This window comes from Paenibacillus pseudetheri, assembly GCF_924513355.1.
In the GTDB taxonomy this organism is placed as follows: Bacteria; Bacillota; Bacilli; order Paenibacillales; family Paenibacillaceae; genus Paenibacillus_AQ; species Paenibacillus_AQ pseudetheri.
In genome coordinates this window covers 27,258-84,928 of record NZ_CAKMAB010000006.1, presented here as the reverse complement: position 1 = coordinate 84,928, position 57,671 = coordinate 27,258, and the positions used below count along the sequence as shown (strand labels likewise).

The window sequence follows — 57,671 nt, the reverse complement described above, 5'->3', positions numbered from 1 at the left end:
GGTTGCAGGCGGGAATACAAGTAAATCCTCTTCAGGGATGAACGCTTCCCAAACGAAATTTCAAAAAGAGCAAAGCATTGAAGATAGCAATGATAAGTTTTATGAAGAGACACTAAAGGGCGGGCATGACACGAACGATAAAGAGATGCTTCGTTTCTTCGTTGACAATTCCGCAAGTGCGATCGATTGGTTGGATTCGATCGGAATCAAGCTGAACAATATTACGATCACAGGCGGCATGAGTGAAAAACGTACCCACCGTCCAGAAGACGGCTCTGCGGTAGGCCAATACCTTGTCAAAGGATTGGTTAGAAACGTACAAGAAAAAGAAATTCCACTGTTTGTGAACGCGGATGTTAAAGAAATTACTCAAAAAGACGGTAAGGCTAACGGCGTCAAAGTACTCTTTAACCAAGCTGATGAAAAAACCATTACAGCGAAGGCAGTTGTTGTAACAACAGGTGGTTTTGGATCCAACATGGATATGATCTCTAAAGTTAGACCTGATCTGGAAGGATACGTTACGACTAACCAAATCGGCAGTACCGGCGATGGCATCAAGATGATTGAGGCGCTTGGCGGAATCACCGTTGATATGGATCAAATCCAGGTTCACCCAACAGTTCAACAAGAAAAATCTTATCTGATCGGGGAAGCTGTACGCGGCGAAGGTTCTATCCTCGTGAATAGCGAAGGCACACGGTTCGTAAACGAATTGACTACACGTGATAAAGTTACCGAAGCGATCAATACACTTCCTGAAAAAGCGGCAACGCTTGTCTTTGATTCCGGCGTCAAATCACGCGTGAAAGCAATTGAACAATATGACAAAATGGGCTTCGTAATCCAAGCGGATACCATCGAAGCATTGGCGAAAGAAATCGGTGTTCCAGCCGATAAGCTAAAAGCGACACTTGATACTTGGAACAGCGCAGTAAAGAACAAGAACGATGCTGAATTCGGCAGAACAACAGGGATGGATAACGATTTGTCCGCTGGTCCTTACTACGCTATTAAGATCGCCCCGGGGATTCACTACACCATGGGCGGCGTGAAGATCAATACGAACACAGAAGTATTAAATAAAGACGGCGCTGCTATTCCTGGCCTGTATGCGGCTGGTGAAGTTACAGGCGGATTGCACGGTCAAAACCGGATCGGCGGTAACTCTGTAGCAGAAATCATTATTTTCGGCCGTCAAGCAGGGATTAAATCTGCAGAGTTCGTACAAGCACAATAAGATTTAACTGCTATTCTGGTTAAAACAAAAGAACCGCTTGGGCTAATTGAAGCCCGGGCGGTTCTTTGTTTGATCTCACGTTTAAAGTGAGTGGAGTAACCCCCATTCAAAAGTTACTTCTCGCTTTTAGCTTGTTCTTCTCGCATCCACTGTGACAGCTGGCGTTTGAGTTTAAGGAATTCTGGGGAATCCGTAATCTCATCGCGGCGTGGCCGTGGAAATGGCACGTCAACAGTATGTAGGATGGAGCCGGGGCGGCCCGAGAATACATAAATACGATTCGAGAGCAGCAACGCTTCTTCGATGTTGTGGGTTATGAACAGCACGGAGCGGCGATTCTCCTCCCACAGCTCCAGCAGCCAGCGCTGCATTTCACTGCGAGTTAGTGCATCCAGTGCGCTGAAAGGTTCATCGAGCAGCATCAACTCCTGCGGAGCCAGCAATGCTCTGAGAAAAGCAGCACGCTGCTGCATCCCACCAGACAGCATATGCGGATAAGCCTGTTCGAATCCATTCAAGCCAACCTTGGCGAGCCACTGGCGCGCTTCTTCACGAGCTCCATCCTGCAGAGCGCCTTTGATTTCCCCGGCTAGCAGTACATTATCTTCAATCGTTCGCCAAGGAAAAAGCGCAGGCTGCTGCGGCATATAACTGATTTCACCACGTTGACCTGTAACGATCTTGCCGTTCATGCGGATCGTTCCTGCATCGGGCTTCACTAGTCCGCCGATCATATGGAATAAGGTGCTTTTTCCACAGCCGGAAGGACCGACGATCGAAACGAACTCTTGCTGCTCTACCTTAAGAGAGACGTTGTTCAGCACGTTCGTCTCGCGGCGACGATGGGTGAAGGACTTGGAGATGCCGCTTACTTCGAGAGCAGGTGGTGCAGTATGAGCTTCAGGAGAGCTTATGATTTCTGTTGTTCTTTGCTCTATTTGCGTCGCTTGAGACATACAGGCATCTTCCTTTCTATGAGTTACGGCGCGGTTTCCAGCGAACTAACCATTTTTCGAGCAAGGCGATAATAGCAAAAAGTACAAGACTCAGGAGCACAATAATAACAATAGCGACAAACATCCGATCCGTACGGTAAGCGGATTTTTGCAGGAGCATATAATAGCCAATCCCTTTATCCGCGCCAATCCATTCAGCGACCACGGCTCCCATAACCGCATAAGTAGCAGATATTTTCACACCGGAAAATAGTGCCGGGATAGAAGACGGAAGCTCCAGCTTGGTGAAGATTTGCCACTTGCTTGCGCCCGCCATTTTCATATAATTCATCATGACCTGATCACTTTGAGACAAGCCGCCCATTGCAGCGACGGCTACCGGGAAGAAGCATACCAGTGTAATCAGCACGATTTTGGGCAAAAGACCGAAGCCAAACCAGATGATAAGCAGTGGTCCGAGTGCGATAGAGGGAACATTTTGACTCAGAATAATGAGTGGATAAAAAGCCCGTCTAGCCCAAGGTAAAAGATGCAAGATTAGAGCAACGATCAAGCCTACACCTGTACCAATAGGAAAACCGATTAATGTGAGTCGGAGCGTAGCCATCGTATGAGCCCAGAGACCTGAGGCATTACTGGTGGATTCGCGAGCAATATCAGCAGGACTCGGCAGAATCCAGGATTCGATATGGAATAGAGAAACAGATAACTGCCATACGGTTAAAAAGAAGACGACCGCCACAAGGGGCGGCCATATTAGCTTCCAGGTCGATCTCACGGCCGATATTTCTCCGTCAGTTTGTCCATGCTGATTCCGTTAGGGTTATGAGCGATTTTGATCTGGGAGATCACGCTTGGACTGCCTGCTTCGATCAGCGCCTCCTGCATTTGACGTACAACCTCCAGAAGCTCGCCCAGCTCACCTTCCATAGTAGTTTCCAGTGGATTCACCTGATGTTTAACGCCAGATTTTTGAATAACTTCAATCGCTTTATCTACGTAGGGGATGGAGTCCTCATTGTTTGGAGTCTTAGGAATTACTTGAATGCTTAATAGTGTGTTAGCCACAATAATCAATCCTCTCAAATTGTATAGGTAACCTCAAAAAGCCAACTTTGATAACGAAGTGATTCATTTATAATTGTTATCTACTCCGCCGGTAAAAAATCATTCGTGAATGCACTAGCTGCATCCAGCGGTTTGTCCAGCAGCTTCAAATCATACATCCAGTCGCCGTAATTCTGCCAGACCTCGGTTTTTTGCTCTCCCCAGCGTGGGGCGTCGTCCTTATATTTCGGGCTAAGCCATTTTTGGCTAGCTAGGACAAGCTCTGCATCAAGGTCAGGCACAGCCTTGGATAATGTAGCGGCAGCCTCTTCTGGATGATCAATCGCATATTGATAACCCTTCGATGTGGCTTTCAGGAAAGCCTTCACCAAATCTGGATTCTCAGAAATTTGCTTCTCACTCGTGGTCAGCACAGGGGTGTAATAATCGAGCTGAGGCGCATAATCCTTCAAATACAGCATATCCAGAGGCTCTCCACGCAGTTCGGCTTCAATACCGGTCCAAGCGTAGAAGATCCAAGCGAAATCAATGTCACGTTTGACTGCGGTAAAATAGTCAGCTTCACCAATACTGATTAGCTTCACCTTTTTCACATCGCCACCAACAGGGTCCATGATCGCCTTCATGGCTGCTTCCTCAGCGGGAGAGCCCCAACCTCCGTAAGTTTTACCCTCAAAATCTTTTGGCGATTTAATATTGCGATCCACTGGAGCGGCGAATCCCGAAGTATTATGCTGAATAATGGCTGCAATCGAGACAAGAGGAACGCCTTGTAGACGAGCTAGAGTCAATCCTTCCTGAGCGCTGATCCCAAAAGCAGCTTCCCCAGAAGTAACCATGGTATCGGAGCCCGCTGCGCCAGGTTGAACGATTTCTACATCCAGACCTTCTTCCGCGTAATAACCAAGATCCTTGGCTACATATAGACCGGTGTGGTTCGTATTCGGTGTCCAATCCAGTGCAACCTTAACTTTGGTAAGCTCTTTTGGAGCATTTGATCCGGTCGCAGCATTCGATTCCGCAGCAGTCCCTTTGTTTCCGGCTGTATTCCCATTGTTGCTGCCGCATCCGGCAATCGCAAGAATGAGCATACAGGTGAGGCTAAGTATAAGTGCTTTTTTGACTTGCATGTCTTCTTCTCTCCTTTAAGGTTGCCAGATCCCGTCATCCAACATGAACCGTAAAGTGTAGTATGTACATTTCTTCTACATCTTTTGTGATCTACACAAAAAAAGCGCCCCGAGTGATCGGGACGCTGGCTTGGCGCAAGGTTAGTAAAGGTCACAGGGACCAAAACCAATTGGCGATTCCTACGCTGGCATTATCCAGATCAGGTATAAGGGTCAGTATCTTGTGGGATACAATCTCAGCCGGCCAATTCCAGCACCCCTGGTTCTATGAAGTTAACGGGTATTTCTCGCTTAAACGCTAATCGTCCTTATAAGGACGCTGAAGGCGTTTATGCTTGCATACGGTGTATTATAGACGGCTGTTCTCGGAATGTCTAGTAGCACGCTCCTAAATTTTTCAAATCTCTTAGTCCGTTTTCATTAATCCAGATCTTTATGTTTCTTGCGATGACGCCGCTTAAGCTCAGTAACCAGAGCACCTAGCGTAAGGACAACACTGATCATTATCCCGCTCATAATCACGAAGAGAGCAAGGAACTCAAAGGGGGAATAGCTAACCATCTTACTCCATTGAATCTTTCCATCCAGATCGTCAATGACTTGATTCATGCCATAAATCCCACTTACCACCGTAAATACAGTGAGGATCATCAGCAGATTATCCCGGCGCTTCGACTGGAATTTATCTTGATACTGAAACAGGTCAGTCAAGGTTTCTTTTACTTCCTCGAACAGAGCGTCGTTCCCGTATACTTTACGCAGCTGAAGGAAAATCTCCCGTCCTTGCGACTGTGAAATCAGCTCCAAGAAATAGAACTTTGCCGAGAATTTATTAATCGAGTAGATTAAATTATCGATCTCATCATAATCGTGGTTTATACGTAGTCGGGAATGCATATTTGCCAGCTTTAGCAGAACAATTTTGTGGAAAATATTGAGTAGAAATCCGTAATAATATTGCCCGTACATCTGGTTGGCCAGGTTAACGGCGATCTTTGGTTCAGCTCGGGTTAGGCAGCAAAAGGTCTGCTCATTCATCATATAATACGTATCTGGGCCCCATCGATTATAGGAATGCTCATGACAATAGTTCGCAATATACGCTGGATCGCTGGCACTGGCATAGGGCTTCCCGTTTAGATCCATTCCATCAAGCTGAGAGGCGCGATAGCGTATATTTACACTAATCTCATCAGAATCTCCTTCATTCTGAAAGCCGTAAAAGGCTTGCACCTGCATTCTTTCATCTACGAAAAAGGGAAGGGTCTCGAAATAAGCCCCATTGATATCCGAGTGATCCAGAAAAGGCTCCAGGCCATCCACCAGATTTCGGAAGACAAAATCCTCTACCATCTCATAGGTCTGTTCCCCGCAATGGATATAGGTGTAGTCATCCTGTACGAAGGTATTCTCAAGCGTCCGGAAGCGGTCCGCGAATTCCAGTGCAATACTAAAGGGAATCGAATCCCCCTCAAGTTGGACACGTATCGTCACAAATCCAAGCTGAAAAGGACATATGAATATATCCGTCGAGAGAATTTTAAAAAATATAGACTGCTGAGGAATCTCTAGAATACAGTCCAGATTATTGACTCTGGAAAAGCGGCGGAAAGAGTCTACATCCTTCTTGCGTGGAAAAAGAATGTGTGCAGCAAACGGTAAATAGGTGCGCTCCATCCGTTCATGGGAAACACAGTGGCCTTCTCCGTAATAGGCATTTTCTAGCTCTTTATTATCCAGAAAAAAACGTGTGAAGCCATCATCCTGCAATTGTTGGATAAGCTTCTTAGAATCGCCCTTTTTTATTGAAAAGGGAAAAATAAACTGCATAAGCGCAGTATGTAATAAAGGCTCAGTTGAAAGCTTATCCATTCATCGTCCATCCTTGTGCTCAGAATATGCTTATAGTTGACATTACCCTAAAAGGATTAGGTTGATACCATTCTTACATTCTAAATACTGGAACTCTTTCTTTGGACTGCTTGCCTGGATTGGAACCTCCATGCGGCAATGCTCAGCAAGAACAAGAAGGTGGCAAAACCGGCAAGTAATCCAGCAGTTTGTGCCACTTTTAGATGGTCCATAGACCAGCCCATGAATAGGGGCAGCAGAGCTCCACCGACACCTCCAGCAGCGATCATTATGCTGGGTGTTGACTCTTCGGCTCCTGGCAGCATCTTACTGGAGAAGACTAGAGCTATGGAGAAAATACCGGACATAAATAGCCCAAGTAGCATAATTACGATGAATGCAGCTAATCGATTATCTGTGAACGGAAAAAGAGCCAGCAGTAACAAGGTTAGTAAACAGCTACTTAAAATGTATACACGGTAAGAAATTTTCTCTGCAATCACTCCAGCAAACAATCTTCCTGTAGACATAGCTAGCCAAAAGAAAGTAACTGTCAGCGCCGCAGCAGATTCTGTCATCCCTAGCTTGGCGATAAAGATGGCGGGCATAAAGTTGACCAGACTCATCTCCGTACCTACATAGAGAAAGAAGAAAAGGATGAAGATGCTCAGCAGAATCCATTGTTTCCCTTTATACGGAAGCTGTGTGCTGGACTGCGAGAAATGCGGGGATGCTGAGACTTTGCGAGGTGCTCGCTCGTCCAGTATGCGCTGCAGATTCCCAAAATGGCCTCTTCCCCAGAGAATGAGGGAAAGTAATGAGAAGCCAGCGACAATTAGGAATGCCAATCTCCATGCTCCGGTAGCAATGAGCGGACTGGCGATAAGAGGCATTACAAGTGCTCCTATCCCAAATAGGACTTCAAGTCGGCTCATCGCGATCGCGGTTCCTTCTGTCACAGCTCCGATAATGATGGTGCCGATGACGGCTTCGATCATACCGAAACCAAAGCCAGCCGCAACAGCAATAACATACATCCACTCCCAAGGAGGTAGAAAAGCATACGCAATCTCAGCAGTTAGGAGAAGAGCGGTGGCGATAATGATGCCTCCTCGTTTCCCAAAACGGCGATTGAGTAGGGGAGAGACAAGCACACCAGCCAGAAAACCAGTGAATTGACTAAAGATTAATTGCCCGCCGGCACTATAATTTTGGTCATAATGCTGTAACAGAACGGGAAGAATAGATCCCAGCACTACATGAGCAAGTCCAATGACAAAGTAGGAAAGACAGCCGATCCAGATCAGTTTTTTCACGAAGTAAGCCCCTTATATTGAAAGTAGTTTATGGAGTAAGTTCGGATTCAATGTGACCCGGAAGGGTACATTATAATAAGCACCATTGTTATGATAAATCCAAACGGTGAGCTTGGATATATAAACTTTTGTTTACATGCTTGAAGGGAGAGATTTACGTAATGGATAACAAACAACTGGAGCAACTCATTATTAGAGCATTGGATGACAACAAGTTCGGTTCCTTTGGTACGATCGAAGAAGGAAATAAGCCGAAAGTACGTTATATGGCCATTTTCCATGAGGGTTTGAAGATTTATTTAGCTACCAATCGCAAAACGCATAAGGTGGAGGAGTTATCGAATAATCCGGATGCTTTTTTGCTGCTTGGATATGAGTCAGGCGGAAGCAAGGATGTGCTGGAGATTGAAGCCACCGTTGCCATTTCTAAGGATGAAGGGCTGCGCACAAAGGTATGGAACAAAGAGCTGGAGCCGTGGTTTACAGGGCCTGACGACCCTAATTATGTGATTCTTGAACTTACTCCAACGCGTATTGAGTATGTTGGCAGTAATAAAGAGCATGGCGTGTGGACCCCCTAATTTAAAATCGATTCCGATAGCCTTCCTATCCCCCACGGGTTTAGGAGGGCTTTTTTAAAAGATAAGTCCCTGAGTGTCCTGTTAAAACATGTTATAATGACTTCAACTTTTTACGTAATTTCTCAGGGGAGGACTTAAAATACATGACCGTTACTCTGTTATATATTGAAGATGATCATGAAATCGGCAGCGTCGTGTCTGCGGATTTAAGTGAGCGTGGTTATAGTGTGCGTTGGCTGCGGAGCGGGGAGGGAGCGACGGAGGAAGCTTCGCCTTGTCAATTGGCTATTCTGGATGTAATGCTTCCGGGCTTGGATGGCTTTACTGTCGGACAACGATTGAAGCGGGCGTATCCTAAGCTTCCGATCTTGATGCTCTCCGCGCGAACTTCCATTGATGATAAACTGCAGGGACTTGAGTTCGCGGATGATTATCTGACGAAGCCTTTTCATCCAGATGAATTGGCAGCCAGAATTGAAGTGCTGCTCAGGCGGAACGGGGCATCTGTTCAGGATTCGCTCACGCTAAAGCACCTAGTCATATATGAAGGGGATAACCGAGTAATAAATGCTCAGACTCAGGAAGAAGTCATGCTTACGGGTAAGCAATTTCAGATTTTTTCTTATTTGCTGCGTCATCTCGGCCAGATTATGACGAAGGAGCAGATTTATGAAGCCGTCTGGAGAGAAACCTATCTCGAAGGGGATAAAACTTTGATGGTACATATACGATATTTGCGCGAAAAGTTAGAACTTGATCCGGGCAATCCGGTAATTATAGAAACTGTCCGAGGGATCGGATATCGGGTAAGAGCATGAGGGGGTTAGGGCGCATTCGCAAGCAGCGTAACTCCTCTTTGCTATCGGGATATTTGCTTATTATCGTTTCTGCACTGCTTTTTATTCCTGTGGTCCTGCCGTTATCTTTTGTTCTCTACAATATGGTTAATGAAGTGACCAAAGGGGCTCCACCTGTAGACACCTCTCTGTATTCGAGTGTTGCAGCGCTGGAGACCATGTGGCATAAGGAGGCACTTCAATTGGAAGATGCTTCTTCGGAAGGCATAAATGAGCGCCTACATGAACTGAGACGGAAATACACTGAGGCTACTATGTTTTGGGTAGATGGGCAGGGAATGACCCAGTTGATTCTCACACCTGATGAAGGCAATCCGGATCATGGCAGCGGAGTTCCGGAGCAGTGGACTGCGGCTGAGGCTATTTTTTTTATGAAAGAAAGTACAAAGCGTGATCCTTTAGCCATCGTCGCCTTCATGGGAGACCGAGTGGATGCGGGCAAAGGGTTTATGGTAATGCAAATTCCAAACAAGCTGCTCAACAAAGGGGCTTATGGGGGAGTCGGGGCTTGGGCTTTATATTACTTTGTGCTCTTTGTACTTTTTGGAGGGTTCGCACTGGTTTCTTTGCTGTTCTTTAGAAAAATACGCAAACGGCTACTACAGCTACAAACCGCGATGACGATTACGGGGCCTGATAGAATGCCTAAGTCTATTATGACGGGCAAGCTGGATGAGATTGGCAGACTGGAGGAAGCTTTTAACACGATGGTGGCGAAGCTTGACGAAAGTCGAAAGAGGGAAATCGAAGAGGAAGAGCTGCGTAAGCGTCTAGTATCCAACTTATCTCATGATTTACGCACACCGCTAACCGTTATCCGCAGCCACATTCATGTAATGACTAAGGAGAGCTTAACCCCGCAAGGACAACAGTCCTTAGAGCTAATGGATAAGCGTATAGCAGATCTTAGCGTCTTGATCGAGAATCTTTTATCCTACAATCTCCTCAACAGCGGACGGATCACTTTGAAGCGGGAGCGTAAAGATGTCTTGCGCTTGTTGCGGGAAAGTGCTGCTGCTTGGTACCCCGTATGGGAAAAAGAGAACTTCGAGATCGATATTGACCTGGAGGCTGAACCGCTGTTCTGGATGGTGGATGAGGTCTGGTTCCGCCGTATTCTTGATAATCTATTTCAGAATATTGTACGTCATGCCAGCAGTGGTCTTTATGTAGGGATTTCTACGGAGTCCCGTAATGGGCAACGTGTTATTTTGATTACGGATCACGGCAGAGGCATCCAGAGTCCATCCGATTACACAGGGGCAGGATTAGGGCTGTCAATCGTGGATCTGTTGATGAAGCATATGGAGCTAGAGTGGGATATGGAGAGTACTGGAGATGGAACTTCCGTAGTAATCTTTAATCCGCTGTAGAAAGAAAAAGCTCTCACGGGAAATAATAAAAATGAGCTCAACGGCACCCGTTTTCACAACGAACGGTCAGAATAGGCGTAATATATTTGGTTGTAGTTATAATGTTTAATAGGGCCATTTAATGGTTCCAATGCTTCAGGAGTTACCAATGACCTGTGTTGAAATATTTCGAAAAGGGGCAAGTTGAGTGGAAAAGACTGAAAAAATATACAACACTGCAGTAGAGGCAACTTTAGAGGTGATTGGTGGGAAATGGAAACCTGTTATTCTCTTTCATCTGACATTCGGTAAGAAACGTAATAATGAATTTAAGAGCTTGATTCCTGCAATTACTCAAAAGATGTTAACGCAGCATCTTCGGGAGCTTGAAGAAGAAGGCGTCATCTTACGTATTTCCTATAATCAGGTACCACCGAGAGTTGAGTATGAGTTGACAGAATACGGCTGGAGTCTAAAGGAACTCCTACATCTGATGTGCCGTTGGGGGGATTCGCATATAGAGAGAAAGTACGAGGGAAAGGCTACCGTTCTCGCTAATTCAATGCTTACAGGGGTCCCGCCAACATTTTAACGAAAATATACACTAAGGACTATTCAATAGTTTTAAAAGCCGGGTTTTCCTACTCTAAGGAATCCGGCTTTTGTTTTATTCTCGTAGTGGACGTAATGTTTGTTTTGCGTTAACAGCCAGTGATCAGTGTGATTAGACTGGAAAATAAAGCACTAGACAGGCCACGGCTGCCATATGGGGCGTTGCACTTCTGGTAGTCTTCCTGATCGATGGCCGCCGACACTCAGCCTTTTGCAAAAAAAAATAAAGGAAACCGAACTTTTTTTTGATAGAGAGACAATATAGTGTGTAAGCAGCTTACTTAGGAGGGCCCTCTGAATGCAAAGTGAATACATGTACCAGTTACTCATAAAAATGAAAGACGGTGATCAACAGGCGTTTCATACGATGTATGATGCCACCTATCAGGACGTCTACCGGACAGTCTCCTTTCTGGTGGATCATCAGCAGGATCGGGAAGATGTTATGAATGAGATCTATATGCAAATGTGGACATCAATTGCTAACTACGATACGAACCGACCTTTCCACTTCTGGCTACACGGCTTGGTAATCCGTCAAGTACAGAGATTTCGGGTCAAGAGCTGGCGGAGATTCCGAATTTTTGAACGCATTCGTGCCTTCTCTCGGGAAGAGTCTCATTGGGATCAACCTGCTGTGTTGATGGATGGGACGAAACAAATGATATCGAAGGCAATCCAAAAACTGACCGACAAACAGCGAATGGTGATCATCCTCCGCTTTTTTCACGACTATACTCTTGAGGAAATCGCGACATTGCTCGATATTCCGCTGGGTACAGTCAAGTCCAGATATCATGCTGGCCTTCAGGCGCTTCGAAAAAACATATGGAATCTCCCCCCAGAAAGGATGGAAAAGATCAATGCTAACTGAACGCAAAATCCGTGAACATCTGCACAAAGAGGCAGAAACTATGGAGTGCCCTCCGGCTATTTCCAAACGAATAGAACAATCCTATTCTCAATATTTGCAACCAAAAAGGAGCGAAATAACCATGAAAAAACGATTGATTGGTGGAATAGTTGCTGCTGCGATTTTAATTCCAACCGCAGCATATGCGGCCCCTACCCTGATTGAAATGTTTACTAGAACACCAATGACTGCTGAACAAGTCAAGACGGATGAGGTTGGCAAAGCAACACTTGAGAAGCTGTATAGCACATTTCCCGAAACAAAATCGTTTGAGATAATCGATGCAAGCAACGTTCAAGGTGTCCAAACAAGCATCATACTGCAGGAAAAAGAAGGAACCGGCAAAAAGATTACCCTTCATACAAACAGAATTACGGGTGCGATTGAACACGTGATTCAAGAGAATTGGGAGCCTAAGGAGAAGCCACTCACTACTTTATCCGATCAGGAAATCAAGTCGAAGGTAGATTATCTAATTGATAAAATGTATGGCAACATCGAAGAGTACGAATTTGCTTTGGAGAAAATGGAGAACCCGGATCAAAAAACGTATATGTTGAATTACACCAAAAAGGGATCAAAAACACCGTTCTATCAGGTATTTGTTCAGAGCAATACAATCAGTGTTTCTCTGATCGGAGGTGAGACTACACCTTCAAACATTAAAGTAGAAGGTTTATTCTCTAGAAATGGTAAGCCTGATTATTCTGCTGATGCCTATCTAAATGATGCAAAACTATTTTCTTTACTGAAAATTAGCCCAGAAGAATTAAAACAAGAATTAGCAAAAGGTAAATCTGTTGTGGAGATTGCAGCATCTAAAAATGTCTCTAAACAACAAGTAATTGATGTCATTGCAAAAACACAGGTTGAAGGACAAATTCAAGGTGAAATTAATGGTGAAGTTCCTAAAAGTAATCGTTCAAATGAACAACAGTTAAAAGCTATTGAACCAAAAGTATTACAAATTATTGAACACAAAAATGAAACACCAGCGAAGAAATAACAAGTCAAGGCGCATAAGGTATAGAACCCAATAGATAATCCAGAGCCAAAAACGATCATGTTGAATTACACCAAAAAGGACAAGGATTGAACTAAACTGTTCTTCCAGGTATTTGTTCAAGGCAATACAATCAGTGTTGGGTTGGTCGGAGAATAGGAGTACAAAAACCTCGACTCTGAACGGTGACCCGTAAGATGGAACACTTTTTAAAAGTGTCCCTTCCTGCGGGTCATTTGTGTTTTAATCAAAAGTACGAATGGACAGAACGGAGATTTTTATTTTATACGGTAATTTACGGGATGACTTTACGCTTGCGGAAGTCGTCAAAGATGTTCATAAACATTGCTTCGGTATCGACGAATTCGTGAAAGCCTAAACGACGTGCCTTAGTGCCGTCGGCAAAAAAATCGTAATCCCATGCAAACACGAAATCACCGAATAGCCAAGAGGATACGTCATTATAGGAATGCCGAGCAAGCCCATGCTTCTCAAAGCTGCTCCTTGTCCGCCATGACAACGTCCAGAGACATCTGCAACGGAGGCGCTGTTTCCATGCCAAAGTATTGAGCGATCTTCGGCCATAACTCATTCCAACGAAACAGGTCGCCGTTCGTAATGTTGAATGCCTGATTCGCACAGCGCTCGTCGGTCGCCGCCCATACTGTTGCCTTTGCGAGAAGCCCAGCGTCTGTCATCTCCAAGAGGCTGTTGTATGCTCCCGACTTACCTGGAAACCGCAGGGGTATTCCAACTTCCTTCGAAATTGAAGCGTAAACCGCTATGACCATTGCGAGGTTCATCGGATTTCCAAGTGAGAAGCCACAGACTACAGAAGGACGGAGTGCCGACCAAGTCCAAGCCTTACCTTTTTGCCGTTGTTCTAAGAAATCCTGCTGATCAATATTGAACTCAGGTGGCATATGGTTAGCGTCTGTCTCACGAGCAGGAGTTTTGAAGGGGCCGAGATGTGCGCCGTATACCTTGTATCCTTGCATCAGACTGACATGTTTCAAGCCCGACGCGATTGGCTCGATCACTTCTACGATGTTCATTAACATGGCGAGATTCGGTGGAACAAGTTCAGCCCAAGTTGGACGGTCTTGGTAAGCAGCATAAAAAATGTGTGTTACCTCAGTTAAATCGCTTAACTTCTCGTGGAGCTCGTCTATATGAAGTAGATCCGCAGCCACATATCGAACATGGTTGCTAGATTCTCCACCGCGACGCGATACGCCGATCACGTCCCAATCAGGAAGAGTGATGAGGTGATCGATGAGGTTGCGACCGATAACACCATTTGCACCCACGACCAAGGCGACTTTGCGTGTTGTTGTAGATTCGATATTCATAGTGTTTCAGCTCCTTCTGTACTATTCTTTGTACAGCATTATTCTGCATCAACTAACCATACATAGGAAGTACGCACTTTAAAGTGACATAAGCACTTTAAAGTAATGCAACAGAGGAACTATAGCTTTATATAGACCACAACTAGGCAACCCGGTAATTGGAAAAACAAATATGGTATTGCGTCATGACTAACGGTACACGTTAGGTCAATCAAACAGCGTCAGTCTAGGACTTTATTTTCCCGTCCAAGGCTGCCGCTGTTTCTATTATATTGAACATCCCATCGTCAAATTTAAACAAAACTTAAACTTCGTGCCGCCTTGTTCTTAACCTTGGGACGTTATGCTAATTACCGAGGTGAAGAACATGAAAGAAACAGTGATTGAAACGAAGGATTTATTAAAAAAATACCGTGGCCGGGCTGCGGTGGAAAATTTAAATTTGAACATCCGCAAGGGAGAGATCTATGGCTTTCTTGGCCCAAACGGGGCAGGGAAAACAACAACAATTCGTATGCTGCTTGGACTGATCACTCCAACATCAGGAAGGATTGAAGTATTCGGCCAGGATCTTCGCAAGCATAAACTGCAAATTTTGCGGAAGGTAGGGTCGCTTGTCGAGTCTCCATCCTATTACGGGCACTTAAGCGCTGTGGATAATCTTGAAGCCATCCGGCGTATCCTTGGTGCTCCGAAGTCACGGATTGCTGAAGTGCTTGATATTGTTTCCTTAACAGGGGAAGAGAAACGTCCAGTTAAAGGGTTCTCCCTCGGGATGAAACAGAGACTAGGTATTGCTGCTGCCTTGCTCGGGGAACCGGAGCTGCTTATTCTGGATGAGCCGACGAACGGACTTGACCCGTCAGGGATTCAGGAAATTCGCGGACTGATTAAACGATTGCCGCAGGAGCAAGGGATTACTGTCGTAGTATCCAGTCACTTGCTTAGTGAAATTGAGCAAATGGCGGATACCGTAGGAATCATTCGTCAAGGGCGAATGGTGTACCAAGATAGTATAACGAATCTGCAGCGGCAAGCCGGGGGAGAAATGCGGTTAGCAGTCTCGGACCCGGAGGCCGCGCTGCGTCTTGCTGAAGAACGGGGGTACACAGGGATACTTCAAGACCAAAAGCTAGTCTTCTCCCGGATGATCGATGCAAGAGTTGCCTTGCTAGTCAAAGCCTTGGTAGAGAATGGGCATGCTATTTATCGTGTAGAGGAGCGGAGACAATCACTTGAGGACTTCTTCCTGCAGGTTGTAGGAGGAGAGGAATCATGATGTGGCGGGCACTGTCGGCGGATTGGCTCAAAATCCGTGGCAAGGGACTCTGGTTTCTAGTGTTTCTTGGACCGCTTGGACTTGTAGCCATGCAAGGCTTGAACTTCGGCCTTCGTTATGATTATCTTCGCGAGCAGTATAGCGCGGATTTATGGGGTGGGCTTCTGAACAATGTGGCTGCATTTGTACCCATTGCTCTTTTTCTCGGAGGGACCTTAGTATGCTCGTTGATTGCAAATGTAGAACATCAGATGAGCTCGTGGAAGCAGCTCTTGGCGCTACCTATCTCACGTACTTCAGTATTTATGGCTAAGCTGGTGTTATGTCTGGTGCTAGTGGCGGTTTCTTGTTTGCTGCTCTCGGTGGGTACAGTTGGTTTAGGGCTTGTTTTGGGCTTCAAGGTCGAACTGATTCCGTATTTGGATGTGTTACGAATTGGCTTTATGTCCTATATTGCAGCGTTGCCGGTTATCGCTTTGCAGCTGTGGCTTTCTCTGGCTAACCGTAATCAGACATTGCCAGTTGCTCTTGGAATAACCTTATCTCTGGTGTCTATCTTCTCCATGTTACTTTCAGAATGGGTTCCTTTAACATGGCCATATATGGCTTGGGAATCTTCGCATCGTCTCTTATTTAGCGGCGCAGGGTTGCTGCTGGGGCTGCTGATTCTTTTGCCGGGTGCACTGCACTTCGCACGAAAGGATGTGGATTAACGATGAGTTCATTTTGGAGAGTGTTGTCGGCAGAACGATTAAAAATGTCCAAATCATATGTCTGGCTTTTAGTTATAGGCAGTCCGATTTTAGCATTAATTCCCGGGGCATTGGCAGATAATCAAGGGGAGAAGATGAGCTGGGGACTGCTGTTAAATGTGATGTCTATGATGCATGCCTTGTTGTTTCTACCTGTGCTCTCGGGTATTTTTGCCGCACTGATCTGTCGCTATGAGCACCATGACGGGGGCTGGAAGATGTTGCTGTCTTTGCCCGTGACCCGGTTATCGGTGTATCTCTCAAAATATGTGATGATTATCGGATTGCTGGCTGCGGTTCAACTAACGTTCCTGGTGATGGTACTAGGGATGGGCTTATTCCGAGATGTTCCAGGATCAATTCCTTGGTCGCTGCTACTAAGTTCGGTATTTGGCGGCTTTGTTGCCTGTTTGCCACTCGCTGCACTGCAGCTAGCGATCTCTCAAGGCTGGAGCAGTTTTGGTGCCCCACTGGCGCTTAATGTGAGTCTGACGATTCCCAATATGCTGATTGCCAATTCTTCAACCTATGGCCCCTATTATCCTTGGGTACAACCGATGTTGGCTATGATGCCATATGGTGATGACACGTTTGGGGCTTTTAATTTACCGTTTGAAACGCTGATGATGGTAGTGGGCGGCAGCTTTATTGTGTTTTTTGCGGCAGGACTACTCTCCTTTTATCGTAAAGCGGTCTGATTTGCAGCGATTCTTATAAACGCCTTCTCCATGGACATCCAGAGCTGGTTTTCATATAATTGAGGAAAACAATCAGCGAAGCTGACTAGCTGGTGGAGGAGGCGATAGCATGGAGCCAACGGCATTAGAAGATTGCGATAATACATGCAAGGGTTCGGAGCTTGAACCGGAATCCATTGCATTGATTCTGCCTGACCGAGAAATAACGGATAAAATGGCAGAAATGTTCAAAGCGTTAGGTGATCCCACACGAGTGCGGCTCATTTACGCTTTGTCCCAGAAAGAATTATGTGTACACGATTTGTCCGTGATCCTTGATATGGGACAATCTGCGATATCCCATCAGCTCCGTTATTTGCGGAATTTACGAATTGTGAAGCGTCGTAAAGAAGGAAAGACGGTATTCTATTCGCTCAACGATGCGCATGTAGAGCAGATCTTTCTGCAGACACATGAGCATGTCCGTCACGAATAGCTGGGTGTGAAGTGGTTTTTTTATACGAAAAAAGAGGGAATCCCCAAGCCAGAATTGGCTGCCGGGATTCCCTTTCTTATTTATTTTGTGTCCTAATCATTTTCTATGGATTCAGGAGGGCTTTTTTATGTCAATAGCGGCTATAGGGTTCGATAATATGCCAGCTTATTAACTTGATTGATTTAGGTTCTTCGTTATGTTTGGTTTTCTAAAGGATAGAGCCAGCCAAAGACAATACACAGCGAGTACGAGAAGAATGAATAGATCGATCCCCATATACTCGCTTGTATTATCGTTACCAACAAACTGAATCAGATTATGTACAAAATGAAACAATATCAGCGGTAGAATATTATTATTTTTCAGCATCAATAAAGAAAGCACAAAACCGATCAGAAGAGAATATACGAGCTGTAGGAGGATTTGCGTTATATCTGTGCCGGATAAAGCATTAAGTAAGTGGGTAATAGAGAAGAGTATGCTTGAAGTAATCACGGCCGTTTTAGCGCCCTTAGTGAGTAAAGTCTTGAAAATAAATCCGCGGTAAATACTTTCTTCCACAAATGCGACCAGTAGGGTGAAGAAGATGAAGAATAGTACCTCAGACGTACTGATCTCACGAAAACCTTTAAAGGATATGGTGATCAGGACGGCAGCTAGAGGCGCATAATAGATCCACTTCCCAGAGGATATGGTATTCAGAGGACGGAAGCCAAGATCACTCCATTTGTTCTTAACCGTAAAGTAGATGATCAGTACAAGCGCGATTGGGATAAAGGAGATTAGAACAGGGGCGGTATACGAAAGCTCTTTAATTGTAGCGTAAGTCCCGGCAGCAGATACAGCTAAAAGTAACAGTACCTCAATAATAACAACGGTCCAAACAGGGTGTTTCTGTGAAAAAGAAGACGTCTTGGCTAGCTTTGACATGGTCTACATTCATCCTTCCTTCTGTGTAATTTAGTTGCCAATCCATCTCGAGTGCGATCATACATTATTTACCATATTTTCGCGAAAAGATCAATTTATTTAATTTTTATGGGGGCGGAGAAAAATGGTGTATATCACGTATTGACCTTCAAAAATAAAGGGAATATAATAGCAATAAGATAACATATGAACAAGTGCTCATATATGGTTTTTATTTGAGGAGATGTGCCGTATGGATACGATGCAAGGAAAAGTAAAACGTCAGTGGGAATTAGAAGGCTTAGATTGCGCCAATTGCGCAAGGAAAATTGAAGATAAAGTGAAGAAGATCGAGGGTGTATCGTCTTGCTCCGTTAATTTTGTTACGAAGACAATGACGATGGAAACCGCCGCAGGTTATGAGGAATCGGCGATTGTAGAAGCAAAGAAAACGGTGAAGGCACTTGAGCCCCATGTAAATGTAAGAGAGAAGACTCAGGGCAGTCGCAAGCTGCAGAATAAGAGTAGTCATATGCTTGGAGAGGATCACAAACATGGCCATGAACACGCTCATCAGACTGTAGACGAACACAAGCATGATGATGCTGATGGTCACAGCCATGGCCACAGCCACGAGCATGGGGAAGGCGATACCCGTAAGATTCTACTGCGGTTAGGTGGCGGTGGGATACTCGCGCTTGCCGGAATATTCTTACCGGTGGAGGGTGTAGTTGAACTGCTGATTTTCTTAGCAGCCTATCTCATCGTGGGGAGTGAAGTTGTCTGGCAGGCGGTTAAGAACATTATCCGTGGTCAGGTGTTTGATGAGAATTTCTTGATGGCTCTTGCAACCATCGGTGCTTTTGCGATTGGTGAGTATCCAGAGGGCGTAGCGGTTATGCTCTTTTACCAAATCGGAGAGTTGTTCCAAGGTCTGGCAGTAAACCGCTCACGCCGATCTATCACTGCACTTATGGATATCCGTCCCGAATTTGCTTACCTTAAGCTTGGAAATGATCTAAAACGAGTCTCCCCAGAGGAAGTAGCGATCGGTGATGTGATTGTTGTGAAACCGGGTGAGAAGGTACCTCTGGACGGAACGATCCTTGAGGGAAGCGCCATGATGGATACATCAGCACTTACCGGGGAATCTGTACCGCGTTCGGCTGGACCGGGGAGCACAGTATTAAGTGGGTTTATCAATCGGAACGGCGTTATTACGATGCAAGTCACACAGACCTTTGGTGAATCAGCCGTATCCAAAATTCTGGAGTTGGTACAGAATGCTTCAAGCAACAAAGCCAAAACAGAGAACTTTATTACTAAGTTTGCACGGGCTTACACACCTATAGTAGTGATCACAGCTGTCTTGCTAGCTGTCGTTCCTCCGCTGGTGATTAGCGGGGCAACCTTCTCAGATTGGATTTACCGGGCGCTTGTATTCCTCGTAATCTCCTGTCCATGTGCACTTGTGGTCTCGATTCCACTTGGTTTCTTCGGAGGGATTGGTGCAGCTTCACGCAGTGGTATTCTGATTAAAGGAAGCAACTATCTTGAAGCATTGAATGATGTGAAAGTAGTTGTCTTTGATAAGACCGGAACGTTGACTAAGGGGCAATTTAAGGTTACAGGAATTTATCCGTCAGGTGGCAAGTCTAAGGATGAATTGCTGCAGACAGCTGCTTATGCGGAGAGCCATTCGAACCATCCAATTGCCGAATCGATTCGAACGGCTTATGGAGAACAGATTTCTAAGGAAGCGATCTCGAATTACAACGAAATCTCTGGTCATGGGATTGAGGTTTCGATTGAAGGCAAGACCGTACTTGCAGGCAACGCGCGTCTGATGGAGCGAGAGGGCATAGCTTATGAGGTGCCAGAGCAGAGCGGTACAGTTGTTCACATCGCGGTGGATCATCAGTATGGGGGTTACCTGGTGATTGCTGATGAAGTGAAGGAGGACTCGCAGCAGGCTATTCAGAGCCTCAAGAAGCTTGGCATCCGTAAAACGGTGATGTTAACTGGCGATGCTTCTTCTGTAGCTGAAGATGTTGGGAAGCAGTTAGGTGTAGATGAGGTACACGCGGAGCTTTTGCCGCAGCATAAGGTAGAGGCCATCGAGAAGCTGGATCGTGAAAAGTCACATCGCGAGAAAATTATTTTTGTCGGTGATGGAATTAACGATACCCCAGTACTAGCTAGAGCAGATGTTGGGATCGCAATGGGCGGACTAGGCTCCGATGCTGCGATTGAAGCGGCAGATATTGTAATTATGACCGATGAACCTTCGAAGATTCCTGTTGCTATCGGAATTGCCAAGCGTACACGGACGATCGTATGGCAAAATATTATTTTCGCTTTAGGCGTTAAAGCTATATTTCTTATTCTCGGCGCATTTGGGATTGCCACGATGTGGGAGGCTGTATTCTCAGATGTTGGGGTAACCGTGCTGGCTGTACTGAACAGTATCCGAGCATTAAAGGTTAAAGATCAAGGATGAAAAAATCGCTCTTTAGGGTATTGGTGTTATTTACCGATCCCCAAAGAGCGTTTTTTTTCGTTTGCAGGAGATTAAATGCTGTCTTCCAAGTGTAGACTCTCAATGCCTGAGCGAACAATGCTGCAGGAGGTGTTGAATTTCTCCGCTTCTCCGGTGTTTAGGTTAAGCTCCAGTAGTTCTTGAATTCCAGTGTTGCCAATAATGGCCGGTACGCCGGTACATACACCACTTTGCCCGTACTCTCCATCCAGAATTGCGGATACGGCAATGATCTTATGCTCATCATTCAGAATGGAACGAGTAATGTAAGCCAGTGCGCTGCCAATACCGAAATGTGTGGAGCCTTTTTTGGTGAATATCTCCCAGCCCGCATCTTTAGTCTTGCGGGAGATATCCTCCAGATCCAGATGCTGGAACCGCTCGCGATGCTGATCCATAATTTGTAGGATGGGCTTGCCGCCAATCGTCACATGTGACCAAGCTACAAACTGGGATTCACCATGTTCTCCAAGTGCGTAGCCGTTAACGCTGCGCGGATCTATGGAGAACACATCAGACAGTAGTGTCTTTAGGCGCGAGGAATCAATGGAGGTTCCTGTACCAATAATTCTGTGGCGAGGCAGCCCTGATATTTTCCATACCATATAAGTGACAATATCGACTGGATTAGCGGCGACTACGAATATTCCATCGAATCCCCCAGCCATAATGTTGGTGATAATTTCTCTAGTAATGACTGCAGAGGCTTCCAGGACGTCAAGTCTTGTCTGCCCTGCCTTTGGATTAGCGCCGGCGGTTAGGATAACTACATCCATTCCTGCGCAGTCGCTATGGGTTCCGGCATACACCTTGGTGCGTGTGCTTGTGAAATCCATGCAGTGTGAGAGATCAAGTGCTTGTGCCATAGCGCGGTCATAGGTGCGGTCGATCATCATGATCTCGTCGCAAATGGCCTGATTGACCATGGAGTAGGCGCAGCTGGAACCGACCATCCCGGCACCGACGATGGCAACTTTTCTTGATTTACTTTTCAATTGCCTTGACCTCGCTTTCTATTGTTAGGTATGCATATATTTTAACGTATCCCTCCACAAGTTACCTAACATCGGACACAGAAAAATATTTTTACTTCAAGATTCATCCACGTAAGAAGCCATCTCAATCGTATGAATTGAGATGGCTTCTTAGAATAACAATATATACTTAAGACTATAGGGACTGTTCCTCCGAGGAGGTCATAGCTTTATAACGTTTGTACATAAAGAATCTCCAATGAAGAATCATTCCGAAGGCCAAGATGAAGAATAATCCACCGGACTGAGGGATACTAACATAACTATTAATAAATTCATGAAGTAAGGTGCGAACAAGAAGAAGACCCAGCAAAATGAAAGCAAAGCTCTTAGAACGCTGAGCATAGACTTGCCCATCCCGTTGTTCGAAGTTTGTGCTGCGTATTAGAGGATACGCGAAGATGAACCAGCCGATCAGAAAGGCGAGCGCTGCCCACCACAAAGGGAACCTAACTTCAGGTACAACGAACATGGCAAAGCCGGTAGACATCCCGAGAGGTGGAATCCATATTTTTCGAATGGTAACTGGGCGTGCACTAGCCTTTAGACGAATAAAAATAACCATCAGCGCCATGAACAAAGCTCCTAAAGTGGAGCCGATATGTAGAAGTGAGGGGTTTATGCTACCCATGATTCACGACCTCTCTATGATATAAGTCTCTTGAGTCTTCATTATAACAGAAAAACGATGGCAGAACATTGAAGTATAGCCGAGTATAGAGGGGGAAACACGAAATAGCAGGTCAAGGCTAAACCGCCTTGACCTGCTATTTCTTACTAATTAATAAGTAGCTCAATGATATTAGTTCAGCCTAAGCTTATGAACGGCTACGTCCACTTGTTGAGCGAAGAATAAGGCTGACGATAAAGATCAGAACAATGGCCCCGATCAAAGAAGGGAAGAAATAGAAATCACTTACTTTAGGTCCCCAACTTCCCAGAAGCACGCCACCGAGCCATGAACCGATAATACCTGCGATAATGTTACCAATTACCCCGCCTGGAATATCTCTGCCCATAATCAGACCCGCTAACCAACCAATGATCCCACCAACAATTAACATCCATAAAAAACTCATGTTACTTCAACTCCTTCGTTTTGTTGTTTTCGATGTCTACTATTAACCTTGCCAATCATGTTTAAACCATATGTAAAAACTTACTATTGCCGGGAGAGTCAGGAAAAGGCCTCAAAATTGAACTCGATAATGTATTACAACTATAAACATGCTATAGTGAAAAAATATTATGAAATACTGAGTAAGTTGCTATCAGTAAAGGGTAATTAAGAAATAAATAAAATTTATACAAACAAAGGAGTCGCTACTATGGAACGGCCTAATGAGGTATTGTTTTATGTGGGAACGTATAACCCTGAAGGTGAGGAAGCTATTCTACTATGCTCACTTAGTCCTTCATCAGGGGAAATGAAGATTCTTGAGGGTACTAAGGGCATTGAGAATCCATCGTTTTTAGCAGTAAACAGCACAGGCAGCGTGCTCTATGCGGTTAGTGAGAAGGATGAGGGCGAGGTCTATGCTTTTGCTATTGATCCTGTTACTAAAGCGCTGAGTCCACTTGGAAGTCGTCCTACGGAAGGTGGCGCTCCTTGTTATGTCTCGATCAGTCCTAAGCAAGATTACATATTCGTCTCTAATTATTCCGGTGGCAATGCCAACGTATTTCCTGTAAATAAGGATGGTTCGCTTCAGGTCATGTCTGATCAAGTGAAACATGTAGGTTCAGGAATTCGGGAAGACCGTCAGGAAGCTCCGCATCCACACTCCGTCATTCCGGATGGAAGCGGTAAGCATATACTGGTTTGCGATTTGGGACTGGATCAAATCCTGATTTATCGCCTTGAAGAAGGCAAGCTGTCTAAGCATCGGGAGATTAATCTCCCACCAGGTTCAGGCCCCCGCCATCTGGCGGTACACCCTTCAGGACAATGGATTTACCTGGCAAATGAACTAAACTGTACTGTAACGGTATTTGCTAATGATGAGCAGAGTGGAAACCTCAGCATTTTACAGCATGTCAGCACGCTTCCAGAGCAATATAATGCGGGTAGTGACGATACAGCTTCCGATATTCATGTATCGCCATGTGGTAAATTCTTGTATGTCTCAAACCGGGGACAAGACAGTATCGCCTTGTTCCATATTGAGGGTTCAACAGGTCATCTTGAAGCGGTAGATTGGCAGGTTACAGGCGGACGTACTCCGCGTAATTTCGCCATTATTGGTGGCAAGCTGCTCGCTGCGAATCAAAATAGTGATATTATTACTTCGTTCTCCATCGATAGTGACAGTGGCAGATTAATTCCTACAGGGAACGAGCTGAAGATAAAGACACCGGTCTGTATTCAAGCCTTATAGGCTGGGAATAGGTTATTGTATGTTTCAATATTAGGGGCTATTCCCCGGAATTCACCCAAATAAAAGGCCTTCCAATCAGCTGTACATGTGCTGAGGGGAAGGCCTTAAAATGGTATAATGGCAAGTTACCTTAAAACATATTTCGAATTCCTAGATCGTAAAAGCCAATGTCATCTAGCATGATTTTATCTCCCTCGGCTTCAAGGTAGAAGGTGATTTCCGTCAGGTTCTCAGGCTCTAGCTCAGGTTCTTCCTCTTGAAACTGTTCGAACGGCATCTCATAGGTTTGAAATACAGCTTCGGACAGATCACCGTACTTCCCATCATTAATCCGTTCTTCAAGCCATGGGAATAATGTGAACTGAGTTTGCGGCAGTGGAAGAATATCCATTACCTCACTTAGCGGCAAGCGTGCTGAGGTATCATTTTTGTCGGTTAACTCAACCTCTACATTGGGAGGTAGCGGAATACTTAGTTCATCTTTGATATCACCATTGAGGTTTGCTAAGGAAAATGTAAGGCCATCTGCGTCTGAAAGGGCCATTTCAGTAACAACACTGTCTTTAAGCTTAATGTTGTAATAAGCTTCTTCGTCTTTTTTGGCTGTGCGTTCAAGAACGACACCATATGTGGCTTTGCTCTTCGATTCACGATCCTTCGCGAGCTCTTCCGACCAGGATAATCCGGATGCTTCTGCTGTTCCGAGATTAACGGTATTCTTGTTGTGGTCCTCGTCAAATGTGGCTACTGGCCGATATCCCCCATCCTGGAATCGATTGTAGTAAGTGGTCTCCGGTAACCATTTCAGTCCACTGCGGTAATCCCGGAACAAGCTCTGGTATTCGTCTTTTCCATGCAAAGTGGTCTCCAGAAAAGCTGACACATACACTTTAGCGATTCGCCGCTGCTTGTCTGCTTCCATAATTTGCGCTCGATTTAAAAAGAGGCCAGCAGGTAATGTCTGATCATACGCGCCCCAATCGCTGTTGAATTGACTGTGATTGGCGTCCGCAATATACAGCGAGCTTTTGAAAGCAGAGGAGCCTTGAGAATAGGAAGTACGTATATACTGCCGATCACCATAGAAATCATGTACATCCCCATCACGAGCCCCTTGCAGAGTCAAATAGTTGACATCCTTGAGACGGGCTTGCTGATCGTCTATCGTTTTGTCCGTAGGGGCAAGGGCAATTATAGAGGCTATATTAAAACGATCTACTGCCTTCATAACGGGATCATTTTTGAACCAACGTTCGGCGTCTGCTGCCATAGCAACCGCTTGTCCTCCACGGCTATGGCCGAGCAGGGCGGTTTTTGTGAAATTTATTTTTTGATAAAAAGGATTGTCTGGTTCATCCGAGAAAGCTGCTAGCTGTTCCAGGTGTTTCAGAATGATCCAGGTCCGTACTTTAAAATCATTGTCCGGAATACCGGACCAAGCAGAATAGTTCAGGAAATTCTCATCCAGGGAAATTGCGATAAACCCCCGGCTGGCCAAGAGTTCACCGAGATAAGCGTACCCTCCGTCAGAGTAATCTTCCATCATATGATTTCCGTGCACCATCAGAACTACCGGATAGGGACCTTCGCCCTCAGGCATCCATACTCGGCCGTTCAGTGGAAGTGCATTATAATCGAATCCCCAGAATAAAGTGCGGAGTTTTGACCAATCCTTAATATAAGCTGAAGCATCTACTGTAGAAGAGATCACATTTGTATCCTTGCCGTATTCGGTCCGATGCAGATCCTTACCGCTGGCATAAGTGAAGGTCTGATAGGCTTGATTGCCAGGTTGTGATGGACTTGCGGCCGTCAATGGAATCACATCGGAATCACTGATATCAATGGGGTCCAAAGTAGGTATTTCCTGCACTCCGTTTGCCAGAGCAAGTTGGGAAAAAGTCACCGTAATGGTAAGCAGAAGTCCCATGGTTATTCTTTTGCTGCGCAGCAGACCGATGGCTAATCCGCCCAATGCACCTAATACTGATAGTAGAACAGCAATGAGAGCCGCAGCTTCAATCTCAAAATCTGCGTAATATAAGATTAGTAGAATCGCTCCAACATCGCTCAATACACAGCCTGCGAATAGTCGTGGGATGCGCAGTCCGGTCAACGCGATCAGTACAGCAATGATATTGCTGGCAATGGCCAGCAGAATGGTACTCGTACCTGCAGCAAGTGCAATATCTGTTGGCACCCCTAATCCAGTGGGTATACCTAATACGGCAGTGGTAAAGGCCAAAAAGCAAACGATCCAAAGACCAGCGATCGCTGTCCTCCAGACCGTTGTATCATAACGGTAAGTTCCCCTAATCCTTCGACTAATTTCTTGAGTCATTCTCCTACGAAGCCGTGGTCTTATCGGCGCAGGAACGTACTCTAAATCCATACCCATGATTCTCACTCCCGACATTAAGCGGTAATTTTTCCAGACCATAAGCTGTAGCAATAATATTACTTTATAGCATCAATAACAAGTGGATCTTACAGGAACCCACACCATGGCCTGTATAGCGTGGGATTTGAAAGATTCCTTTGTCATTGGCTGGAAAAAAAGGTTTGACACGGTTAAAGGGTTTCAGTATTATATCCATATAACCAACTAAGTAGATAGGAATAATTGAAGAAAGTTCTTACCGTACAGACGGAGGAACGCCTACATTAGGCTCGCAGACACGTGTCATAGGACCGGTTTGACTTGCCATACGTAGGCTTTTCTCCGTCTTTTTTATTACCGCAGGCTTAAACGCCTCGGCGTCCTAATAAGGGTGGTAAGACTTTCTTATATTTAAAGAAAGAAATGATGGCAAGAAAAAACATGGGGGAGTGGAAATGATGAAGAGAACAATGAACAAAGGACTTCTTGTAGGATTTACCTTGTTGCTGACGGCAGGACTTACTGCTGCTTGCGGCGGCAATAACAATAGCGGAAATAGTGCTAGTCCGGCAACGGACACACCAGCAACAACCAACACAGCGGAGGCTACAAATGCTGCTGAAGCTACAAAAGCGCCATCGAAAGATCCGGTGGAACTGCTCAACGTATCCTATGATCCTACTCGTGAGCTATATGAGAACTATAATAAGGCTTTTGCAGCGTACTGGGAAAAAGAAACGGGACAAAAGGTCACGATTAAGCAATCTCACGGTGGATCAGGTAAACAAAGCCGTGCTGTGCTTGATGGTCTGGAAGCGGATGTAGTCACACTGGCCCTTGGTTATGATATTGATGCCTTGCAGGAAAAGGGTCTTATTAATGAAGGCTGGCAAAGTAAATTTGATCATAACAGTTCACCGTACACCTCGACGATCGTATTCTTAGTACGCAAAGGAAATCCAAAGGGAATTAAAGATTGGCCGGATTTGCTCAAAGAGGGCGTAGAAGTGATTACACCGAATCCGAAAACATCAGGTGGCGCACGTTGGAACTACTTGGCGGCGTGGGGTTACGCGCTAGACCACAACAATAACGATGAAGCTAAGGCTGAGGAATTTGTAAAAGAATTGTTCAAACATGTTCCGGTGCTGGATACGGGTGCGAGGGGCTCGACGACCACTTTTGTAGAACGTGGAATTGGCGATGTACTGATTGCATGGGAGAATGAAGCTTATCTTTCTGTAGAAGAGCTTGGTCCAGATAAATTCGATATCGTAAATCCATCTGAGAGCATCCTGGCTGAACCGCCGGTAGCGATAGTAGATAAGGTTGTGGATAAAAGAAATACGCGTGAAGTTTCCGAGGCTTACTTGAAATATCTCTATACGGAGGAAGGACAAAAAATCGCGGCTGAGAACTACTACCGTCCAACGCTAGAAAGCGTGAAAGAACAATATAAAGATAAGTTCCCAGAAATAAAGCTCTTCACATTGGCTGATAAATTCGGAACCTGGAAAGAAACGCAAGAGAAGCATTTTAACGATGGCGGGATTTTTGACAAGATCTATGTGCCGGGTGCTAAATAACAGATTAACTAAACGAAAATTTTACTTTTGTTAAAGAGATTTGTCCCTAGTAAGGGGCTGATCGGCTAACCTGCCGAAGGCGAGAAAGGATGAATAGGGGATGAATGTCACCGCAACGACTACAGCTGTATCGGCGACAACGCGGCGAAAGATACTACCCGGTTTTGGGATAACGATGGGGTACAGCGTACTTTACCTGAGTCTCGTGGTACTCTTGCCACTTTCAGCGCTGTTGTTCAATTCTACTGGGTTGAGCTGGGCGAAATTCTGGGATGTAGCTACCGATCCGCGTGTATTGGCTTCGTATCGTGTCAGTCTGTCTACGGCAGCGGCCGCTGCTTTTGTGGATGCTATTCTAGGTCTCTTGCTGGCGTGGGTACTAGTACGTTACGAATTTCCGGGCAAAAGAATATTTGATGCGCTGATCGATCTTCCGTTTGCTTTACCGACAGCTGTAGCTGGTGTTTCCTTGACGGCTCTTTATGCCACAAATGGCTGGATCGGGGCGTGGCTTGAGCCACTAGGATTAAAGGTGGCATTTACTCCACTTGGTATTACCCTCGCCTTAATGTTCATCGGGATACCATTCGTCGTGCGAACGGTACAGCCGGTGCTGGAGGATTTGGACCGAGATATGGAGGAAGCCTCGGCAACCCTCGGTGCAGGCCGCTGGAGAACCTTTCGTTCTGTAGTACTGCCCGAGCTGTTCCCGCCGTTGTTAACAGGCTTTGCTTTGGCATTTGCCCGTGGTATTGGCGAATTCGGCTCTGTCGTGTTCATCTCCGGTAATATGCCGATGAGAACGGAGATTGCTCCTTTGCTTATTATGTCCAAACTGGAGCAGTATGATTACGCTGGTGCTACCGCTGTTGCGTTGCTTCTGCTTCTCATTTCCTTCTTAATGCTGTTAGTCATTAATACGCTTCAGCGTTGGGTTCGTAAGACTTCTCGGTAGGTCTTTAGGTATTGACTCTCTATATTGCAAGTATTTAATTTGGAAGTTTTGTTTTGCTGAGCGATTCTTAGCGAAGCTATACCCTAACAGGTAAATGACGACTTTATTTTACGAAGCATACTTGCTTCCGTAAAATGCAGAATCCTCCGTTAGATAAAGTACTCGAAGAGTAATCTGGGTGTTGGAGGAGCGATAGCGATCTCGAAGTTTTGAACCAGATAACTGGTAAGAAAGGAACGGGGAGGAATATTGGAACTGTAGAAGCGCTAGCGTTCGCCTTTATCCTCGGATTTCTACCGTGACAGCGGTTCAAATCAGGAAATCTGAGGATAACAGCGATCGGAAGTCCAATATTCCTTGAAAGTGACCCATTGCCAGTAATCTTGTTTCAATAATTTCCGAGACAGCAAACGATCGGAAAACCAAGATTTCTCTAAGATGCTTCACATCTACCGAAATTCGGCATTTTTAAGAAGCTAATCATGCTTTCGTAAAACCCTTTAAAGGAGGAATAACTTGTGGCAGGCACCATCCCACTCCAAGCCCCCCGGCTACAGAAGAATACGTCCTCGCCAGCGACAACGGAAACCAAGGTTGTAAAATGGGTGTTGATCGGAGCTGCCGGACTAGTCCTTTTTTGGCTGATTGCTTTGCCTTTGATTGTTGTGCTAACAGAGGCGCTGAAAAAGGGCTGGGACGTATATATAGCTGCTCTGACCGATCCAGATGCCCGTTCCGCGCTGCGGCTGACGTTGCTTGTTGCAGCGATCACTGTTCCACTGAATACTTTTTTTGGCGTAGCGGCTGCATGGGCAGTAACCAAGTTTCGTTTTCGCGGCAAAGGGTTTCTCATTACCTTGATTGATCTCCCCTTTGCAGTATCGCCTGTCATCGGCGGTCTGATCTTTGTGCTCGTCTTCGGCGCCAACGGTTGGTTTGGCCCTTGGCTGAGCGCCCATGATATCAAGATCGTATTTGCGCTTCCAGGCATCGTGTTGGCCACACTGTTTGTGACATTTCCTTTTGTGGCGCGTGAGTTAATTCCACTGATGGAGGATCAAGGGACACAGGAGGAAGAGGCAGCGATTACCCTCGGAGCACATGGGTGGCAAATCTTTTTCAGAGTCACGCTCCCCAATATTAAATGGGGTTTATTATACGGCATTATTTTGTGTAATGCGCGGGCCATGGGCGAGTTCGGGGCAGTCTCAGTGGTGTCCGGACATATACGTGGGGAGACAAATACACTGCCGCTGCACGTTGAGATTTTGTACAATGAATATCAATTTTCAGCCTCTTTTGCAGTAGCATCACTGCTCCTGTTGTTGGCCTTGGTGACGATGATTATTAAAAGCTGGTTATCGCGAAAAAATGTTCATTGACAGTACTTTTGGTTCCGTGCTAAGTTAATTCATAGTATACTGGTTGGTAATAACGGAATTGTGAAAATTAGGCGGATATAATCCTTTGGAATGGGGAAAGGGAGGCTAGAGAATGGCTAAACCGCTGAAAGTGGATGATTTATGGCTTACGCGGATTGCAGGGCTTCTGGATGATATGGAATTTGGCTCCTTGCACATCGTGGTGCATGAAGGTCAGATTGTTCAGATGGAGCGTACGGAACGCAAACGTTTTGAGAATGGCAATGGCAACGCAAATGGGCGTTACATTAATGAGAGTGGAACCCGGCGGGCCGATTCCCAATCGGCAGGACGTTGATACAATCTCGGGCAATCATAAAGGGATCTATTATCTTTATGGATAAAAATTATGGAGTTGCCTCAGCGGCCTTGAAATCCCTGCTGGGGCAACTCCTCTGTTTTTTGATACGAAGCACCGATCGGACTCAGAAGACTCTAAACGCAGTTTTTTTGCACATTTGGCTTGCTAACGATCCATAATCGCTATTGGCATATTAATAACGAGGGGTTTGGCGGCGTGAAGCGGACATACCTTCCATCAGCAGTATGAGCGCAGTGACGCCATGCATAATCCAGCCTACGATAGGGATGAATGCTAAAATCGAGGTGATAATGCCTAGAACGTTTCCGACGATGGGCTTCCGCTCTCTTTGCAATATAACGATGGCTACTGCGTGTAGCAAAAAGGCAATGGCAAGTGGGACCCAACCATTAACGATGATAAATAGACCACCGATCAACGGCAGAGCCAGAAAGGCTTCATACAGGCATGTTCCCCATTTGAACAGCTTGGCTACAGGAGACATAATGCTTCACCATCCCTTTTAGAGTATTGTTATAAATACTATTCCACACAGTGAGTAATAGGATTCAAGAATATAATTAAAGTTTCAAACCATGTGAATAATCATCGGTGGCGAGTCTTGCCTGTGTACCATAGAGTCGTATATAGTTGGAACAGCAATGCTGAACGGTGTTAAGCTTGGTATATCGTATAAAGCTAGGGGGCGATCGGTTTGGGGACAACAGGAAAGCTGGATATACGTCATGAATGTCCTTCAGTGGAACAGTATTTAGCGCTGAGAGAAGAGGCTGGACTGAGTGCAATGAGCGTGGAAGGGGCTGCGATAGGGCTGCCTCGTTCTATTTCTGCGGCATCAGGAAATTCCTTCATACTGTACCGGACAAGGCTTATGTCAGTCTAATCGGGGATGGGGAAGCCTCTAAATTGTATGCACAATATGGCTTTGAACCGGTCATGCCACGTTCTCAGGGAATGTTTTTACGCCCTTAATGTGAGGACATGCTGCTTAGGAGAGTGCCCCTTGTATTGGTGAAGGGGTTTTTCGTTTGGAAGTTAACGTATGCGATTTGATTTCAAATGAACCTCAGGGGATAAATAATGTTTAAAGGTTGTAAGGGAAAGGCTATTGAGACGAGTATTGAAAAATATAAATAAGTAGGAAGGTCGTACGCTGGCCTTACCCGGAAAAAGTGAGGAAAAAACAGATGGATGTTGTAGTATTGGGTGCATCAGGAACGATTGGAAAGGCGATTATACAGGAGGCTTTAAAAAGAAAACATGAGGTAACAGCTGCGGTACGGAATCCAGAATCAATAACCCTTGAACATGAACGTCTGCATATCACGACTGTAGATGTTCTAGATCCTGCTTCAGTTGCAGCTGCGGTCCGTGGACATGAAGAGGTAATCAGTGCATATGGTCCAGTACTCGGCCAAGAGAAGGATCTGATAACAGCAGCTAAGGCAATTGTAGAGGGAATGCAAGAAGCTGGGCTCAATCGACTGCTAGTTGTGGGTGGTGCAGGTAGTTTGAAGACTGAAACTGGAGAGCTGTTGATGGATACGGCAGACTTCCCAGCTGAGATTAGACCATTGGCAGAGGCTCATGCGGAAGCTTATGAAATTTACAAAAACACAGAACTGGATTATACGTATGCCAGTCCTGCTGCGGTAGTTCATTCAGGCCGACGTACAGGCCAATTCCGCATTGGACTCGACCGTCTCGTTTTTGATGAGAATGGCGAAAGTATAATCAGTGTAGAGGATTTTGCTGTTGCTATGGTGGACGAGCTGGAGGAAGGGAATTTTAGCCGGACAAGATTTACTGTAGCTTATTGATATCAAGCTAGTTGTGGATTGAAGTGTAGCGGAAAGGGGCCGAATCATGTATCTGGTAACTGCTGAGCAAATGCGGCGGCTGGACGGAGAAACGATCCAGCGGCTGGGGATTCCAGCTATTGCGCTGATGGAGAATGCGGGAAGAGTGATCGCAGAGGAGATCGTTGCGCTATGCCGGCGGAGAGGTGGAGAGGGCTGCAGAAGTGCAGCCGGATGGGAAGACGCCGGGAAAGATGCCGCGCTGGCTGGCGCGGCATTTCAGGTCAGCGCAGATCATGCGCTGACCCTGGACAATGCCGCCGCCGAGCGATGGTTCATCCTCGTCGGCAAAGGCAACAACGGCGGCGATGGCCTCGCCGCCGCACGGTATCTTCGCGAGACTGGCATCGCCGTCACGCTCGTTTATGCTGTGCCGCCGGAGTCGCTCTCCGGCGAGGCCGCCCTGCAGCGCGATGCGGCTGCAGCCATGGGCCTTCCTGCCGTGGTATACGGCAGGGACCGGGTGGACCTTGCCGAGTGCAGCGGCATCTTGGATGCGCTGCTCGGCACCGGCGCCGCGGGAGCCCCGCGCGGCGCCTATGCGGAGCTGATTGCCGCAGCGAATAGCAGCGGCAAAGTGATCGTGTCCGCGGACATCCCGAGTGGTCTGAACGCGGACACGGGTGAGACGCATGAGCCTTGCATTCATGCGTCGGTGACGGTTTGCCTCGCGTTTCTCAAGCGAGGCCTCCTGCAATACCCCGGTGCAGGCGCAGCGGGGCATGTGAAGGTCCGGGCCATCGGCATTCCGGCTTCTCTGGCCACTAACATTGGTGTGCAGGTTCACCTGCTGACACCGGAAGTGCTGCATGCCCATTTGGGCGTAGATCTGGCCCGCCGGCGTTCGCCTGATGGCCATAAGGGTACTTATGGGCATGTCCTTCTTGCTGCCGGCACCTTAAGAATGAGCGGTGCCGGACTGCTCTCTGCCCGTGCTGCGCTCCGGGCAGGTTGCGGATTAGTGACATGGGCGCTTCCTCAGAAGCTGCTGCCCTCTATCATCGGTTCTGCCCCTGAGCTGATGCTGGCCGATGTTGGCAGCAATGAAGATGGAACCTGGCGAGCAGGGAGCGTTTCAGAGCTACTGAAGCTAAGTAAAGAGCGAGATGTTCTTGCCGTTGGTCCTGGTCTTGGTCGGTTCGAGGCCGATACAGAATGGCTTCGCAATCTCTGGGAAGGGACGGATTGTCCTCTGGTGATCGATGCGGATGCTTTAAATGTATTAGCTGACGCTGATTACAAGAGCTGGGCAAGTAGACGCCATCCGGTGATTCTGACGCCTCATCCAGGTGAGATGGCCCGTCTTGCTAGGATAACAACAGCTGAGGTGCAACGGGACCGCATCAGTCTGGCTATGGGATATGCGAAAGAGCATGGGGTTACGCTCGTATTAAAAGGAGCACATACGGTTATAGCAACGCCTGAAGGGCAAGCTTATGTAAACACCACAGGCCATCCCGGCATGGGCACTGGTGGAGCCGGTGATGTGTTAACGGGCATCATTTCCAGCCTGCTGGCTCAGGGACTGAATGAGGCGCAGGCAGCAGCTTTTGGTGTATATTTACACGGATTAGCAGGGGAGAGAGCCGCCCTTCAGCGGAATAATCCAGCGGCTATCATTGCCGGTGATATCATAGAAGCCCTCTGAGTGTAGCTTATAACAGCAGTAAGCAGAGCAGCGGCAGAAATAGTGCAAATACTGGAAGTAACAGAGGGGAGCGTTCCACACCCAGCTGCGTCACACGCAGCAGCAACAGTCCCAAAATTCCTGCCAGACCCCATAGCAGTAGCTCTGCACCTTGTTCTGCTGCTAGCCATAGACCTGCACCGAAACCTGCGGCTACGTATACAACCAGGGAAACGATGTGGGATGTGGAACGCAGGAGGCGCAGCAGAACATCGGCTACTAGTGCGGCTGGCAGTCCATAAGCATAAATTGCATAGGGGATCGAAAGAGGCCAACCCTCAGGTACGCCGTTATGTTGTGGAAACCCAAGCATAAGTAAGGAGATAAGGACGTACGTTAGCCCTGCGCAGGCTAATTTTGTTAAGGCATACATGCCACTTGTTAAACGTACAGAAGGAATATCATAATCGGGCATCTTATTCATAGGTATACATTCCTCTCGTTGAGTATTATGCATTAGCTTGTGACCATATCTCCACCGTTGACATGGATACATGTCCCCGTAACATATGAAGAATCAGGGCCCGCTAAATAGAGATATGCTCCTGCTAGCTCGTAAGGCTGTGCGGCTCGTTTAAAAGGGGTATCTGTACCAAAGACACTAACTTCCTCTGCAGAGTAGCTTGAGGGAATTAGAGGGGTCCAAACTGGGCCGGGAGCGACACTGTTGACGCGGACACCAGAGTCTACAAGCGATAAGGCTAAAGAGCGGGTAAAAGAGACCACAGCTCCTTTGGTGGAGGAATAATCTATGAGCTCTTTATTTCCTTGATAGGCAGTAATGGAAGCGGTATTAATGATGGATGCACCTTTTTTAAGATGTGGAAGTGCAGCTTGAGTTAAGTAGAAGAATGGGAAAATATTCGTCTGAAACGTCTGGTACAGCTGCTCTTCTGTGATATTTAAAATGCTTTTTTGTGGATATTGGACACCGTGATTGTTGACCAGAATGTCCAGCTTGCCAAAGGTGCGAACCGTATGATCCACAGCTTTGAAGCAGTTTTCTTTATGGCGTAGATCAACTTCGATTCTTAAACAACGCTGACCTAATTCTTGAATCCGCTGCTGAGTGACTTCTGCATCCGAAGCTTCGTATAAATAAGCTATAGCAACATCTGCACCTTCTTTTGCAAAAGCAATGGCCGCCGCTTTACCAATTCCGCTGTCGCCTCCGGTGATGAGAGCCACTTTTCCCTTTAGCTTTCCACTACCGGTTATCTCCGGATTTTCACTGATCGGACGAGGATTCATCAGACTCTCCAGACCTGGCTGGCGATCTTGATGCTGTGGAGGAAAAGCAATGGGCTGCTCCTTACATACTGTTCGTTCCCCGTAATAGGGGGAGATAGGATTCATTTTTTTTGAATAACCTCCTTGCTTTCTATCTTCCGTATATTTCTATGCATGCGCCCAGAAAAGCGTGCGCTGTCTTCGAGACATACCTATGCGTATAACCACTTAGAAGGGGGATTTGAGAATGAATGATTGGCGAAATGTCAATTATTTGATTCATGGAACCGCGGTTCAGAAAGAGGTCTATAACCTTCTTACAGAGCTGGAGATTATGAATTTGCTAACGGACTATAACCCTTTGTTAGTTGGGACAATACCGCTTGGAATTCAAGTGGAGGACAGCGATTTAGATATCATTTGTGAGGTTTATGATCCTGTGAAGTTTAAGTCGCTAGTTGTTCGATTTTTTGGAGCTATGGAGGGTTTTGTTAGCGAATCACGAGTGGTTCAAGGCATTCCTCGAACGAAAATTAACTTTATGGCAAAGGGCTGGCCTATAGAACTGTTTGGACAGCCGAGGCGAACGGAGCTCCAGAATGGTTATTTGCATATGATCGTTGAAGCTGAAATTTTAGCTCAGATGGATGATGATTTTCGCGAACGGATCATTCTTTTAAAAACAAGTGGATGGAAGACAGAGCCTGCCTTTGCAAAAGTTTTGGGATTAAAGGGTGATCCTTATGAAGCGTTGCTGGAGCTGGAAAAGCTTTCACGGAGCGAGCTCTATTCTTTATGCCATTCTATACAAGCGAGGGAATAAGTATGATTTTGTCTTGAGAATCTCCGCACAGCCGGTATTGCCAAGTGCCAACTGATGGTTATTGGAACTAATGAACAAGGTATTCTCAGGATATCTTATGATACTCAGGACAAAATAGAAATACCACCCTCCCTCCCTCTGAAGTACGCAATATTAGGTATATGTATATCACAGCAAAAGTTACGGTGAACTAACGGCTGCTAGTGCAGTATACTATATAGGAGTATGATAATTGCCTATTTTTGCAGGCAGGAGGTCTTTTATGCGTTTTAAGGATGTATTTTCAATTATTGGTCCGGCAATGGTCGGTCCTTCAAGCTCACATACCGCTGGGGCAGCACGGATCGGAAGGGCTGCAAGGCAGGTGCTGGGTGAAGTACCGCGTGTGGCTGAAGTAACGTTTTTCGGTTCTTTTGCAGCAACTTATCAGGGACATGGCACAGATCGAGCGATTGTTGGAGGGTTACTTGATTTCACTACTGACGATCATCGGCTTCCAGATTCCCTAGAACTGGCGGTCGAAGCCGGGATGGAAGTTTCTTTTAAGCAAGGAACAGGTCTGTTCCCACATCCGAACACCGTTAAGCTACATCTCATCGGACAAAAAACAGGAAGCGAACTGACGCTAACAGGGACATCTATTGGTGGCGGGAACATCGAGATTGTTGATATCGACGGTTTTGGAGTGAAGCTTACGGGGATCTATCCGACGGTTCTGATTAATCATATGGATTATTTAGGTGTTCTGGCAAGTGTTACGGAAGTGATGCGTAACGGACAGTTTAATATAGGGCATATGTCTCTGGATCGTAAGAATCGTAGTGGTGCAGCCTTAACGGTGCTGGAGCTGGATGAAGCGGCTACACCGGAGCTTATTGAAGCGCTTAAAGCGCTCACTGCTGTGAAATCCGTGAAGTTGGTTAATTTAAACGAAGGTAAGCAAGATGAGAAGGGGAAGGAAAGTTTAACATGAATTTTCAAACACTTAGCGAGCTGGCTGTATTGTGTGAGGAACGCGGTCTCACGATTGGAGCACTTATGCTCGAAGAGCAAAGCGCGGAATCTGGACGTTCCAGTGATCATGAATTTTCCACGATGCGTGAATATTACGGCGTGATGAAAGAGGCTGTTCATCGCGGGATGCATGAAGATACAACTTCGCGCAGCGGCCTTACAGGCATGGATGCCCAGCGTGTAGGAGCATATAACGCGGCTGATGAGCCATGCCTAGGTGGACCTGCAGGTCAAGCTATGGCTTACGCGCTGGCTGTATCCGAAGTGAATGCTTCTATGGGCCGGATCATTGCGACGCCTACTGCTGGTTCATGCGGGATTATTCCGGGTGTATTTCTCAGCTGTCAGGAACGGTTTGGCTGGGACGATGACTACATGGTATCCGGATTGTTTGCAGCCGGGGCCATCGGTTATGTCATCGCCAATAATTCATTTGTATCGGGCGCGGAAGGCGGCTGTCAAGCTGAGGTAGGTTCAGCCATTGGGATGGCGGCAGGCGCGTTAACCGAGCTACGCGGTGGAACGCCTGCACAAGCAGTGCATGCTGTCGGGCTAGCACTTAAGAACACTTTAGGCCTGATTTGTGATCCGGTCGGAGGACTTGTAGAGATTCCTTGTATTGTTAGAAACGGATTCGGTGCAGTTACCGCACTTGCCGCCGCAGATATGGCACTGGCTGGTGTTCGTAGTGTGATTCCTTCAGATGAAGTTATCAAGGTCATGCTCGAGGTAGGTTCAGCTATGCCAGAGAAACACCGCGAGACTGCAGGAGGCGGTTTAGCACAGACACCTACCGGCCGTAAAATCATGCAGGATTTACGCAAAAAGAAGTGATTAATACGTCACAAATCACAATTTTGTATTTAGAGCATTTTGAAACGTTCCAGCTGATCCCATTGACCTTCTTGCCGAAGGATTTCTGCCTGCCTAGGTCCAATGAGGTCAAAGTGGGGAAACGATGAACGATTATGAATATATTGGGCCGGCAATCCATTCTCCTCGCACCAGTGTTTCAGTGTGGTAAGATTACTACAGCCCACCTTGGTGACGGTAGTGATACCGGGAAAGCGTGGATCCAGCCAATAATGAGTCAAGAAGGCGATCTCTCCTGCGGAGACCGCTTTTTTCCACCGGGATAATTCTTCTCTATTGATGCCGAAGGCCATAACGTCTCATCCTTATCTATTGTAGTTGACAACATTATAACCCATGAAAGGGGATTACATTATGAACGGACAAGTAAGAGCGGATATTCGTTCTGGGCTTGAAGTGGATATTGTACTTAAGCAGGATCAGCCTACAGGCAAGCTAACACACGGTACGGTGAAAGATATTCTCACGAACTCGCCTCGGCATCCGCATGGCATTAAGGTTAGATTGACTAGCGGACAGGTAGGACGAGTTAAGAATATTACAGGCAACTAAATAAACTACACTTCTCCACATTAAAAAGCGACCCTAATCTTGTTGTTCTGCTCACGGAAACAGAACAACGAGATTAGGGCTTTTTGGTTTAAGTTGTTATATTCGGCCCAAAAAATCCTCAACAGATTTATCAGCTTTAGTCTGATTACATAACGTGCAAGCGCAGACGCAATTATCTGGGGTTGTATGACCACCTTTAGCACGAGGTAGTAAATGATCAATGGTGTCCCCATAAGCGCCGCAGAAGTAGCAGATGTAATTGTCTCTGGCTAGTATATAAGCGCGAAAATCCTTATTACTATACAATCGTCGAATAGTTCGACGGTTTACAACGATAGCGGCATGTTCCCTGACTAGGGTAATCGCAAGCGCTAGATCGATCTCCTGATGCCAGCGCCGTCCCTTATCGCTATGACCACGCATCAGAATCATCCCTTTGGCAGAAGGAATCAATTGGGTTGGATCCTCGGGATTTAGCTTCGTGCCTTGAGAGTGTGGGTGTTTTCTTCGCTGCTCCAAACCTCGTACGCGGCGGTTCGGATTGGATTGTCCAGGAGAAGCAGCGGCGGAAGGTGGCTTTCCTTCTTTGGGACGTTCCAATAGAGCTTGCTGATGAGTTTGGATCGTATTAAGCTTCACCAGTAAGGGGTTTGCTGTGAGGTTTATATTTAGTGCTTCCCGTTGTTTCCGACATTCACGGCAGGCACCACGGCGTGACTGCCCTTTGGAACGTTTGCCTGTACGTCTGCGAAACTCAGAGAGCGGCTTCTGTTTGTGGCAATAAGCACACTGTTTGGTAAATAGAAGGTCGGTATCATTCATAAGTATGTTAGGTGCAGCGCATGTGTACGCATGTCCTGTCTCCTTGTTTTTTAAATATAAGAAACTATAAGTTTCACACCATACTTTATGTCTTAAATTTCTCGCTAAACGCTTACCGCCCTTATAAGGACGTCGAAAGCGTTTGTACTTGGGATTCAATGGTTCTATTTATGAGATCCGTCAGGTGAAAGGTTAGCTTCTAAACTTAGTATACCGTAAAGCGCTGCTGTTCACATCGTACGTAATAAAACCGTAAACACAGCCAAATTTGTGATATGCATCTCGGTGATACACAGGGAAAACTTGTAAAATAAAAAAGAGGGGCAAATTCATTATCTAAATAAGATTGCTCTAATTCTTATAAGGAAATGGGGTAATGAAATGGAATTAATGAAGGGAAGGCCGGGTACGGTAACATGGCTTTATATTCTTCTTATTTTTTTGGGGATTGGAGCGTTAGGAGGGGGTGGTGCTCTTGTAATAGATCCTAGCGGGGATCTAATAAAAATGCCGACTTCTATGCTGGAAAGATCGCCATTCTCAGATTTTTTATTCCCGGGTATTCTGTTATTTATCGTATTTGGTTTATTGCCCCTCCTCGTTGTTTATGGTCTGATCAAGAGACCTCAGTGGCACTTGGTAGAACGATTAAATCCTTTTAAAAAATTATATAGCTTCTGGGCTTTATCTCTGTATATCGGGTTTGGGCAAATCATTTGGATAACGGTGCAGACATTCATGCTAAATAGTGTTGCAATTATACATCTGATCTACATGAGCCTAGGGCTATTGATTCAGGCTGTCACATTACTCCCCTCTGTACAAAGTTACTTTTCGCTGGACGGCGGTACGGAAAGACGTTAAAATTGCAGTGAACAAAAGGCATTTCATATGTCAGGGCAAGGAGCGAGCCGAATTGACAACGATATACGATATTGCCAAAAGAACCGGTTACTCTCCAACAACGGTTTCTAAGGCGTTTAATAATTATTCCGATGTACGTGAGAAAACTCGTCAGGAAATATTCCGGGTTGCCCAAGAAATGGGATATTTGCCGAATTCACATGCCCGTACATTGACCACTAAGAAATCGTGGACCATCGGTGTACTGTTCGTAGAGAATACGGGATTTGGTATTCGCCATCCTTTTTTCAGCGCTGTGATCGAGAGCTTTAAGAAGGTTGCCGTGGAAAAAGGGTATGCCCTCATGTTTATCTCCAAGGATGTCGGCGGTAAGCAAAGCGGTTATTTAGAGAATTGCAGGATTCGTGGCGTAGACGGCGTTGTTGTCTTCTTGTCCGATTATGAGGATCCGTATTTCCGTGAGCTACTTGAGAGTGATATCCCTACGGTTATTGTGGATTTTGAGACTTCTGAGACGCATACAGTATGCTCCGATAATACAGCTGGGGCACAGCTGGCGGTGGAGTATCTAGCTTCTTTGGGGCATCGCAAGATTGCTCATATATCCGGAGGCATGAATACATTCCCAGGTAAAATGCGGGAGCTAGGTTATAAGACCGCCATGAAGCAGCGAAGGTTTAAAGTGCCCAAGTCCTATGTTGTAAACGGAGCCTTTTATTCTCGGGAAAGCGGCTATAACGCGATGCTGGAGCTTCTTAAGCTCCCTGAACGTCCAACCGCCGTCTTTGCTTCGGGTGACTTACTAGCCTTAGGGGCTATTATGGCTGCTAAAGATAGTGGACTTTCCGTACCGATGGATATTTCAGTTATGGGTTACGATGACATCGATCTTGCCGAGTATGTTTCGCCTGCATTGACAACGGTGCGTCAGGACACGGAACTTCTTGGAAGCCAAGCGGCGGACATTCTTTTATCGTCAATTGAAGGCAAAGTGATAGATAAGGAAGCGATTTTAGTTCCGGTGGAAGTGGTTGAACGGGAATCCTGTGCACCTCCGATTAGCGGAAGTTAGTCGATATTAAAATCAGGATAAATCTTGACGAACTGAAAAGAGTGCTGCTAAAGTAAAGGACATTACAGCTTTCAATTTTTTTCTATGAGGTGAGAGAGTGGTATTTGGCACATCTTATGTTGTGAGATGGAGCTATAATCGACTCATGATTATAAATGCTCTTTCAATTGATTTGGAAGATCATTTTTTTTCGAAAATAATCGAAACCGGTTTCGATTATTTCGATTTTGGCTCATTGCTCCGAATCTATAACATCGGAAGATGATCCAGTAAGGACTAGTGCTTTGGTAAGAAAACAATTCAGAGGAGATGGATGAAATGGCAAAAGTTCAAACTGTGGTAACTGCAAAAGATACAGGGGAACGCTTAACTCCAAAAGATGCAATTGTTTTTAGCGCAAGAGTAGGATCTGGGTCTGCCGATGTGGAGCTTAAGCCAGAGCAGGAATTTCAAAAGATGATTGGATTTGGCGGCGCTTTCACTGAAGCTGCTGCTTATACGTTGTCACGCCTGAGCTCCGAGAAACGAGCAGAGGTTATCCATCGGTACTTCCATCCTGTAGAGGGATTAGGCTATAGCATGGGGCGTGTTCATATTCACAGCTGTGATTTTGCCCTCGGAAATTATACGTATGTTGCTGATCATGACACAGAGCTAACTACTTTTGATATCTCACATGATCATAAGTGGGTACTGCCGCTGATAAAAGACGCCATGGAAGTAAGAGGCGGTGCATTCACGATGCTAGCTTCTCCTTGGAGCCCTCCGGCATGGATGAAAACAAATGGAGAAATGAATAACGGTGGATCACTGAAGCCGGAATACGCAGAGGTTTGGGCACGCTACTATACGAAGTTCATAGAAGCTTATGGAAAAGAGGGAGTACCGATTTGGGCAGTTTCCGTGCAAAATGAGCCGGCTGCCGTTCAGGTCTGGGATTCATGTATTTATAGTGCGGAAGAGGAACGGAATTTTGTTAAAAATCATCTTGGACCGGTGATGCATCAGACCGGCCATTCAGATGTGAACATTGTAATCTGGGATCATAACCGCGATATTATGGTCGAGCGTGCTTCAGCAGTATTATCTGATCCTGAAGCTGCAAAGTATGTATGGGGTACAGGTATTCACTGGTACGGAGGCGAGGAGTTCGACAAAGTAGAAAAGGTACATGATTTATTTCCTGACAAGCATCTGTTGTTCACAGAGGGCTGCCAAGAGGGCGGCGTTAAGCTGGGAGAATGGTTTACTGGCGAACGTTATGGCAGAAACATGATTGGAGATCTCAATGCGTGGACAGAAGGATACCTGGATTGGAACCTGGTACTGGATGAGACGGGAGGCCCTAACCATGTAGGCAATCTTTGCGATGCGCCGATTATTGCAGATACGACAACGGATGAAGTGCACTATAACAGCTCCTATTATTACATTGGGCATTTCAGTAAATACATTGCACCAGGTGCGGTACGGATCGGATTTACATCTGAAGCGGAAGGTATCCTAACCACAGCATTCCGTAATCCTGATGGCAGCATTGCTGTCGTACTGATGAATGAAAGTGAAGAAGTGCACAGTGTAACGCTAGGTCTAGGCGAAGAGATTGCAAGCTGCGAGCTAGCGCCTCATTCCATCGTGACGCATTTGATTTCATAAATAATCTACAACTTAGGAGGACAAAAGTATGAGCAATTATTATTTCGAATCAGGTACATTTGTAATGGAGCAATTTGATGAAGGAAAGCCCTTTTCCAGTTTCTTACCAGGTCTTGCCGGACTAAAGGGAATTCCGATGTGGACTTTTTATGTGAATCGGGGTCAGGCTATTTGCAGCTTCGGGGTACGCGATAAGAACTCGCCGATCATGGAATTCTCTCCCGCAAATATCTCTTATAAGAACGTAGGGACGACCGGTTTCAGAACCTTTATCAAAATTAAAGGCGAGCAAGAGATTTATGAACCGTTTCAATCTGCACGTCCGGATGCTGCTGCTAAGCGGATCATGACCATTTTGCCTAATGGGCTTACTATTGAAGAAAGCCATGCCGGACATGGTCTGAAGACGACCGTACACTATTTCAATTTGCCTAATGACGATTATGCAGCATTGGTACGTCGGGTAGAGATTGAGAACATCGGCGGTAAAGAGATCGAGCTGGAGCTGATGGATGGTCTGCCTGAAATCTTGCCTTACGGCGTAGAGAACAGTGGATACAAGGAAATAGGGAATCTGCTGCGCAGCTGGATGGACGTATACAACCTAGAGAATGGCATTCCGTTCTATAAGCTACGTTCCAGCACTAATGATAGTGCGCAGGTTAGCGAAATCACGAATGGACATTTCTACCTATCGTTCACTGGAGAAGGAGAAAAGGTCTCGCCAATCGTCGATTTCGAGCTAGTCTTTGGTGGCAACACCTCGCTTACGTACCCAGACCGCTTTGCGGGATTAACTCTTGCCGAACTGGGCGAGCTTCCGCAATATCCGGTCAACAAGGTTCCATGCGGTTTTAGTGGAGTGGCAAGACGTTTAGCACCAGGTAGCAGTCTGATCCTGAATACACTGGTTGGACATGTAAATGACATCGACAAAATCAATAAGAAGGCGGAGCAGTTATGCCGCGATGAATACATCTTATCCAAATCCCAAGAAGCCGCAGGTCTGACGGAGGAATTAACAGAAGACATTGCCACTCACACTTCATCGGCTGTGTTTGATGCGTATTGCCGTCAATCCTATCTCGATAACTTCCTGCGCGGAGGCTATCCTTTTGTCTTCGACAATGGTGGTGATGGCTTTGTAGTTCACTTATACTCGCGTAAGCATGGTGATTTGGAGCGTGATTACAACTTCTTCTCACTCGCTCCAGAATATTATTCACAGGGCAACGGAAACTTCCGTGATATGAATCAGAATCGGCGGAACGATGTGTTTTTTAATCCGAAGGTGGGTAGCTTCAACATCAAAATGTTCTATAGCTTGATTCAGGCGGACGGTTACAACCCACTGAGCGTACAAGGAACAACCTTTGAAGTGAAACCGGATAGCAAGGCGCAAGCTGCGGAGTGGATCAGAGAAGCTGCGGCAGATCATCAAGCTGAGCTTGTAAAGCTGTGTAGTAGCCGATTCACACCAGGTAGCTTAGTGAACTATATTGCGGATCATAACGTTACCTTGAAGGTAAGCGAGCAACAATTTTTGTCGGGATTACTAGCCCTGTCACAGCAAAACATTGAGGCTGCTTTTGGCGAAGGCTTCTGGTCGGATCACTGGACATATAATATGGATCTGGTAGTAGGTTATTTGGATATCTTCCCTGACAAAAAGCAGGAGCTTCTATTTGTGGATAATACTTATGCGTTCTATGACAGCCCAGCGTATGTGCTGCCACGCAGTGAGAAATATGTAATCAGTGACGGAAAGGCCCGGCAATATGGTGCACTCCTTGAGGATGAGGAGAAGCTGCACAAGCTGAAATGGAAAGCTGGAGATACCCATTGGCTGCGTACTGAAGGCGGTCACGGCGCTATTTACCACACCAATCTGTTCGTGAAGATGTTGTCTCTTGCCTTGAATAAATTTGCTACACTTGACCCTTATGGTATGGGGGTAGAGATGGAGGGCAATAAGCCGGGCTGGAACGATGCTATGAATGGACTGCCAGGATTGTTCGGCTCCGGAATGAGTGAGACTTTTGAGCTGAAACGTACCGTAGTCTTTTTGTTAGAGGCTCTGAACGGCAAAGAGAGCGTCCAAGGCGCTGTAGATCTGCCAGAAGAAATTGCACAGCTGCTTGAAGAGGTGTATCTTGCGGTCACGGCGGTTCTGTCGGGAGATTTGGAACAATTCAATTATTGGGACACTGTGGCTTTGGCGCGTGAGGCGTATAGAGCACGTATCCGTTTCGGTATTACTGGAACTGAGTCTGAAGTAACCTTAGAATACATTCGTGAGGCCCTCTCCAAATTCTTGGTTAAAATCGACGAGGGGATCAAAAGGGCAGTAGAACTTGGCAACGGACTTACCCCAACCTATTTCCGCTTTGAGGCGAAGAAATTCCAGCAGGTAACCGATGCTGAAGGTCAACCGGTACTTAGCGGATACGGCCTCCCAAAAGCTGTGGTGGAGGAGTTTGAGGTCTATGCATTGCCATACTTCCTTGAGGGCCCTACTCGTTGGTTGAAGACGCTGAAAGATCCGGTGCAAGCCAAAGAAATCTATAATTTGATTAAGCAAACAGAGCTATATGATCCGACTACGTCTATGTATCAAACTTCGGTTAGTCTAGAGGGAGAGTCTCATGAGATCGGACGAATGAGAGCCTTTACGCCAGGCTGGCTGGAGCGGGAGTCCAACTTCCTGCATATGTCCTACAAATATTTGCTTGAGCTGTTGAAAGGCGGGCTTTATGAGGAGTTCTACGGAGAACTGAAGACCTCGCTAGTTCCGTTCCTGGATCCGGCTGTCTATGGACGCAGCACGCTTGAAAATTCATCATTTATCGCTACCGGAGGCAATCCTGATCCTAATAACCATGGTAGAGGATTCGTTGCAAGATTAAGTGGATCGACCGCTGAATTCCTCAGTATGTGGAGAACGATGATGGCCGGAAGTCATGTTTTCAGATTAGAAGATGGACAGCTTACGTTATCATTGGATCCGGTTCTACCAGGCTGGCTATTTGATGAACAAGGCAATCTCTCTTTCACATTCCTAGGTGGCACGGAAGTAACTTATTCGAACCCACAATGTGAGAATACGTTTGGTGAGAGGAAGGTTGTTATTCAGAGCATGACGCTCGTCTATCACGATGGAACGGTGACGGAAATTTCAGGTGCACTCGTTCGTAGTGAAGAGGCAGAGGCTCTGCGGCGTGGTGAGATCAAGCAAATTCGAGCAATAATGGCGTAGAAAATAAGGGAGGGCCTAGGCCCTTCCTTTATTTTTTTCCCAAATATAGGAAAGTCCTTGAACGACGCCGAAGGCGTTTTAGCTTGAACCCGAAAAATGGAACCTATAACCCGAAATTCAAAGCCTTACGGAGACAGGCAAAAGCAAATACAATGAATATATAGACATTGTAAGCGCTTTATACAAGAGCGGATATAGAGATTCTGGAGGTCCATATGATGGAGAAAAAAACAAATGGGGAAGTAAGCCCAGCGATGAAGCCACAATTTGCGGGCAATTTCGAAACCGGTAAAGTAAATCGTACCCCGCTTTGGAAGAAGTTCGTTACCCAGCGACATTTGCAGACCATGGCACTGCTTGGTGTAGTCTGGATGATTATTTTTAACTACATTCCGATGTATGGCATTATTATCGCCTTCAAGGAGTACAACATCGTCAAGTCAATCTCAGAAGCCCCTTGGGTCGGTCTCGCGAATTTCAAAGAGTTCCTGGCGGACGATAATTTTGTGTATGTTATGAAGAATACGCTAGGCATCAGTTTAATCAAGCTGTTGATCTTTCCGCTGCCGATCATATTCGCCCTCTTTCTGAACGAAGTTCGATCCGTTCGCTTTAAGAAGAGTATTCAGACGATATCGTATCTGCCCCACTTCCTGTCTTGGGTCGTTCTTGGCGGGATTCTCGCCACTTGGCTGGCAGATATAGGCATCATCAACAATATCTTGATGGCGCTGCATGTGATCGACCAGCCGATTTCGTTCCTGGCTGAACCGAAATATTTTTGGACCATTATTATTACCTCAGATTTATGGAAGGAGCTGGGTTGGTCAGCGATCATCTATCTGGCTGCCATTACCAGTATATCTCCCGAAATGTATGAAGCGGCCACCATCGACGGTGCCGGAAGATTCCAGAAGATGTGGTATGTTACCGTACCGACCATCAAAGGAACAATCAGCATTTTGTTTATTCTGGCGGTCAGCGGTGTACTGAACTCCAATTTTGACCAGATCCTAGTACTGCGTAATTCGCTGAATGACAGCGCGAGTAATGTGATTGACTACTATGTTTACTATACCGGTCTGCTTTCGGCCCGCTTCTCGTATTCAACCGCAATAGGGATGTTCAAATCGGTTATCTCGCTCATTCTGCTGCTGATTGCCAACCAAGTATCCAAAAAACTCAACGACACCTCGTTGTTTTAGGCCAAGGAGGACCTGTACATGATTACACTGAATCGCAGAACAAAGGGCGAAGTCGTCTTTGATATAGTCAACAATATTGGAATGCTTTGTATTTGCTTCGTTACGCTGTATCCGATCTGGTACGTGCTGATTAATGCTTTTAATGACGGAAAAGATGCTATGTTGGGCGGGATTTACTGGTTTCCGCGCAAGTTTTCATTGGAGAACTTTAGTGCCGTGTTCGATAGCCCGGGTATTATGAGGGCTATGTGGCTTACCGTAGCCAAAACACTTCTCGGCGTAGGTCTGCATGTGTTCTTTACGGCGATGGTTGCTTATGCGTTTTCCCGCAGGGAACTGATTGGGGGCAAATTCTACATCCTGTTAGGCACGATAACTATGATCTTCGCAGGCGGACTTATTCCGACGTACCTACTCATCAGAGATCTTCATCTGCTGGAAAATTTCCTTGTCTATATTATTCCGGTCATGTTCAGCTTCTTCGATCTAATCATCTTTATGACCTTCTTCCGGGATATTCCCGATGGTCTGGAGGAAGCGGCGCGTATTGACGGAGCTAATGACTGGTCCATCTTCCTGCGGGTTGTCCTACCGGTCTCCTTACCCGTACTGGCTACCATTGCGCTGTTCCATGGCGTTTACCAATGGAATGATTATTTTACCGGAATGATTTATATGAACAATGAAAGCATGCAACCGATTCAAACATTCCTGTACCGGGTTGTTGCCCAGTCCAGCTCCAATCTGATGATGACTGCCGTACAGGGAAGCGCGGTGACCAGGACGGTGACCTCGCAGTCCATCAAGCTGGCTACCATGGTCGTTACAACACTTCCGATCGTCTTTGCTTACCCGTTCCTGCAACGTTATTTCGTCAAAGGGATGATGATTGGCTCCATCAAGGGCTAAGTGCCGGTCGCACTTCACCCGTTCTAGCGGTAACTCCTCCGAACCGCTCCCGCAGTCTTGGAGTTATAAATTATATTATTAATCAATCTCAGAAAAGGGGTAAACAAGCATGGACATGAAAAGAAAGCCAAAGAAAATAATGCTAATGCTTATGGCAACAATCATGGTTCTGTCCGTAGCGGGCTGTTCCGGCAACAATGGCAACGCCGCAAACAAAGGTAATTCCGCAAACAAGACTGAAGGTAACACAGCAGAGGCGACAGCTACAACAGCACCAGAAGCTACAGCATTATCCGCTGATGAACCGGGGTGGAAATCCGACACATCACCAATTACATTTGACTGGTACCTGAACTTTGCCTGGTTCCCTAATAAATGGGGTGTGGATCCAACTTCCCAATATATCACTAAGAAAACCGGTGTTGATATTAACTTTATCGTTCCAGCCGGTAATGAAAATGAAAAGCTGAACACACTGATTGCTTCCGGTAAACTGCCGGACTTCATTACACTGGGCTGGTATGAAGATGGCGTTAAGAAAATAATTGAAGGTAATCTCGCGCTTCCGCTGAACAAACTCGCTGAAGAATACGATCCGTACTTCTTCAAAGTATCCGACCCTGACAAACTGGGATGGTACACACAAGCTGACGGCAATGTTTACGGTTATCCGAATGCTTCCTCCTCACCTAAAGATTACGAGAAATATGGAGATTCTTATGTATCCAACCAAACTTTCGTAGTCCGCAAAGATATTTATGAAGCGATTGGCAGCCCTGATATGCGCACACCGGAAGGATTCGTGGCCGCGCTGAAGGCCGCTAAAGAGAAATTCCCCGAAATCGACGGTCAACCGATGATTCCGCTCGGTCTGCACGAATTTACCACAACGGGTAACGATTCTCTGGAACAATACATTCAGAACTTCTTGGCTATTCCAAGAGAAAAAGACGGCAAGCTGTATAACCGTGAGACTGACCCTGAATATATCCGCTGGATGAAAACTTTGCGTCAAGCGAACCAAGACGGCTTGCTTTCTAAAGATATCTTTATTGACAAACGTCCTCAAATGGAAGAAAAAATCGCTCAAGGCCGTTACTTCGCGATGCTGTACCAACGCTCTGACTTTGGAGCCCAACTGGGAACGCTGTACCAGAAAGACCCGAATAAAATTTATATCGCTGTTGACGGACCGGCTAATACCAACCTGGATGCGCCTACTCTGAACGGCCCTGCCATTTCCGGCTGGACAGTAACGCTGATCTCCAAAGATGTTAAAGACAAAGCACGCGCTATTAAATTCCTCAGTTATCTGAACAGTGAAGAAGGTAACAAAGACCTCTATCTTGGCGAAAAAGGCGTCTCCTACGATACCATTGACGGCAAAGACCAATTTAAACCAGAAGTCTTTGATCTGATGAATAAAGACCGTACGGCATTCGACAAGAAATATGGTTCTTCCTTTACGTTCTGGATGCTGATGAATACCAATATTACAGCACAGTGGACACCAAAATCTGTAGAGCCTTTCAAACAGCTTGAAGACTGGACTCGCGGAAAAACAAAAAGTATCTCCGAGTTTGACCAAATCGATCCGTTGGCAAGCTCCCCTGAGGGCATTATCTTATCTAAAATCAAAGATTTACGCAGCAAAACGCTGCCGAAGCTTTTGATGGCTCCATCCGATGCTGAATTTGATTCCATCTGGACAGGTTACATCAAGAAGCAAGAGGATCTGGGTCTGGCTAAAGTGCAAGCCTTCCAGCAAACAAAATATGAAGAGAATAAGCTAAAACTCGCAAAAAAATAAAATAAACATGACCCAATCGCCCGCTAATGCGGGCGATTGGGTTATTTTCAATCTATAATATGGTATAGATATTAAATAGGTTAAGCATTCACTATTTTAGCGAGGTGGACAGAACAGAAGTGTATAGAGTGAACAGGCGTGAGCGAGCTAGAGCATTATGGCATTCTTTTAGTTATTGGTGGGGAAGAAGATCTCTCCAGAGTCGTTTAATTGCAGCCTATGTTTTTATCATTTTAGGCCCGTGCTTGCTGGTATCCGTCTACTTCTATGAGTCTATTAATAATACCTATCTTAGAGATGCCGTCGAGAAAAATGATTATTTGCTGCAAATGGAAAAATTACATATCTATAATCAAGTCGAGGCGATGGAACGTGCAGCGCAGATGGCTTATTCTGATGCCGATGTAGAAGACTTCCTTGCGAATGAAACCGAACCGCAGCTAGTAGATTTGATTAATTTTAATACCAATGCTTATGTGAATATGACTCGTATTCAATTTAACAATCCGAATATTGCGCATTTGCGGCTGTATTCGAGAAGCAATAAAGTGCATGAAATTTGGCCGATTATCTTTCGTGAAGAGCGAGTTTCTTCCAAGCCATGGTTTCAGAAAGCGCTTCAAATGAAGGGGCAGGAATACTGGTCTTTTCAGAAAAGTGATCCGGATCTGATGCAGAGATACTTGGGATCGCCGGAGGAGAGTCTGCCCAAGGTTTCGTTGTTGCGTGAGAAGAGTCGTCCAGCAGACAATTATATCGGCATGGTGCAGGTGGATATGATGCTGAGTCGTTTTACACCCAAGACGTATACAGATGTCCGGGATAATCAGACCCAAATGTTCCTTGTGGATAGTGAGCTGCAGCTTTTCACCAGACCGGACCATTCTTTTTTGCAGAATAATCTGAAGATGGCTGATATGATTGCAGAACGGTATAAGCATTTTAGGAAAACTGGGGAATGGGATAGTGAGTACTCGGAGAATGGTAAATCGTTTTTGTTGATTAACACTCCACTAGAACGTATTGATGCTTATTTGTTAAATGTAGTGTCCATGGAGGGAGTTATGAAGGATATCTCCCGAACGCGCAACTTAATCATTGGCGCCAATGTAGGGTTTATTACCTTGCTGACGCTGATTGCTTATGTGACAAATGCCTTTATTCTAAAAAATCTACGTAGATTGACCGAAACAATGAAAAGAGTGCGTAGAGGTGAAGCGTACACTGGAATTATGATTCGGGGTGGAGGGGAAGTTGGTGAGCTTGCCCATCATTTCTCCAAACTGATGAACACGATCAATACATTGGTGGCTCAAGCAGTGAGCAAGCAGGCATTGTCAAAAGAGGCTGAGCTACGTACGCTCCATAACCAGATTGACGCACATTTTTTGTATAATACGCTGGAAAATATTAAAATGCTGGCTGAAATTGAAAACCAACGAACGATCTCAGACGCACTAACTTCACTCGGTGGAATGATGCGTTATAATTTCAAATGGTCCGGAGAGTATGTGAAGCTGCGGGACGAAATTCGCCATATTGAGAATTACATTGAAGTGATGAATATTCGTTTTGAGTATCCAGTTAAGCTGATGCTTCATATTGAACCCCGATATTTGGAGCTGGAGGTGCTTAAAATGTCACTACAGCCTATTGTGGAGAACAGTGTTAAGCATGCTTGGTGTGATGAGAAAGAGAATCTACAGGACCCGAGCGTTCATATTCATATTTCGGAAGCGGAAGGTGATATTTTCATAGAGCTTCGTGATAATGGCATGGGGCTAACACCAGAGCGTCTACATGCTTTAAACGAGGCGATTTATGCGAAAGATGAACGCTGTGAGAGCACTGCTGAACAGAAGGGGACTGACCGCCGAACAGGTGGCATTGGTCTGAGAAATGTACATCAGCGTTTGCAAATCTTTTATGGCGATGAATATGGGCTTGTAGTCCAGAGCGAAGCAGGAAGTTGGACGATGGTACGTTTAACCTTGCCGAAAGTTCTTTTGACGGGAGAAAAACAACTATGAAGAAGCTACTGATCATTGATGATGAGAAAAATATTCGTTACGGCCTCAAGACAATGATAGAAAGAGAATTTCCGTCCATTTATACCATCACGATGGCGAGTAATGGCGCAGAGGGGTTTGATATCTATGAGACCGACGGTGCAGATATTATTATTACAGATATACGTATGCCAGTAATGGATGGAATTACGCTATTGGAGCGGTTGTCTTCGGCGACAAGGGGCGAGAAAAGTCCGGCAGTGCTAATTTTAAGCGGGTATGACGATTTCGAATATGCCAAAAGCGCAATCCGTTATCGCGTGAAGGATTATTTACTTAAACCGATTCGTAGAGATGAATTATTCGAAATCTTGAAGTGTATAGATAAGGAGCAGGAGGAGCAGAATCTCAGCGCAAGGCAGCAGGAGCAGAAAGCAGAACATTTCCGCCAAGAGCTGCGTTCTAGCCGTTTACGTGGGCTGCTTATGCAGCAGGAAGTTCAGTTGGAGCGAGAGCAGCAGGAGAGCCTAGATGACCTGGAGGTTCCTTTTACAGTAGGTGTGTTGAATTACTATTGTAATGACGGAACAAGAATGAAGCCGGGGGATGTTCAGGGGCTGGTTGAACGATTGATGGGACCACTTGAAAAATATTTTTCGGAAATTACAACGGACTGGGACGGTAAATTAGTATTGCTCGGAACCAGAAAACAGGACTTTATAGAGCTGTCCAGACAAGCTGAAGCCAAAGAAATAATGGGATTGTCGATTGGAATAAGTAGCGAAGGAAGAAGTCTTGCAGACCTTCGTTCCTGTTATAAGGAAGCGTGCCGGGCATTACAGTATACTTTTGTATATCCGCAAGTGAACTTGTTGAATTACGCGGATGTGTGTCAAGAACGGTCTAATTCCCCATTGCCGAAGGAGGAAATTCGCAAGCTGCTCAATATGCTTGGAACAGAACGCGAGAAGGAGATGAAGCATCTCCTGGCTGAGATTTTTCAGACCGAGCATTTGAAGGCGCTTGACCTGTCTTATTTGGAGTCGGTGGGACAGAATATCAATGAATTGGTGCTGGATGAAGTATTTCGGGTACATGGCGAAGCCTCGGTAGAGGTGCTAAAGCTATATCGTACGGTTGGTAATATGTATAACTATCGTCATTTCCATGATTATTATCGTGCGCTTGAGAATTTACTTCTGAGTGTGAATGATTACATTGTGGGTGTACGCTCTGCTCATACGGAGCATGCTGACATGGAGGAAGCGTTGAATTATATTGAAACGAACTATGCTCGTCCACTAAATATGGCGATGGTTAGTAACCATGTCTCTTTGAATTATTCCTATTTTAGCGAAGCCTTCAAAGCATATACTGGTGAGAATTTTGTCATTTATTTAAAAAAGGTACGCATCCGTCATGCAAAAGAACTGCTAGCGAAAGACTGTGGCAAGCTTGCTCAAGTTTCGGAGAAAGTAGGTTTTGAGAACAGTAAGCAATTTGCCCGTGTATTCAAAGAGCTGGAAGGGATCTCTCCAGGTGATTATAGAGCCAAAATGCTGTCTGAAGATTTGTCGTAAACGGCAGGATAAGTGGCTTTAGTATAAATATCATTGCTGTACTGTACCTTGATGGTCATTAAGGGTGTCGTTAGAAGTGATCCTTCTATATAATGGCAGTGAGAAGCTTTGCTAGGATTAGCAGCAAGTGAGTTTGGAGGAATGAAGGGTGGAAGAAATTCAAGGCAATTTGATTACGGTTCAGACGTTGGCAGAGGACTTTCGGCGACTGGGTGTACAGGCGGGAATGACAATTATACTGCATTCGTCCTTCAAATCACTAGGCCAATGGGTGGCAGGTGGCCCGGTTGCCGTTATTTTGGCGCTTGAGGAGGTCCTTGGGGAATCAGGTACACTTGTGATGCCGACGCATTCCAGTGATCTGACGGACCCTGCTGGCTGGAGTAACCCACCGGTGCCCGAATCTTGGTGGCAGAGTATCCGTGAGCAGATGCCGGCTTATGATCCAGACCTGACCCCGCTTAGAGGGATGGGGGTTATTCCAGACTGCTTTCGCAAACAAAAAGGTGTAAAGCGTAGCGATCATCCCATTCATTCGTTTGCTGCTTGGGGCAAGCAAAGAGATGAAATTATGTATGGTCATTCACTTGAAATGGGCCTGGGGGAAGATTCTCCGCTGGCTCGTATTTACGATTTGGGCGGACATGTACTGTTGCTGGGTGTAGGCAATCTTAATAATACTTCCCTACATCTTGCCGAATGCCGAGCATCTTATGCTGGCAAGAAGGAAACCATTGGCGGGGCGCCCATTATGGTGGATGGAGTTAGACAGTGGGTGGAATTCAAGGAGCTAGATTGGAACTCTGACGATTTTGTTGATCTAGCTGAGCAATTCGGGCAAGAGACAGGACTCATTACATATGGTCACATCGCCTCAGCTGCAGCTCAATTGATTCCGCAGCGTGAAATTGTTGACTATGCGGTGAACTGGATGGAGCGAAACAGGAAGTAGACTATCTCTGGATTTGGGGTTAAGAGGAGGAGTAACGGATGAGTACTACAACGATATATCTAACGCGTCATGGTCAGACAGAATGGAATGTGCAGAATCGTATGCAAGGTCATATGGATTCTGCGCTGACGACGCTTGGTGTACAACAGGCGGAATGGTTGAGCCAGGGGATGCAGGCTATAAATCTGGATGCCATTTATGCAAGCTCCAGCCCAAGGGCGCTGCGTACAGCTGAGATTATACGCGGAGAGCGGGATGTTCCGCTGAAAGTTTCCGATGCATTTAAGGAAATTGGCATGGGCGTATGGGAAGGTAGAGATTCTGCTGAGCTGGCAGCTCAGTATTCGGATCAGCACCGTTATTTCTGGAAGGACCCCGACCAGTTTAAAGTGGAGGGCAGCGAGACCTTCGCAGAGGTGCAGACAAGAGCGCTAGAGAAGCTTCAGGAAATTCTTACTGCCCATCAGGGTGAGTCGATTCTTATCGTAACGCATACGGTAGTAATCAAGCTCTTGATGGCTTATTTCGAGAGCAGAGAGTTGCCTAAGCTATGGGATCTGCCTTACATTTATCCAACCTGCTTATCCAGGATTGATTTTACGGATGGCGTGCCGGAGATCCTGTTGCACGGGGATACAAGTCATTATGAAGAGAATGAAGCTGGGATGGAATCGTAGGGTGCAATATAAAAAAAGAGGCGGTTCCTTGAGTGCATGATGCACCCCTAGGAACCGCCTTTTTGTCCACAGAGCTGTGGGTCTTTATTAGTTGATGAACTGGAGGAATTTCAATGTCTTCTCCAGCATCGTAACGGCTTCAGCACGAGTTGCCAGTTTCTGTGGAGCAAAGGAACTGTCTGTCGCTCCCTGGATGATGCCCGCAGCAGCGATTTCTGCTACTGCTGCTTGGGACCAAGCAGGAATGCTTGCTGCATCACTGAATTTAGTCAGTGCTGCAGGATCGGCATTTAGAGTTTTGCCTGTGTACTTGATGGCTTTAGCTAATACAGAAGCCATTTCTTGACGAGTGATTGGGTTACCTGGCTTAAAGCTGCCATCGGTATAACCAGAAATCAATTCGGCTCCTGCTGCGGTGCGAATCGCATCAGCATACCATGCATTTGGATTTACATCCTTAAATGCTATCTCACCACCCACAGTCGCAAGTCCCAGAGAACGCGTAATTAATGCAGCGAACTCAGCCCGTGTGATCGACTGTGAAGGAGAGAACGTATTGTTGTTTGTTCCACTGACGATCAGTTTGGAAGCTAACAGATCAATGGACGACTTAGCCCAGTGTCCGTTAATATCTCCGAACGTTTTAGAAGATTTAACAACGGTGTAATAGCTGTTGCTGTTCCGTTTAATCGTAACATCCGTTGTTCCATCAGCCTTAGGAGCAAATAGCGCAGGTACGAAGGAAATCTTACCTGTAGCAGGATCGAAGACAACTGCCGTTGCGTTATTTGAATTTAAGGAAGAAGGTACATTGATCGTCCGGTTAACGTAAGTACTGCCAAAGTTGTTCAGCGGTACACGCTTAGTTCCGGCTTGCGCTGAAACACTGAATTCGATTACTGGAGCAGCTAAAGTAGCATTATTAAGTTGTGAAGCGATAGCTTTGTTTGTGCTACTTATTGTTCCCGAATCCGTTAGTAGAATGGATACCGTAATTGTAAAGTCGTTGGTACCTAATTGAGCAGCAAGTGCTGCACTGTTTATAATGCTGAGCGGTAAGGAATAAGAAGCGCCTGCAGTTGTAAAGGTAAAGATAGTGTTAGGCTGTGCTGCAGCTTGTTTTACAAGCACACTGCCTGGGAGTTCTACTTGAGCGCCGCCGGTAGTCGCTTTAACCGGAATAACCAGTTCATGTTTACCAGTTGGCAGTTCAGCAAGTTGTTTGGTCAGATCAGCAGCATTAATTGTTGTTACTTGCGGTTTGGCTATTGGTGTAACAGTTGGTGCAATTGTTGGTGCTGTTGTTGCAGTTGCAGTTGGTACTGTTGGTGAAGTTGGTGCTGCTGTTGGTGCTGCTGTCGGCACTGGTGTCGGCACTGGTGTCGGCGTCGGAGTCGTCTCCGGCAGTGGTGCGCCTTTCAGATCCACAATACGGCCCTCAACAGCGGAAGTTTTCGCAGTGACAGTTTTAACCTCATTAAGATACTTCGTAAATACATCAAAGTCCGGTAGGTACAGCAGATTCACGCGACCTTCTTTGTAGGCCTTCTCAAGGGAAGTATAGAAATCTCCGCCTTTAGCTGTGAAAGCATTAGTGGCTACTACATAGGATGCATTCATATCCAGAGGAATGTATTTGTCCCCGTTCTTCACTTCAATGCGCAATACGCGTTCGTTCACAGGCTTCGTAGAGTCATAATAGAATTTCAACCCTGCAACATGTGGGAAACGTCCGTCTGCGGTTGGAGTTTTGGAAACCCCATTCTCCATCGCGTCCTTAATTTCTTGTCCGGTTAAAGTGATCGTAACCAGATCATTGTTGAATGGAAGTACTCCGAGTACTTCACCTTGTGTAATCGGTC

The 57,671-nt window shown here is 46.0% G+C and carries 52 protein-coding genes, 1 pseudogene and 1 riboswitch (1 of these 54 only partly in view); of the genes and pseudogenes, 35 read left to right on the top strand and 18 right to left on the bottom strand.

Annotated elements, in window-relative coordinates:
- A protein-coding gene (locus L1028_RS07415; RefSeq protein ID WP_234532682.1) for a flavocytochrome c crosses the window boundary here: on the top strand, positions 1-1,240 show its 3' portion. The gene continues 311 nt to the left of window position 1, outside the view; 1,240 of the gene's 1,551 nt are visible here — the last part of the coding sequence; its start codon lies off the left edge, out of view; the stop codon is at positions 1,238-1,240.
- Between the two features lie 113 nt (positions 1,241-1,353).
- On the opposite strand, the gene L1028_RS07410 is transcribed toward L1028_RS07415, so the two are convergent.
- From L1028_RS07410 to L1028_RS07385, 6 genes are all read right to left on the bottom strand, one after another.
- Complete coding sequence (locus L1028_RS07410; RefSeq protein ID WP_234532680.1) at positions 1,354-2,196, bottom strand: ABC transporter ATP-binding protein; 843 nt, start codon at positions 2,194-2,196, stop codon at positions 1,354-1,356.
- 16 nt (positions 2,197-2,212) lie between these two features.
- Positions 2,213-2,974, bottom strand: a complete 762-nt coding sequence (locus L1028_RS07405; protein WP_234532678.1) for an ABC transporter permease — start codon at positions 2,972-2,974, stop codon at positions 2,213-2,215.
- Positions 2,971-3,264, bottom strand: a complete 294-nt coding sequence (locus L1028_RS07400) for a thiamine-binding protein (protein WP_234532676.1) — start codon at positions 3,262-3,264, stop codon at positions 2,971-2,973. Before L1028_RS07400 ends, L1028_RS07405 begins: the two co-directional genes overlap by 4 nt.
- 80 nt (positions 3,265-3,344) lie before the next feature.
- A complete protein-coding gene (locus L1028_RS07395; RefSeq protein ID WP_234532674.1) occupies positions 3,345-4,394 on the bottom strand; it encodes an ABC transporter substrate-binding protein in 1,050 nt (349 codons plus the stop codon).
- 160 nt (positions 4,395-4,554) lie between these two features.
- A riboswitch (TPP riboswitch) is annotated at positions 4,555-4,665 on the bottom strand.
- Between the two features lie 149 nt (positions 4,666-4,814).
- On the bottom strand, positions 4,815-6,266 hold the full coding sequence (locus L1028_RS07390) for a hypothetical protein (RefSeq protein ID WP_234532672.1): 1,452 nt from the start codon (positions 6,264-6,266) through the stop codon (positions 4,815-4,817).
- An 80-nt stretch (positions 6,267-6,346) separates the two neighbouring features.
- Positions 6,347-7,561: an MFS transporter gene (locus L1028_RS07385; RefSeq protein ID WP_234532670.1), complete on the bottom strand. Its 1,215-nt coding sequence runs from the start codon at positions 7,559-7,561 to the stop codon at positions 6,347-6,349.
- Positions 7,562-7,722: 161 nt separating this feature from the next.
- Here L1028_RS07385 and L1028_RS07380 point away from each other — a divergent pair, with 161 nt between their 5' ends.
- The 6 genes from L1028_RS07380 (at position 7,723) to L1028_RS07355 (ending at position 12,882) form a co-directional block, all read left to right on the top strand.
- Positions 7,723-8,142, top strand: a complete 420-nt coding sequence (locus L1028_RS07380) for a pyridoxamine 5'-phosphate oxidase family protein (RefSeq protein WP_234532669.1) — start codon at positions 7,723-7,725, stop codon at positions 8,140-8,142.
- Positions 8,143-8,285: 143 nt separating this feature from the next.
- A complete protein-coding gene (locus tag L1028_RS07375; protein WP_234532668.1) occupies positions 8,286-8,960 on the top strand; it encodes a response regulator transcription factor in 675 nt (224 codons plus the stop codon).
- Positions 8,957-10,372, top strand: coding sequence for a sensor histidine kinase (locus L1028_RS07370; protein ID WP_234532667.1), 1,416 nt, complete (start codon positions 8,957-8,959; stop codon positions 10,370-10,372). Before L1028_RS07375 ends, L1028_RS07370 begins: the two co-directional genes overlap by 4 nt.
- Before the next feature lie 187 nt (positions 10,373-10,559).
- Complete coding sequence (locus L1028_RS07365; protein ID WP_234532666.1) at positions 10,560-10,943, top strand: winged helix-turn-helix transcriptional regulator; 384 nt, start codon at positions 10,560-10,562, stop codon at positions 10,941-10,943.
- A 318-nt stretch (positions 10,944-11,261) separates the two neighbouring features.
- A complete protein-coding gene (locus tag L1028_RS07360) occupies positions 11,262-11,837 on the top strand; it encodes a sigma-70 family RNA polymerase sigma factor (protein WP_234532665.1) in 576 nt (191 codons plus the stop codon).
- Complete coding sequence (locus L1028_RS07355) at positions 11,827-12,882, top strand: hypothetical protein (RefSeq protein WP_234532664.1); 1,056 nt, start codon at positions 11,827-11,829, stop codon at positions 12,880-12,882. The genes L1028_RS07360 and L1028_RS07355 overlap by 11 nt, the downstream gene beginning before the upstream one ends.
- 292 nt (positions 12,883-13,174) lie before the next feature.
- Here the strand turns inward: L1028_RS07355 and L1028_RS07350 are convergent.
- Positions 13,175-14,231, bottom strand: a pseudogene (locus L1028_RS07350) (SDR family oxidoreductase).
- 367 nt (positions 14,232-14,598) lie between these two features.
- Between L1028_RS07350 and L1028_RS07345 the strand changes: the two are divergent.
- The 4 genes from L1028_RS07345 (at position 14,599) to L1028_RS07330 (ending at position 17,435) form a co-directional block, all read left to right on the top strand.
- On the top strand, positions 14,599-15,510 hold the full coding sequence (locus tag L1028_RS07345) for an ABC transporter ATP-binding protein (RefSeq protein WP_234532663.1): 912 nt from the start codon (positions 14,599-14,601) through the stop codon (positions 15,508-15,510).
- The gene (locus L1028_RS07340; RefSeq protein ID WP_076285176.1) at positions 15,507-16,223 is read left to right on the top strand and encodes an ABC transporter permease; all 717 of its coding nucleotides are present in this window, start codon (positions 15,507-15,509) and stop codon (positions 16,221-16,223) included. Before L1028_RS07345 ends, L1028_RS07340 begins: the two co-directional genes overlap by 4 nt.
- Positions 16,224-16,225: 2 nt before the next feature.
- Positions 16,226-16,960: an ABC transporter permease gene (locus tag L1028_RS07335; protein ID WP_234532661.1), complete on the top strand. Its 735-nt coding sequence runs from the start codon at positions 16,226-16,228 to the stop codon at positions 16,958-16,960.
- Between the two features lie 109 nt (positions 16,961-17,069).
- The gene (locus L1028_RS07330; protein WP_042184384.1) at positions 17,070-17,435 is read left to right on the top strand and encodes an ArsR/SmtB family transcription factor; all 366 of its coding nucleotides are present in this window, start codon (positions 17,070-17,072) and stop codon (positions 17,433-17,435) included.
- A 168-nt stretch (positions 17,436-17,603) separates the two neighbouring features.
- On the opposite strand, the gene L1028_RS07325 is transcribed toward L1028_RS07330, so the two are convergent.
- The gene (locus L1028_RS07325) at positions 17,604-18,365 is read right to left on the bottom strand and encodes a CPBP family intramembrane glutamic endopeptidase (protein WP_234532659.1); all 762 of its coding nucleotides are present in this window, start codon (positions 18,363-18,365) and stop codon (positions 17,604-17,606) included.
- Between the two features lie 232 nt (positions 18,366-18,597).
- On the opposite strand from L1028_RS07325, the gene L1028_RS07320 reads away from it, so the two are divergent.
- A complete protein-coding gene (locus L1028_RS07320; RefSeq protein WP_234532658.1) occupies positions 18,598-20,844 on the top strand; it encodes a heavy metal translocating P-type ATPase in 2,247 nt (748 codons plus the stop codon).
- Between the two features lie 71 nt (positions 20,845-20,915).
- On the opposite strand, the gene L1028_RS07315 is transcribed toward L1028_RS07320, so the two are convergent.
- From L1028_RS07315 to L1028_RS07305, 3 genes are all read right to left on the bottom strand, one after another.
- Complete coding sequence (locus tag L1028_RS07315) at positions 20,916-21,878, bottom strand: L-lactate dehydrogenase (RefSeq protein ID WP_234532657.1); 963 nt, start codon at positions 21,876-21,878, stop codon at positions 20,916-20,918.
- A gap of 175 nt (positions 21,879-22,053) precedes the next feature.
- Positions 22,054-22,548, bottom strand: a complete 495-nt coding sequence (locus L1028_RS07310) for a CcdC family protein (protein WP_234532656.1) — start codon at positions 22,546-22,548, stop codon at positions 22,054-22,056.
- Positions 22,549-22,735: 187 nt separating this feature from the next.
- Positions 22,736-22,996, bottom strand: coding sequence for a GlsB/YeaQ/YmgE family stress response membrane protein (locus tag L1028_RS07305; RefSeq protein WP_234532655.1), 261 nt, complete (start codon positions 22,994-22,996; stop codon positions 22,736-22,738).
- 249 nt (positions 22,997-23,245) lie between these two features.
- Between L1028_RS07305 and L1028_RS07300 the strand changes: the two genes are divergently transcribed.
- Positions 23,246-24,295, top strand: a complete 1,050-nt coding sequence (locus L1028_RS07300) for a lactonase family protein (RefSeq protein ID WP_234532654.1) — start codon at positions 23,246-23,248, stop codon at positions 24,293-24,295.
- A 130-nt stretch (positions 24,296-24,425) separates the two neighbouring features.
- Here L1028_RS07300 and L1028_RS07295 read toward each other — a convergent pair whose 3' ends face one another.
- The gene (locus tag L1028_RS07295) at positions 24,426-26,693 is read right to left on the bottom strand and encodes an alpha/beta hydrolase family protein (protein WP_234532652.1); all 2,268 of its coding nucleotides are present in this window, start codon (positions 26,691-26,693) and stop codon (positions 24,426-24,428) included.
- 440 nt (positions 26,694-27,133) lie between these two features.
- Between L1028_RS07295 and L1028_RS07290 the strand changes: the two genes are divergently transcribed.
- The 4 genes from L1028_RS07290 to L1028_RS07275 all read left to right on the top strand — a co-directional run bounded on the left by L1028_RS07290 (position 27,134) and on the right by L1028_RS07275 (position 30,935).
- Positions 27,134-28,261: a sulfate ABC transporter substrate-binding protein gene (locus tag L1028_RS07290; protein ID WP_234532891.1), complete on the top strand. Its 1,128-nt coding sequence runs from the start codon at positions 27,134-27,136 to the stop codon at positions 28,259-28,261.
- Between the two features lie 100 nt (positions 28,262-28,361).
- Positions 28,362-29,216, top strand: a complete 855-nt coding sequence (cysT, locus tag L1028_RS07285) for a sulfate ABC transporter permease subunit CysT (RefSeq protein ID WP_076285184.1) — start codon at positions 28,362-28,364, stop codon at positions 29,214-29,216.
- Positions 29,217-29,734: 518 nt separating this feature from the next.
- Positions 29,735-30,598: a sulfate ABC transporter permease subunit CysW gene (gene cysW, locus L1028_RS07280; RefSeq protein WP_234532650.1), complete on the top strand. Its 864-nt coding sequence runs from the start codon at positions 29,735-29,737 to the stop codon at positions 30,596-30,598.
- A gap of 112 nt (positions 30,599-30,710) precedes the next feature.
- Positions 30,711-30,935 carry a YezD family protein gene (locus L1028_RS07275; RefSeq protein WP_042184406.1) on the top strand — a complete coding sequence of 75 codons (225 nt, stop codon included), beginning with the start codon at positions 30,711-30,713 and terminating at the stop codon, positions 30,933-30,935.
- A 196-nt stretch (positions 30,936-31,131) separates the two neighbouring features.
- Here L1028_RS07275 and L1028_RS07270 read toward each other — a convergent pair whose 3' ends face one another.
- The gene (locus L1028_RS07270) at positions 31,132-31,443 is read right to left on the bottom strand and encodes a hypothetical protein (RefSeq protein ID WP_234532648.1); all 312 of its coding nucleotides are present in this window, start codon (positions 31,441-31,443) and stop codon (positions 31,132-31,134) included.
- Between the two features lie 210 nt (positions 31,444-31,653).
- Between L1028_RS07270 and L1028_RS07265 the strand changes: the two genes are divergently transcribed.
- The 3 genes from L1028_RS07265 (at position 31,654) to L1028_RS07255 (ending at position 34,466) form a co-directional block, all read left to right on the top strand.
- Positions 31,654-31,842 carry a hypothetical protein gene (locus tag L1028_RS07265; protein ID WP_234532646.1) on the top strand — a complete coding sequence of 63 codons (189 nt, stop codon included), beginning with the start codon at positions 31,654-31,656 and terminating at the stop codon, positions 31,840-31,842.
- 304 nt (positions 31,843-32,146) lie between these two features.
- Positions 32,147-32,779, top strand: coding sequence for an NAD(P)-dependent oxidoreductase (locus tag L1028_RS07260; RefSeq protein WP_234532888.1), 633 nt, complete (start codon positions 32,147-32,149; stop codon positions 32,777-32,779).
- A 46-nt stretch (positions 32,780-32,825) separates the two neighbouring features.
- Positions 32,826-34,466, top strand: coding sequence for an NAD(P)H-hydrate dehydratase (locus L1028_RS07255; RefSeq protein WP_234532644.1), 1,641 nt, complete (start codon positions 32,826-32,828; stop codon positions 34,464-34,466).
- 7 nt (positions 34,467-34,473) lie between these two features.
- On the opposite strand, the gene L1028_RS07250 is transcribed toward L1028_RS07255, so the two are convergent.
- Together L1028_RS07250 and L1028_RS07245 are read right to left on the bottom strand one after the other, a co-directional pair.
- Complete coding sequence (locus L1028_RS07250; RefSeq protein WP_234532643.1) at positions 34,474-34,929, bottom strand: hypothetical protein; 456 nt, start codon at positions 34,927-34,929, stop codon at positions 34,474-34,476.
- A gap of 32 nt (positions 34,930-34,961) precedes the next feature.
- Positions 34,962-35,861 (bottom strand): SDR family oxidoreductase, encoded by a 900-nt coding sequence (locus L1028_RS07245; protein WP_234532641.1) that lies wholly within the window; start codon positions 35,859-35,861, stop codon positions 34,962-34,964.
- Between the two features lie 121 nt (positions 35,862-35,982).
- Here L1028_RS07245 and L1028_RS07240 point away from each other — a divergent pair, with 121 nt between their 5' ends.
- The 3 genes from L1028_RS07240 to sdaAA all read left to right on the top strand — a co-directional run bounded on the left by L1028_RS07240 (position 35,983) and on the right by sdaAA (position 38,406).
- Positions 35,983-36,558: a DUF4269 domain-containing protein gene (locus L1028_RS07240; protein WP_234532639.1), complete on the top strand. Its 576-nt coding sequence runs from the start codon at positions 35,983-35,985 to the stop codon at positions 36,556-36,558.
- 262 nt (positions 36,559-36,820) lie between these two features.
- On the top strand, positions 36,821-37,531 hold the full coding sequence (sdaAB, locus tag L1028_RS07235; RefSeq protein WP_234532637.1) for an L-serine ammonia-lyase, iron-sulfur-dependent subunit beta: 711 nt from the start codon (positions 36,821-36,823) through the stop codon (positions 37,529-37,531).
- On the top strand, positions 37,528-38,406 hold the full coding sequence (gene sdaAA, locus L1028_RS07230) for an L-serine ammonia-lyase, iron-sulfur-dependent, subunit alpha (RefSeq protein ID WP_042184434.1): 879 nt from the start codon (positions 37,528-37,530) through the stop codon (positions 38,404-38,406). The genes sdaAB and sdaAA overlap by 4 nt, the downstream gene beginning before the upstream one ends.
- Before the next feature lie 29 nt (positions 38,407-38,435).
- Here sdaAA and L1028_RS07225 read toward each other — a convergent pair whose 3' ends face one another.
- The gene (locus L1028_RS07225) at positions 38,436-38,738 is read right to left on the bottom strand and encodes a hypothetical protein (protein ID WP_234532635.1); all 303 of its coding nucleotides are present in this window, start codon (positions 38,736-38,738) and stop codon (positions 38,436-38,438) included.
- A 61-nt stretch (positions 38,739-38,799) separates the two neighbouring features.
- Here L1028_RS07225 and L1028_RS07220 point away from each other — a divergent pair, with 61 nt between their 5' ends.
- Positions 38,800-38,997 (top strand): YwbE family protein, encoded by a 198-nt coding sequence (locus tag L1028_RS07220; protein ID WP_234532633.1) that lies wholly within the window; start codon positions 38,800-38,802, stop codon positions 38,995-38,997.
- Positions 38,998-39,093: 96 nt separating this feature from the next.
- Here L1028_RS07220 and L1028_RS07215 read toward each other — a convergent pair whose 3' ends face one another.
- Complete coding sequence (locus L1028_RS07215; RefSeq protein WP_234532631.1) at positions 39,094-39,819, bottom strand: HNH endonuclease; 726 nt, start codon at positions 39,817-39,819, stop codon at positions 39,094-39,096.
- Positions 39,820-40,200: 381 nt separating this feature from the next.
- Here L1028_RS07215 and L1028_RS07210 point away from each other — a divergent pair, with 381 nt between their 5' ends.
- From L1028_RS07210 to L1028_RS07160, 11 genes are all read left to right on the top strand, one after another.
- On the top strand, positions 40,201-40,683 hold the full coding sequence (locus L1028_RS07210; protein WP_234532629.1) for a hypothetical protein: 483 nt from the start codon (positions 40,201-40,203) through the stop codon (positions 40,681-40,683).
- A gap of 52 nt (positions 40,684-40,735) precedes the next feature.
- On the top strand, positions 40,736-41,755 hold the full coding sequence (locus L1028_RS07205) for a LacI family DNA-binding transcriptional regulator (protein ID WP_234532627.1): 1,020 nt from the start codon (positions 40,736-40,738) through the stop codon (positions 41,753-41,755).
- Positions 41,756-42,073: 318 nt separating this feature from the next.
- On the top strand, positions 42,074-43,411 hold the full coding sequence (locus tag L1028_RS07200; protein ID WP_234532625.1) for a glycoside hydrolase family 30 protein: 1,338 nt from the start codon (positions 42,074-42,076) through the stop codon (positions 43,409-43,411).
- A 28-nt stretch (positions 43,412-43,439) separates the two neighbouring features.
- Positions 43,440-46,667, top strand: a complete 3,228-nt coding sequence (locus L1028_RS07195; RefSeq protein ID WP_234532622.1) for a cellobiose phosphorylase — start codon at positions 43,440-43,442, stop codon at positions 46,665-46,667.
- Between the two features lie 254 nt (positions 46,668-46,921).
- Positions 46,922-47,872: an ABC transporter permease gene (locus L1028_RS07190; protein ID WP_234532886.1), complete on the top strand. Its 951-nt coding sequence runs from the start codon at positions 46,922-46,924 to the stop codon at positions 47,870-47,872.
- Positions 47,873-47,890: 18 nt separating this feature from the next.
- Positions 47,891-48,781 carry a carbohydrate ABC transporter permease gene (locus tag L1028_RS07185; RefSeq protein WP_234532620.1) on the top strand — a complete coding sequence of 297 codons (891 nt, stop codon included), beginning with the start codon at positions 47,891-47,893 and terminating at the stop codon, positions 48,779-48,781.
- A gap of 109 nt (positions 48,782-48,890) precedes the next feature.
- Positions 48,891-50,591 carry a type 2 periplasmic-binding domain-containing protein gene (locus L1028_RS07180; protein ID WP_234532618.1) on the top strand — a complete coding sequence of 567 codons (1,701 nt, stop codon included), beginning with the start codon at positions 48,891-48,893 and terminating at the stop codon, positions 50,589-50,591.
- A 104-nt stretch (positions 50,592-50,695) separates the two neighbouring features.
- The gene (locus L1028_RS07175; protein ID WP_234532617.1) at positions 50,696-52,621 is read left to right on the top strand and encodes a cache domain-containing sensor histidine kinase; all 1,926 of its coding nucleotides are present in this window, start codon (positions 50,696-50,698) and stop codon (positions 52,619-52,621) included.
- A complete protein-coding gene (locus tag L1028_RS07170) occupies positions 52,618-54,180 on the top strand; it encodes a response regulator (protein WP_234532615.1) in 1,563 nt (520 codons plus the stop codon). Before L1028_RS07175 ends, L1028_RS07170 begins: the two co-directional genes overlap by 4 nt.
- A gap of 148 nt (positions 54,181-54,328) precedes the next feature.
- A complete protein-coding gene (locus L1028_RS07165; RefSeq protein WP_234532613.1) occupies positions 54,329-55,132 on the top strand; it encodes an AAC(3) family N-acetyltransferase in 804 nt (267 codons plus the stop codon).
- Positions 55,133-55,170: 38 nt separating this feature from the next.
- Positions 55,171-55,809 carry a histidine phosphatase family protein gene (locus L1028_RS07160; protein WP_234532612.1) on the top strand — a complete coding sequence of 213 codons (639 nt, stop codon included), beginning with the start codon at positions 55,171-55,173 and terminating at the stop codon, positions 55,807-55,809.
- Between the two features lie 87 nt (positions 55,810-55,896).
- Here L1028_RS07160 and L1028_RS07155 read toward each other — a convergent pair.
- The coding region (locus L1028_RS07155) for an S-layer homology domain-containing protein (protein WP_234532611.1) at positions 55,897-57,671 on the bottom strand (1,775 nt) is incomplete at its 5' end.

What these genes read in the sequence shown, in the direction of transcription:
- L1028_RS07240 (WP_234532639.1), top strand. Translation starts at nt 35,983, where the DNA reads ATGAATGATTGGCGAAATGTCAATTATTTGATTCATGGAACCGCGGTT.
- L1028_RS07160 (WP_234532612.1), top strand. Translation starts at nt 55,171, where the DNA reads ATGAGTACTACAACGATATATCTAACGCGTCATGGTCAGACAGAATGG.
- L1028_RS07300 (WP_234532654.1), top strand. Translation starts at nt 23,246, where the DNA reads ATGGAACGGCCTAATGAGGTATTGTTTTATGTGGGAACGTATAACCCT.
- L1028_RS07380 (WP_234532669.1), top strand. Translation starts at nt 7,723, where the DNA reads ATGGATAACAAACAACTGGAGCAACTCATTATTAGAGCATTGGATGAC.
- sdaAA (WP_042184434.1), top strand. Translation starts at nt 37,528, where the DNA reads ATGAATTTTCAAACACTTAGCGAGCTGGCTGTATTGTGTGAGGAACGC.
- L1028_RS07370 (WP_234532667.1), top strand. Translation starts at nt 8,957, where the DNA reads ATGAGGGGGTTAGGGCGCATTCGCAAGCAGCGTAACTCCTCTTTGCTA.
- L1028_RS07375 (WP_234532668.1), top strand. Translation starts at nt 8,286, where the DNA reads ATGACCGTTACTCTGTTATATATTGAAGATGATCATGAAATCGGCAGC.
- L1028_RS07290 (WP_234532891.1), top strand. Translation starts at nt 27,134, where the DNA reads ATGAAGAGAACAATGAACAAAGGACTTCTTGTAGGATTTACCTTGTTG.
- L1028_RS07305 (WP_234532655.1), bottom strand. Translation starts at nt 22,996, where the DNA reads ATGAGTTTTTTATGGATGTTAATTGTTGGTGGGATCATTGGTTGGTTA.
- L1028_RS07200 (WP_234532625.1), top strand. Translation starts at nt 42,074, where the DNA reads ATGGCAAAAGTTCAAACTGTGGTAACTGCAAAAGATACAGGGGAACGC.
- L1028_RS07320 (WP_234532658.1), top strand. Translation starts at nt 18,598, where the DNA reads ATGGATACGATGCAAGGAAAAGTAAAACGTCAGTGGGAATTAGAAGGC.
- L1028_RS07215 (WP_234532631.1), bottom strand. Translation starts at nt 39,819, where the DNA reads ATGAATGATACCGACCTTCTATTTACCAAACAGTGTGCTTATTGCCAC.
- L1028_RS07325 (WP_234532659.1), bottom strand. Translation starts at nt 18,365, where the DNA reads ATGTCAAAGCTAGCCAAGACGTCTTCTTTTTCACAGAAACACCCTGTT.
- L1028_RS07225 (WP_234532635.1), bottom strand. Translation starts at nt 38,738, where the DNA reads ATGGCCTTCGGCATCAATAGAGAAGAATTATCCCGGTGGAAAAAAGCG.
- L1028_RS07190 (WP_234532886.1), top strand. Translation starts at nt 46,922, where the DNA reads ATGAAGCCACAATTTGCGGGCAATTTCGAAACCGGTAAAGTAAATCGT.
- L1028_RS07250 (WP_234532643.1), bottom strand. Translation starts at nt 34,929, where the DNA reads ATGAATAAGATGCCCGATTATGATATTCCTTCTGTACGTTTAACAAGT.
- L1028_RS07295 (WP_234532652.1), bottom strand. Translation starts at nt 26,693, where the DNA reads ATGGGTATGGATTTAGAGTACGTTCCTGCGCCGATAAGACCACGGCTT.
- L1028_RS07390 (WP_234532672.1), bottom strand. Translation starts at nt 6,266, where the DNA reads ATGGATAAGCTTTCAACTGAGCCTTTATTACATACTGCGCTTATGCAG.
- L1028_RS07220 (WP_234532633.1), top strand. Translation starts at nt 38,800, where the DNA reads ATGAACGGACAAGTAAGAGCGGATATTCGTTCTGGGCTTGAAGTGGAT.
- L1028_RS07345 (WP_234532663.1), top strand. Translation starts at nt 14,599, where the DNA reads ATGAAAGAAACAGTGATTGAAACGAAGGATTTATTAAAAAAATACCGT.
- L1028_RS07185 (WP_234532620.1), top strand. Translation starts at nt 47,891, where the DNA reads ATGATTACACTGAATCGCAGAACAAAGGGCGAAGTCGTCTTTGATATA.
- L1028_RS07330 (WP_042184384.1), top strand. Translation starts at nt 17,070, where the DNA reads ATGGAGCCAACGGCATTAGAAGATTGCGATAATACATGCAAGGGTTCG.
- L1028_RS07340 (WP_076285176.1), top strand. Translation starts at nt 15,507, where the DNA reads ATGATGTGGCGGGCACTGTCGGCGGATTGGCTCAAAATCCGTGGCAAG.
- L1028_RS07270 (WP_234532648.1), bottom strand. Translation starts at nt 31,443, where the DNA reads ATGTCTCCTGTAGCCAAGCTGTTCAAATGGGGAACATGCCTGTATGAA.
- L1028_RS07310 (WP_234532656.1), bottom strand. Translation starts at nt 22,548, where the DNA reads ATGGGTAGCATAAACCCCTCACTTCTACATATCGGCTCCACTTTAGGA.
- L1028_RS07180 (WP_234532618.1), top strand. Translation starts at nt 48,891, where the DNA reads ATGGACATGAAAAGAAAGCCAAAGAAAATAATGCTAATGCTTATGGCA.
- L1028_RS07410 (WP_234532680.1), bottom strand. Translation starts at nt 2,196, where the DNA reads ATGTCTCAAGCGACGCAAATAGAGCAAAGAACAACAGAAATCATAAGC.
- L1028_RS07255 (WP_234532644.1), top strand. Translation starts at nt 32,826, where the DNA reads ATGTATCTGGTAACTGCTGAGCAAATGCGGCGGCTGGACGGAGAAACG.
- cysT (WP_076285184.1), top strand. Translation starts at nt 28,362, where the DNA reads ATGAATGTCACCGCAACGACTACAGCTGTATCGGCGACAACGCGGCGA.
- L1028_RS07355 (WP_234532664.1), top strand. Translation starts at nt 11,827, where the DNA reads ATGCTAACTGAACGCAAAATCCGTGAACATCTGCACAAAGAGGCAGAA.
- L1028_RS07260 (WP_234532888.1), top strand. Translation starts at nt 32,147, where the DNA reads ATGGATGTTGTAGTATTGGGTGCATCAGGAACGATTGGAAAGGCGATT.
- L1028_RS07335 (WP_234532661.1), top strand. Translation starts at nt 16,226, where the DNA reads ATGAGTTCATTTTGGAGAGTGTTGTCGGCAGAACGATTAAAAATGTCC.
- L1028_RS07245 (WP_234532641.1), bottom strand. Translation starts at nt 35,861, where the DNA reads ATGAATCCTATCTCCCCCTATTACGGGGAACGAACAGTATGTAAGGAG.
- L1028_RS07275 (WP_042184406.1), top strand. Translation starts at nt 30,711, where the DNA reads ATGGCTAAACCGCTGAAAGTGGATGATTTATGGCTTACGCGGATTGCA.
- L1028_RS07195 (WP_234532622.1), top strand. Translation starts at nt 43,440, where the DNA reads ATGAGCAATTATTATTTCGAATCAGGTACATTTGTAATGGAGCAATTT.
- sdaAB (WP_234532637.1), top strand. Translation starts at nt 36,821, where the DNA reads ATGCGTTTTAAGGATGTATTTTCAATTATTGGTCCGGCAATGGTCGGT.
- L1028_RS07170 (WP_234532615.1), top strand. Translation starts at nt 52,618, where the DNA reads ATGAAGAAGCTACTGATCATTGATGATGAGAAAAATATTCGTTACGGC.
- L1028_RS07210 (WP_234532629.1), top strand. Translation starts at nt 40,201, where the DNA reads ATGGAATTAATGAAGGGAAGGCCGGGTACGGTAACATGGCTTTATATT.
- L1028_RS07395 (WP_234532674.1), bottom strand. Translation starts at nt 4,394, where the DNA reads ATGCAAGTCAAAAAAGCACTTATACTTAGCCTCACCTGTATGCTCATT.
- L1028_RS07360 (WP_234532665.1), top strand. Translation starts at nt 11,262, where the DNA reads ATGCAAAGTGAATACATGTACCAGTTACTCATAAAAATGAAAGACGGT.